Here is a 57,671-nt window from a genome sequence, read left to right as displayed (position 1 = left end):
TCTACTTTACCTCGGGTACGCAGCAGGGCACGCCGATCGACCAATTGATCGGGTCGCTGGCACGTACGTTCGGCGCTGAGGAGGTCGGTTCCGGATCCTATTCGGGCACGGGCAAGAGCTTTTTCCTCGCCGATCTGATCTCCAAGGTCATCATCGGCGAAGCCGACTGGGTCTCGACCGACCGTGCCGCGGTGCGCCGCGCGCTAATCCTGAAAACCGCGGCCCTGTCATTGATCGGCCTGGTCTCGATCGGACTGATCGCAGCCTGGCTGACGAGCTACAAGCGGAACTCCGATTTGATTGAGCAAAGCCTGCAGGCCGATAGCGAGTATGCAGCCGCCGGCGCACCAATTATCAAACAGACGCTGATTGCTGATCATGATCTAGACAAGGTGCTGCCGCTACTCTACCGGCTGCGAAACGCCCCGGCAGGCTACGGATCGCGCGGCGAGTCGGTGCCTCTGTCGGCTCGCTACGGGCTCAGTCAGCACGCCCGGCTGCTGTCGCCCTCGAAGGCGGCCTATCATACGGCGCTTGAGCGCATGTTCCGGCCGCGGCTGCTGTATCGCCTGGAGGAGCAGCTCAATGCGCGCATAAACGAGCCTGCCTTTGTCTACGAGGCGCTCAAGGTCTATCTGATGGTCGGCGGCCTGCAGTCGCCGGACCGCGAGTTGATCCGCTCTTGGATGCAACGTGACTGGGCGGACAACCTCTATCCTGGCGCCACCAACGCGGAAGGGCGGCGTCTGCTCGACGAGAACCTCGTGGCAATGTTCGACCTCGAGACCGAACAGCAGCCGCTGGTCGAACTCGACGGCCGGTTGATCAAGCAGGCCCAGAGCTCCTTGGCGCGCCTGAGCGTGTCGCAACGTGCCTACGAGTTTCTGAAATCGGAGGCTCGCGCATCGACCGCTGGCGACTGGATCGCCAGCCGCCATGGCGGACCCGACATGGGTGTCGTGTTCGAAACCACGACGGGGCAGCCTTTGGACGCCGTGCGGGTACCCGAGTTCTTCACGTATAATGGCTTCCATCAGAAGTTCGTTGCCCGGCTGTCCGGATTGTCTGAGCGGATGAAGCGGGAGCGATGGGTTCTAGGGGATGCCGGCCAGCAGTCGGCCATCGACCAGCAGTACGACAATCTGGCCGGCGATCTGCTCAGCATCTATTCCAACGATTTCGTGACGACCTGGCGAACGGCGCTCGGGAGCCTGCGCCTGAAGAAGCTGCTCGCCGACAAGCCGAAATATGAGGTGCTGCGGGCGCTTTCGGCGCCGACCTCGCCGATGCGGCAAATTCTGGAATCGGTGCGCGACGAGACGGTGCTAACCAAGGAACGGGCGAAGCCGGCGAGCGCTTCGGCAGCCGCCGCCGCACCGGCGCCAGCACTCTTCACGAATGCCCAGGATGGACCGCCTGGCGCGATGATCGAGGCGCAGTTCAAACCTTACCACGCGGCGCTCGAAGGCGAGAGCACCCGCCGGCCGATCGACTCGACCGTCGCGAACCTGAACGACATCGCGCAGAACCTGACGCTGATCATCGAGAATCCCCAACTGACCGCACAGGCCACAGCTGCGCTTCAGACCCAGGTCGCAGCGCTCCGCAACAATGCCTCGCGCATGCCGCCGCCATTCTCCGACATGCTGCGAGCAGCAGCCGCGGAGTTCGAAGGCAGCATTGCGGCTTCAACCGCCGGGCAAATCCTTCAAACGTTGCGCGATCAGGTCACGCCGGTCTGCCAACAGACCGTGACCAACCGCTACCCGTTTATCCGCAGCAGCAGCCAGGAAGTCCCGCTGGCGGATTTTGCCAAATTGTTCAGTCCGAATGGTGTTATGGACAAGTTCTTCACCCAGTATCTGGCACCTTATGCCGACACGTCGCGATCGGACTGGGTTTGGCGAAAGGAGAGCCCCGTTGGTCGGTCGTTCTCGCCGGATACGCTCAAGCAATTCCAAAATGCGGCCTATATCCGCGACGCCTTCTTCCAGACCGGCGGCGGTTTGCCGGCGGTATCGTTCGCGATCCGGCCGCCTGGGGCAGCCGGGCCAGGCGTGACCGTCAAGACCGAGATCGGCGGCACCACAATTACAAGCCCAACCACACCTGGTCCAGCGACCTCATCCTTGTTCGGCGGTCCGCAACCTACGCCACCGCCACCGCCACAGAGCAACTCGCCAACGACCGTCCTATGGCCGGGCCCCGCGCCGCGAACTGCAATTTCAGTCAGCAACGACACCGGCCCGCCATCCGTGCTTGAGCGCATTGGTCCCTGGTCGTTGTTTCGGATGCTGGAGGCTGGCTCGTTAGTGGTGAAAGCGGAAACGGCCAGCGCGACTTTCATCGTCGCCGGGCGCGAGCTCAGCTATCAAATTTCGACTGGATCGTTGCGCAACCCGCTGAATCTGTCAGTGCTGCGTGAGTTTCGTTGCCCGACCGGGATATGACCATGCGTTGTGGGTTATTCGGCAAAATCGGCGCGAAGCGTGACTTCATCGCGATCGCAACTCCGCGCAGCTTCCTGGAAGCTTGGGAGCCGTGGGTACAGGCTGCGCTGTCAGCAAGTCGCCACCAGCTTGGCCCAGGATGGCAGCAGGCCTTTCTGACCGCGCCGGTCTGGCGGTTTTGGCTCGGTGCCGCAATCTGCGGAACGACGGTGGCGGGGGCGATTATGCCCTCGCTCGACGGGGTGGGGCGATACTATCCCTTGACCCTGCATGCGGTGACCGGCGAGGCCGTCTCGCTGCCGCCGCCGAGCATTGATCCGCAGGACGAATGGTTCGGGCAAGTGGAGGCGTTCCTGCTTTCGACCCTGGATCGGGCCGCGACCTTCGAGCAGATCTCCGATGGACTGGACCGGCTTGCGGTGCCACGACTGCAGGAGACCATCGCCAGCGGTCCGCCGATCACGTCGCTTGGTACTGCGGCAATGGGGAGGGCTTCGGCGGTCGACGCCTTCGCGGGGGCGTTTGCAGCACTTTGCGCCGCCAACCCACAGGTTTACGCCGCGGCTAGCTTCTGGTGGACCGCCGGAGGGGAAGGCTTTCCGCCAATGGCGCTGAGTTGCCGCGGATTACCAGATCCGTTTCACTACATTACGCTGCTGACCGGTGATCCCGGCCTCGCGGCATCCGGGAATGGATGACGTACGATGGTGCATACCCCATCCTTGTTCGATGTTGGTAGCGTTACCCATGCCGGAAGGGTGCGGGAGCGGAACGAGGATTCATGTTTGGTACGAACCGACGTTGGCCTGTGGGCCGTCGCCGACGGTATGGGTGGTCACGAGGCCGGCGATCTCGCCAGTCGCATTGTAGTGCAGTCGCTTGACGCGATCGGCACGCCAGAATCAGCCGCAGACCTGCTGGCGGAATGCGAGGAGCGGCTATTCAGCGCAAACCGGCAGATACTGGCGCTTAGTCATGAACGACAGGGTGCCACCGTCGGGACTACAGCGGCGGTTCTGCTCGTTCGCGATAGCTACTATGCCTGCATATGGGCGGGTGATAGCCGGGTTTACTTGATCAGTCGCGGCGCAATTAGCCAAGTGTCGCATGATCACAGCGAACTGGAGGAACTGATCGCCGAAGGTGCGCTGTCGCGCGAAGACGTGAATGATTGGCTGAGCAATGCCATTACTCGCGCCGTCGGTGTCGCCGATGATCCGGAATTTGAGGTGGTAACAGGCCCGGCCGAGCCGGAGGATGTCTTCGTGATCTGCAGCGATGGCCTGACCAGACACGTGCGGGACGACGAGATCCTGCAGCACGCGGCTACGCGACGCGCCCAGGCAGCTTGCGATGACATGCTCGCGCTGGCTCTTGATCGTGGCGGGCTTGACAACGTAACGATTGTGATCGTGCGACTGCTGACGCCACGATCTCAGGAGGCGACAAGATCTCCGCTTGATCGCGAGCCGCAACCATGACCCCGAACGATCCGTTCCGACCGTCCTATCAGGGCGTGCCCCCCGGCACCCGTCTCAACGGTATCTACGAAATCGAAGCGGTGATCGGCGCGGGCGGCATGGGTGAGGTCTACAAATGCCGAGAGATCCAGACTGGATCGCCTGTTGCCGTGAAAATGCTATTGCCCGACATGGTCGATAACGAGGCGGCGCTCGCGCTGTTCCGTCGAGAGGCCGCTGCACTCCACAATCTTCCGCATGACGCGATCGTTCGCTACTTCCTGTTTACGGTGGAGCCGGTGCTGCAGCGACCGTATCTCGCGATGGAGTTCGTGAATGGCCGCTCGCTCTCGAACATGCTCGACGATGGACCGTTGACTTTCGAGGCGCTGATCAAGCTGATGCTGCGCGTCGCATCTGGACTGGAGGCTGCCCATGAGCACGGCATCATCCATCGCGACGTTTCTCCGGACAACATCATTGTTCCGCTCGACGACGTCAGGCGGGCTAAGATCATCGACTTCGGCATAGCCCGGTCGACCCAGATGGGTGACAAGACCATCATTGGCTCGGGCTTCGCTGGCAAGGACAACTACGCATCGCCGGAACAGGTAGGGTTGTACGGCAATGACGTGACCGCGAAATCCGATGTCTACAGCCTCGGTCTTGTGCTGTTTCACGCGCTGACCGGACAGAAGCTCGACATGGGTGGCAGCCAGTTTCAACTGGTGGAGAAGCGCCGGCGTGTTCCCGATCTCGGTGCGGTGGATATGCGCATCCGGCCTTTGCTGGAGCGGATGCTGCAGCCTGATCCGGCATTGCGCCCGACCATGGGAGAGGTTGCCAGCTGGAAGCCGACCGGTTTGGTGCAGACGCCGGCCGCGCCGTTATATGGTTTCGATCCGCTGCGGCGGCCGGAAGGCGCGGCGCCGGTGCCGCAGGACAGGATGCCATCGACCGCGCGGAGTCCGCGCGGCCGTTGGCTGGGGGCGGGCGTGGCGGCTCTGTTACTGCTGGTCGGCGGTGGTGGATATGCCTTCTACAAGCTGGTCTGGTCAGCGCCCGGCACCGCGGTCTTGCCGCCACCTCCAAAACTCGCCGGAACAATGGCGCCGCCGAAGGTCGAGCCCGCTGGACCACAGCCCGGGCGCCAAGAGCCGGAGAAGTTGTCTGCGCAGCCGACGGCGACGCCGTCTCCGGCACTCGATGGGGCGGGGCGAGCTGAGCGCATCCGCAAATACGTGGCCCAATATTCTGGCGGTGACTGCTTCTTTGTCTTGCCGATTGCCGTGAGCCCAAATGCCGCTGTCATCGAAGGGTTCGGTGCCTCGACCGCCCCATTCGACACCTTCGACAAAGCGTTTCGGCGTGAGCAGGGTTTCGAGGCTTCGATCGGCGTCAGGCAAGTGACCCAGGCGCAATGCCCAGCCGTCAAGTTCTTGAGTCAGGTCGGGAGCGATCAGGCGCGAATCCCACGCATCACCCTGTCAGCGACAGAGCTGAAGGGTGGTGAAGCCCTCAATGGGACCATTGAGAACTTTGCCAACCGCGTGGTCGAGCTGCTCATGGTGTCGGATCGCGGCGAAGTCCAGAGCCTGTCTTATCTTCTGAAGCCGGGCATCGACTCGCTTTCGTTTACGCTCCCGACAACGCGCGCGAGCGGTCCGCAATTGCTGTTGGTCGTGGCGGTTCCGCAGGTTCTGGACTCATTGCGCCAGCCGCGACCGATAGCTGCCGATACGTTCTTCCTCCAGGCGCTGAGCGAGGCTCAGCGCAACAAGGTGACCATCATCGCGGCCGCGCGCTACGTGCTGCTCACCAATTGACCGGCACGCTCAGAATGTTCCGATCACCAGGATTTTCAGGTCGGCATCCGGCTTGAAGTCGTTTGCCGTATATTCAAGCGTATTTCCGGTAGCAGACGATGCCTTGAGCCGCCCAGGACAGAAGCTCACCAAGCGGTCGTTGCCGCCTGGGTCGATAGTCAGCTTGAACGACCGGATCGGCCCGGCCCAATTCGCGCCGGTCTTGAGCACGTATGATATGCGCCTCTCCTGCAGGTTCGCGCTGTTGATCTGGTTACTGCCCGCGCGCTTGTCGAGCTCGGCGAGGAACGTATCCTGGACGCAGTATTCTTTCCGGTAACGGGCGACTTGCTGACCCAGTGCGCTGCTGCGGCGTAGGCTCGGGCGCAGGATGGTGTCAGGACTGGAGCCGACGCTCGGCCGGTACTGGTGTTCGACCGTGACGGTGCGCATGGGCGGAAACACCTGCTGGCGCACAGCCGAGGTCTTGATAACCCAGCCTGGCGCATACTGCTGGCGACCGTTGTCGCTCATTCCGGCAGGCATCATAAGTCCGTCGTCCACGAGCCGGGTCCGAGTCGCCGCGGGCAGGTCGCTCAGCCGGATCTCGCGGCCACCAATCGGCAGCAGCGGTAGCTTGAGTTCGCGGAGCAGGGCACTGACATCCCTGTTGCCAACCATGGCGCGCTGATCGACGGTCAGCGGCGCCGGGCTGCCGTCGACCCTGGTCTCGAAGTCGACGAAGTTGATCGGATCATTTGAAGGTAGTGCAATGTTCTCAGCCTCCGACAGGTCGATGTCGGGCAGCGGAAAGGCAACAGTAAGCGTGACCGGCTTGGCAGTGACGTTGGCGAATTGGTAGCGAACACTGATTCTGTCGAGCCCGATACTAAGGTTCTCGCTCTCCATGGCCACGTCATTGGTGCGTACGAACTGGAGCCCGCCGATCGACAATTCCGCAGCCGAGTCGTTGGCGCGTGCCGGCCAGCCCGTCGCAACCAGCAGCGCGACCATCAAGGCCCGTATCCGGAACGACGGTCGGATGCAGGCTCCGTTCGGCAAGCTAGTCTCCATGCGGCGTCGCAACATATGCTGGTTCCATCCGATGCGGGTCAATCGATCGGCTGATAAAGATCGCCCCACTCGGACTTCCAGACCCCGTCTGGATCGCACACCACCAGCGCCAGCTTTACGTCGTTTGCCAGCCGGATCGCGCCGCGAAAAGCATCCTGCGCCGGCAATTGCGCGCTGATTTGGTCGGTGGTCAGCCGTCCCCGGCTCGCGGCGGCCGGCAGCACGATTGATCCGGAGGCGCCGTCATTGTCGCGTTTCAGGAGCAGCGTGATCGCGTCGGGCTGAACTTCGCTCACCTTCTCAAATCTATTCCGGGCCATGTTTTGCACCGCAAGCTGAAGAGAATTCGGACTATCACCGTCAAGTGATAGAATTGAACGTGATTGAGATTGCGCACCACTAATTGACGCGCAGCATTAACGGCATCTCGGATTAGTCGATCCGACGCGGCGATCGGTTCGGGGTACATTGAGGCGAACATGCTTCGTCCAAATCGTTGGATCTGGGTCTTCATCGTTGGCGCTGGCATTTTCGGAACCAATGCGCATGCCGACGATACTGTCGTCCGCAGCTTTGCCAGCGGTTTGGCTGCTTCCATGGTCGGCATCGTTCCGGCCAGCGAGGACGTGGAACTCGCGGGACCACAAGCACTCAGCGCCGACGGGCAGGGCAACCTGTTTGTGCTCGATCAGGTCAACGGTCGCATCCTGCAGTTTGACCCGAAACAGCCGAACTCAGATCCTGACGTCCTCAAGATGCCGAAAGACGTCCAGCCGACCGATCTCGTGGTCCACAACGACGACATCATGGTTTGGGACGGCGGCGTACGGACGCTGAAGGCGGCGCCAGGGCAGTCCACGCGCGGAATCGGTGGTGACGTGATCCAGCTTGAGGAGGTCTCGAGCCGTAGCGCGGACGATCAGGTCGCCGTCTCCGCTTTCGCCCAGATGGGATCGCAGGCGCCCGGCAGCGCGGCCGACTTGCTCAACCAGAATACCCGCGCGGCCATCGTCAAGACGACGCGGCAGCCCGACCGGCAATATGTGGCTTCTCGAAGTAAGGGCTCGGTGATCGCCGATATCGTTCCGGACAAGGGCAATGCCAGCGTAAGGGTCGAGATCCAGACCATGGTCACCAACGAGACGATCGGACAGCTAAGCCTGCGGGTGCGCAACCAGCTCGGAACGGTGGAGTTTCTTGAGATCGACAACGGCGACCGCTTCTATGTGCTTGCCGAGGACGTTCCGCCATCGGGAAAGAACGCCTCCACGTTCGTCGCACGCTATGCTGCGAACGGCCGTCTCGAGGGAATCTATGAGCTTCCTTTGGAAAATACGCCGCTGACCCGGCGGTTCGTCACGGTTTCGGGCGATGGCGATGTCTATTTCCTCCGGACCAAGCCGGACGGAATTGAAGTGGTTGGCGTCGGCTTCCGGCCGCTGACCAACGCTTCCATTATCGACGTGCGGCCGTCGCGAACGGCAGCCGCGCCAGCACCGCAATCCGGCGTCAAATTCGACGCGTCGGCCGCTGTGAGACCTTCCAATCGCCAGCAGGCTATCGAGACCGCGTTTGCATTCGAGGGCATCCAGTGGAAGCTGACGCAGTCGAACTACGGCAGCGATCCCGACAGCCAATGCAGCGGCTTCAGTCGTATTCGGCGGCCGTGGTATCTGCAGGGCAAAGTGAACCAGGAGGTGCGCGGTGTGCCCTATTGCTGGGGCTGCCACGGTTCGCTCGCGAACTTCCGGCAGCGGATCGACAGCGGAGCGCTGGCTGGCAATGTGTGCACTCGCAACGCGCCAAGGCCGGATGTGGCTGGCGTCGACTGTTCGGCATTCGTCAGCGCCGCGTGGGGACTTTCTGTCCACTACACGACTGCCGCTATTCCTGCGATCGCAGCCTCCGTGGCAAATCCCTGGGACCTGAGGCCCGGCGATGCGCTGAACAAGCCGGGCTCGCACGTGATGTTGTTCCTGCGGTTCACGCCCGATCGCAAGGCCGAGGTGATGGAATCCTCGACCGGTGGCTGCAACGGTCGCGTCTGCCGCAACGTCTACCCGTTGGCGAGCCTGCTTTCGCGTGGCTACGTTCCGGTCCGCTTTCGGGCGTTCGCGGATGACCAGGCGACAGTCTCAGCGAGCGCCTATCAAGAGGCCGAACCGCAGCCGGGCCGCAAGACGGCGAGCAAAAGGCGCTGAACCCGGTGTGTCGCTGGCGCTACAGAATGGATAGGAAGGATGTCGAGGTGGATCACGATGCGGATGCCCAGGGAACTTGATTGCGGGATCAAGCGGCTATGCGCCACCATCGGGCTCGCTGCGTTGATCGGGCTGATATCCCCGCACGCGCATGCGACAGGAGGATTGTCGATCAGCAATCCGGACGGGGCGGCGGTGCGCGCGCTCGTGATCGGGATCGATGACTATCAGCACGTGCGGAAATTGAAGGGCGCGGTCGCCGACGCCACTGACATCGTGACCAGCTTGAAGAGCATGGGGGTTGGCGACGTCGTCGTACTCACTAACGCACAGGCCGACAGGGCAAGCATCTTGCGCGAGATCAGTTCACTGGTGGAGCGGACCAAGAACAACGACCTCATTTTTCTGTCGATCGCAGGTCATGGAACCCAGGAGCCGGAGCGCGTCAAGGGCTCGGAGCCGGACGGGATGGAAAACGTGTTCCTGCTGCCAGGCTTTGAAACCACGCCAACCGGGTCCATTGAACGTGTTCTGGGCAGCGAGTTCAACCATTTCATCCGGCAGTTCGAGCTTCGCGGAGCGAAGGTGATCTTCGTGGCTGATACCTGCCACGGCGGCGGTATGGTGCGCGATATCGATCCGCGTGCCGCTGAGATGAGCTTCCGGCAGGTGCCGCGTTACACATTGCTGGTTGACGAACTGAAGCCGGTGTCGGACAGCAACGATCCGAAGTCAGAACTCGATCTTGACCACACGGCGTTCCTGGCTGCGGTGGACCGCTACACCAAGGCGCCGGAAGTCCGCATCCCTGGCATCGATGGCTTGCGCGGGGCTCTCAGCTATGCGGTCGCACGGGCGGTGGAGGGTAGCGCGGACATCAATCACGATGGGAAGGTGACGCTCAAGGAGCTCTTCAGCAATGTTCGACAGGTGGTCTATCAGCTCTCGGACCAGCGCCAGAACATCGTGACCATATCATCGCCGCCTCAGACGCCGGATACCGACATCGCCTTCGAATTGACGCGCGGTGTCGTGCTGATTCAGGGGCCGGCCGCGAGAGCGGCCTCCGGCCCGGCCGGATCCGGGGCGCCCGTCGAGGGACAAGCGCCCGCGCCGCCGGCTGTCACGGCCAAGGCACCAAACATTCCCACCCTTGCCGCGGCGGCGACCAAGGAACTTCCGACCGGCGACGCGCCGGCCCCCCTCCGTCTCGCTGCGCCAATCCGGCTGGCGGCGCTCGACGGCAAGACGAACTATTTTGCGAGCGTGGCGCCAAAGGATGTTCCCGTGCAGGCTGTTCAACCGACGGACAATCCCGACCTGATCTGGGATCCCGTGTCGCACGACGTGATCGCGTGGGGCGACGTAGTCGCCTACGGGATCGACGTTGCCAGCCTGCCGACGGTCGTTGACCGGACAGCGGCAATTCGTGAACTGAAGCGCATTGCGACCCGGTCGCCGCAGATCATGCGCATCTGGCCGGACGATCGCCAACAGCGTGCTGGCCAGACTGTCGAAGTTGATCTGTCTGATGTGGGGTCAAGAGCGGTGTTGCTGTTCAATGTGTCTGGCGATGGCACCATCCAATTGTTGTATCCGGTGGGTTCCGATGCGGCACTGGCCCGATCGGCGAGTTTGCGCCTACCGCTCAGGGTCGGCGAGCCGTTCGGCGCGGAACAGATCGTTGCAGTGACCTCGCAGCAACGCATGGTCGATCTTGAGACAGTCCTGATGCAGCTCAACCGGCGCCGCGCTTCGGGGCAGGTGATCAAGAGCCTCGAGCGGTACTTGCCTGCGGACGCGCGGATCGCCTCGGTCGGCTTCTTCAGTGCTCCCTGACTTTTAGGGAGAGCAGGCCATGCCGTCATCGCAGCCGATCCGCCGGGAGCGACCATGGCTCGCATTCCTGCTGCTGCTGGCGGGTAGCGGAGCTTCGTCCGCAGCACCGTTGCCGTCGGCATCGCTGAATGTCGGCACGACGTATGCACCCTGGCTTTGGCCCGTACAAGCGGCGCGCAGGCAGGCCAATACCGCGAGTGTGTCCCTTCAGATCCTGCCGGGTCAGACCGTCAACCTCGGCGGCAAGGTCACGTTCGGCGTCACCGCGAGGAAGCCGGGATATCTCATTCTCGTCGACGTCGACGCGGAAGGGCGAATGTCCCAGATCTTTCCGACTCCCGAGCTATTGGCGCAGTCGGACGGACGCGACATCAATCTCGTCAAGCCCGGCGTCGAATTTGTCGTTCCAACCCCGGCGGCTCGGCAGCGTGGTTTTGAATATGTCGTCTCACCGCCGACTGGGTCAGCAGTGATGATCGCCATCCTGAGCGAGCGGCGGGTGCAGTTGCTCGATTTGCCGGACTTGCCGCGCAAGCTACAAGATCAGGCCGAGGCGTTGAGCTATCTAACGGCCTGGACCAGTGAGCTGCGCGTGCCGGACAACGGCAGCGGAAAGCTGGTGACGAATAATTGGTCGTTCGACGTCAAATCCTATTCCATCAAGTGAGCCCGGCAAGGCCAAGGCCTGTGAAGGCTAAAGCTTGCTCAGCCGACTGAAGAAGCCACCCCGGGCGATCATGTAATGAATGTCCTTTGGAAAGGGAAAAGCGCTGCGAACGTTGGAAATCGCGCCCTGAAGGAATTCCCCGTGCTGTGGCGCCGGCTTGTGGTGCAGAGGCGGCTGGTCAGCGACTTGCGGTATCATGAAGCGATCCACGTAAGCCGGGTCCAGGTCGTTGACCCTGACCATCTGGCCAAATGCCGGGAACAGGTCGTAATGACCGACCCTTACGCTAAGGTTCTTGAGAGCAGGGCGTTGTGGCTGCGCTTGATTGCCATCGGCCGTCGCCAGCCCGCGCCCGATCAGGTCCAGCTTCACCGATTGCGGGAGAGTTGATGGACCATACACGATCTCGAGCGCGCGGCCGCTCTGTCCAGACAACCACTGATACCAGAAGGTCGCATCGTCGGGCCGCGCATTGGCGCCGTAGAGGCAGTCAAATCCCCAACAGGCCGTCAGCTTGCCCTGATACTTTCCAAGGTTCCCGACGAGATTGCGCATGCCGTTACCGCCGCCGGAGTGGCATGCGATGATGAGCTTGCCGATCTGGAGCTGAGGAATGGACGTCGAGGAGAGACCCAGGAACCTGGCAAGAGCTCCAAGGACCTCCTCGAGATAGCGTTCGCCCCAGCTCGCGGTTGCCAGGTCAGACACGTTGTAGTTTCCGGCAAAGGTGTCGCCAACGGCATATTCGTAGCCCAGGAACGGCGCGATAAGCACCACGTCCTTGCCGGAATCCCGGACCTGTTCGCGCAGCCGCGCTGGATCGTTGTGGAATAGGAATTCATGGTTTTTGACATAGAAGCCGTGAAGCCAGATCACGACATCGAACTTGGTGGCAGCTGTTGGGTGCTTTGGCGGAAGATAAACCGCCGTCGGCTTCATGCCGGGTGCCTGCCGCTTCGTGAAGAGCGTCACCCCCGGAAAGGCGTTGGCGTCCTTTTGCTCAAGCTCACACGCAACCACACAGGTCGCTCCGCTTCGGCCAATCCAGGCAAGGACCTGGCTGACCTGGTGTTAAGCTCTGCTGCCCGTCACACATTCTCGACACCAAAATCCGCGCGGCCTCCTGGCCTTCCATGACGCCGTGGCAGCCTTGCGCGTTGCTAGCGGCAGGACTCGACATTACCTACGTTGCCCCCGGGGCCGCCCCCGCCGCGGTATTCGAGGTGGCAGCCGCGACTGACCTGACGGCACAGAGATTGATCACAAACGATCTGACCACTGCCGCCGCCGCTGTTCTTCACAGTTGCTTGCCGCCGCGGAACGTCGGCTGTTGGCTCCGGTCTCTCGCGGGCCGGACGATCCGCACGTGACGGACGCTCGTCCGTGTTGCGCTTCGCAACCGGTTTCTTCCCGCGTCGCTTCTCGCATTCATTGTCGTCGTTGAGGAACGAACCCTCGGCACAGGTGATCCTACTGCACTGGTCGCCGTCGGGCCTGTAGCCGCGATCGCAGATCAGCGGGCAGACCCGCGATGGCCTAAGCTTGATCGCGTCAAGAGCATCCAGACTTGCAAGCTTGACGTCCAGTTTGGTGCCTGCGTGCCGGTTGAAGAGAGCCAACGAGCGCTGCGAGGCCGCATTCCATTGGCCATCGACGGGGCCGGCGAAGCAGCCGACGCGGCTCAATTCGCCTTGTACGGACTTGGCGATATCGGCTCTTGCGATATCGGTCTGGCGCGGCTCGTCACTCAGTGCCGCAAGCTTGGGCGTCTTGCTGTACTCACCGGGCGCAGCGGCCGTAGGGTTATCCGCGACGGTACTCTCAACGGCCGGCTTATTCCCGGAGAGTGCAGCGACGATTGTAGATTCGGATGCAGTCCGTTTCCGTTCCGCCTCGGTGGCCTGCTCCTGCGCCGCTTGCTTCGTCCTCTCGGCGGCAATCCGGGCCTCTTCCGCAGCCTTCAGATCCGCGGCCGCCTTCTCCTGTTCGGCACGCTGGGCGCCCTGGGACATCAGGCGAGCTTGTTGCTGCTCGGCCTGCTGCGCTTTCGCCGTCGCCGCGACGCGTGCGTCCTCGGCCTCGAGCTGATTAAGCTGCAGCTTGGCCAGATTTGAGTAGTATCCGTCTGGATGCTGGGTCAGGAACGCGTTCAGAGCGGGCTTGTTGCGGAGCTGCAAGGCCAATTCGTAATCGCGACGAATTTCCGACTGGGGGTTGGCTGCTTGTATCGGCTCCTCGGCCTTGGCAGCCGGAACCAGTGCAACGTCTTCGCCGCCCAGCGAGCCGTAGACATAGGGCTCCTGTCGGTTGCCCGTGGCTTGCAAGACATCGTCGCGGACGAAGCCGAAAGCCCTGCGCAAGTCGAGCCCCGGCTTTGCAATATACTTCACGAGAGCCGTCGCGTACGGACTATTCTTGCTGTTGCCATCGAGTGCGGTTAGTCCGGCTTTCGCCGCAAACGCGATCAGTGTGTTGGAGACGGCGGGTTCGACCCTGGCCAGCCCGCGGCTGATTGATCGCGAGGCAACTGTACGCTTCATTGAGTCGGCAAACGGATTGTTGCGGCACGCGTCGACGATCACAACGCGCAGCTGCCTCGCAGGCTCGATCGCCAGCAGGACACGGTCGAGCGAGAATGCTTCGTCATAGATATCCGTGTCACGCTCGAGTCTGGCGTCTGTCGGGATCAGATAGTTCGTCCCGTCGATCTCGATACCGTGGCCAGCATAGTACACCAAGGCAATGTCGGCATTGCGGGCCTGATCGGCGAATTCTCTCAGGGCCCGCCGCATGTCGGTCGCGGCGAGGTTGAGCCTTGAGTCAACCACATCGAAACCTGCGCCCTTCAAGGTCGCGGCGATGGCCGCAGCGTCATTGGCCGGGTTTGGAAGCAGTGGGGCGTTTTGATAGCTGGAATTGCCGACCACCAAAGCCACGCGCTTTGTCGCCCAGGCTGGCTGAGAGGCCAGGAACAGCGAAGCGGCGAGAAGAAGACAAACCCTGAGGTGCCTGTACAATCTCATGGCGAACACCCAACCTATGCCCGTAGAATGGTGACGTCGCGAGGACGGCCGCGTAAGAAATAATTCCTGAATTCGTACGCTACTGGCGGCTGCCTGTCTGCATACAGTACCGATCTCGAGCCCGATCCATTCCTATGTGTTGTTTTGAAATGCGGAGGCGTTCAAAAGGTGCGGAGGATTATTGCGGCCGGGCGTTGTGCGCCGATTCATGTGGATGATGGGCGCCCGCCAATGTTGTGCTGTCGTGCGACCTCGGTATAAGATGTTGATGTAAAACAGTTATTACATTCTTGCTGGCCTGCACGCGGCAGCGCACCAGAAGGCTCTGACGTGGTTCAAACGAAAGTTCCGCTGACGGCGATCGAGCGGACGTGAAGTCCAAGGACGGGCTCGCGGATCGACCGTCTCGGTCGCAGCTTGCAATCAGGTCAACAGCGCGGAGCAAGGCCGTCAGTTCGGCTTCGGGCAGTGATGGACTTTGCGAAGAATTCGACTCGTCCATCGAGCTATGGCTTGGCGACCACGAAGCCGTAGAAGTTCTCCAGGAGCTGATCCTCCGTGAGAGAGGACGTTCTTGTGGCCTTTGTACTCTTCATCTCCCCAAATGAAGACCGTCATTTTCAAGTTCCCGAGCGCAGCACGATCCAATGACGAGCTTGAGCCACATCGAGCCCGACGTCGCCTGATCCGACGCGTCGAGCAGACTGGGCGTCGATAAGCAAACAGACGCGGTAGCCCGCGGCAAATAGCCGGCTCGCCCTATCTATACTGCCGGTGCCCGACGGCCAAGAAGGCGCTCGACGTGGTCAATACGATCTGGTCAAAGGCCAAGATCGCGTTCGTGATCAGCGATTGCTTGATGGAGAAGCCGCTCGACATGGCAAAGAGCGCACGCAGCAATGATCAGCGATTGCTGGGTGTTCTTACCTCTCGGCACGATCCGGACAATGCCATCCACATCTACCTCGTCAATTCGATCGAAAATCTGTCCGCTGGCGGAGGCTCATACCCCAATAGCGAACCCGAGCCGGCAAGCTTCGTCCAGTGGTATGGCAATGACCACGCCAATGGACGCGCCTGGGCTCACGAGCTTGGTCATCTGATGAGCCTTGATCACGTCGAGATCGATTATTCCAATGAGAAGCAGGCGGCGCAGCGCGTCAAGAACCTCATGACGATAGGATTGAGCGCCGGCTCCGACTTGACTGGCCAGCAGATCGATGCAGCCAAGGGCTCAAAGCTGGTCAAGCGATTTGGTGGATAAGTCGTTGGCCGACCGCAGAAGTCGTCGCCTCCGTCGTCCTGCAGGTCGCGCGTCCGCGCGAAACGGTCCGAACGTCCTCTGCGCGAGGCGGTCTCCACTGAATTCAGCCAAACGATCACATTGTGGCAATCGACGCAGTCGTGTGCTCCCGGCCCGACGTCGAGGCGGCAAGTTCCATCGCGCCGGGCCTCGTAGGCGGAGCCCTTGGCGAGCCCCTTGTCGGAAATCGAAAAGCAACTGAATGACTGCGTTTCGCGCATGGCAGCGACAGCCTTAGTGAGAGTAGATCGAGCAGACGACGCCAGGTTCCTGTTCGCGAGAACCTCGTCGCTCCAGCCCAGACGTTTAGCGCGAGAGTCCATGATTGCGATCACAGAACCGGTGACCACTTCGCCTGCTTTGCGCAAAGCCATCCGCAATTGACACGCAATGCCAAATCACCAACGAGCACACCAAGTGCTTCCGCGATATTGCGCTGCGGCTGCTGGGCGACGCCTACCGTTTCGCTTTGTTTTTGATGGGGATCAGGCAGACGCAGAGCAAGCCGGCAAAAGTACTATCTAGATGCGCTGTCGCTTTGACAGCGGTCGGGTAGGGGCTTCGAGGTCTAGGGAAATTCCGCGAAGTCGTCGTGCTGTACGAGTTCCACGGCCTGTCCTACCGCGACCCCTCCTAGGTCGTCACTGCTCCGATCGCGACAATGATGTCGCGTTGCACAGCGCACACTGCTTCGGCGCCAGATCGAAATGGGAAGAAGATCACAACCTTCGTTGTAGCTACCGATTTCATGAACTTCTCTTCTCTTGCCCGCACTAAAAACAAGGCGGTCCTGCGCCGTCCGGCCGATCGCCGACGAGTTGCTATCTGTTCACTGCAGGTCGAAGAGACATGTTTCACAAAACTGGTCCGGGCAGGGTTGACGTCGATCTGGATTTTTCAGGAGTGGGGGTTCTGCACGCGCGGCTCTGGAATTTCGATTTCGATGACTTTGCCGGCTACCAGTTTCGGGGCTTGAAGAAAGAGCATTCCGAATTTCTGAAGAACAAAGTGGTACCCCTACTCGAGGATGACGCCGGTCAGATCTGGATGACGGGCTCCGCGAGCCGGATCGGTGCGGCCGATTGGAATATGACGACGTCGGCCAACCGCGTGATTACAGTCGCGCGGTCTCTGTCCGAGATGGGCATCCACCCGGAGCAAATGCAGACGCACGCCATCGGCAATACGCAGACGGCAAATCACAGGCTGGACGAAGACAGCGATAGATCAGTGGTCCTTTGGGTGCTCCCGAAGGTCTATTTCGAACCGATCATAAAGCCAGACTTGCCGCGACCCGTTCCGCCGAAGCCAAAAGTCAGTCGAAATTTCAAGATAGCCATGCTGCTTGAGGTCGACGGTTCGATCTCGTTCGCCGCGAGAGCGGCCATCAAGCGCATCGTGAAGGGCAGGGCTGGAGCCGGGATTGCGTTTGCCAGCGCCTTGTTCTCCATATGGGACACGGAAAACAATTTGAAGTGCACCTACGTCTATGCGGCGGTCGGCCTGGGCTTTGGCTTAAGCCTTCCGAAAACTGGCGGTAGATCGGGTACCCTGCATGGCCCGTGGAATTCGTTTACGACTGAAAAGCCAATCTCCTGTTCGCAGTTCGGCAAGTCGATGCGCTTTACGACAATCGGCATAGGCGATGTGAGCAAGAACTGGATCCTGCTGGAAACGCCCAAGGGGGTGAAGGACGTCTACTTGAGCATCAGCACCGGCACGACCATAGGCGGCGGCGCGTCGACATACCCAGCCCATCTGAGCGCTTTCATCCCGCTGGAGAGACCAAAGCCGTTTGGCGGGCCGTGAGCATGCCGAGGCCGACAAAGCCCGCATACAGTGGTTCATGTCCCGAGCTAGCTTTTGTTGGCTGGACCTAGTTCAAACTTCCCCATGATGGATTGGAGCGAGAGTTCAGATCTTTCAGATAGTTAGAGGGCGGCATGTGCACTACGTGTGCACCGGGAGATCAAGAAAAATCTCCTCACAGCTAACGTGATCGGGCCTTCCGATGTAGATGGCGCCGCCTCGGTGCGATCGACTGGTCGTCCGCCTGCACTTTTCGACAGTTTCGGTCGAGGCGCGGGGTAGCAGATGCGGCGTCCGCGCCGGTCTGCGCGGGCCCGCAAGAGGCCGTTTGGAACTGAGCGCAGGGCGAACGCGATTCAAGCGGGGATTTGTTGGCAGCCGCTCTCGCGCGCGCAGCGCTAGCTGCATCGAGCGACAAATCGAAAGCGCAGGGGCGCCATAAGAATTCGCTATGGCGGCAGACCGCAGTCATGCTTCCCCTGTCATCGAACGTAAATCTATTTTTTACCGTCGGCCGCAGAAGAAAATTCCAAGAGCAAGACCACGGAAGTGGCGGAGATCGCGGGCGCATCATTTTGTAGCGGCAACGGAGCGGGCACATGACAATCGAATTGAGCCGACGCGGATTTTGCATGGGAACCGCACTGATCGGCCTTCAGGCCGTCTCCTCCAGTGCCTTCGCCCGAACCGAGGACGGCACCGTCAAGCTCGGCCTCGTCGCGCCGATGAGCGGGCCGAATGCCCGCTATGGCGCGTTCTCGCTGCGTGGCGCCCAGATGGCGGCCAAGGAGATCAACGGCGCCGGCGGCATCGGCGGGCGCAAGATCAACGTCCTGGCCGGTGACAGCCAGGGCACGCCGGTCGAGGGTGTCTCCGCAACCCGCCGTCTCATCGACCAGGACCAGGTTGATTTCATCATCGGCGACGTATCGAGCTCGGTGACGCTCGCGATGCAGCCGGTCGTGGAGGATGCCGGTGTGCTTCTCCTCAATGCCGCGTCGTCGAATCCGAAGATCACCTACAAGGCGGGCGTCGGCGGCTTCAAATGGACCTACCGTAACTATCCGACCGACGAAAACCGTGCCCTGATCGTGCTGCAATACGCCGCCGAGAAGAAGGGCTTTACCAAATACGCCGTGCTCTCGGTCGACAGCGATTATGGGCGCGCGGCCATCGAGTTCACCAAGAAGTACCTTCCTCGTTTCAAAAGCCAGATCCTGACGGAAGACTATTACAAGGAGGGCGAGGTGGATTTCCGCAGCGTGCTGTCCAAGATCCGCGATTCCGGCGCCCAGGCCATCATCATGTACGGCAACGCCGATTCCACGCCCATCGTCGGGCGTCAGATGATGGAGGTCGGGATCGCAGGGAAGATTCCGCTGATCGGCAATGCCGAGTTCAATACCGAGAAGACCATCAAGGCGGCGCCGAAGGCGCTCGAAGGTGCGATCGAGGCGGCGGCCTGGCTTCCCGCCTACGAGCCGGAGAAAAGCAAGGCGTTCGTCGACAAGTTCACTGCCGAGTTCCGTGAAGCCCCCAACAACCACGCCTATGTGCACTGGGAGACGACGCATCTTCTGGCCAAGGCGATCGAGCAGGCCCAGAGCATCGACCGCGAGAAGGTCCGCACCGCGCTGTCCAAGATCCATTATGCGAGCGCGGTCGGCGAGGTGACCTTCGACGATCACAATCAGGCGCGCCTGCCGATGATCCTGCTCGAGATCGAGAACGGCAAGCCGGCCATCAAGGGAGCCTATTCGGCCGAGATCGATTATCCCAAATAGGGCGCCACGCACATGTTCTACACGATCATAGAGCAGGTCGTTAACGGCATCGTATCAGGATCGGTCTATGCGATCGTTGCGGTCGGCATGACGATGATTTTTGGCGTGCTGCGCGCCATCAACTTCGCGCATGGCGAATACTATATGCTCGGCACCTTCGGGGCCTGGTTCGCCATCGAATATTTCGACCTGCCTTATCCGGTAGCAGTCGTGATCGGTGTGGTTGCCACCGCCGTCATCGCCGTCGTGGTCGGCAATTTCGTGATGCAGCGGATCGTCGGAGCGCCGGCCGAGGCCGGCGTGCTCGCGACCCTCGGCGTCGCGCTGATCCTGCAGAACACCGTCATCCTGGTGTTCGGTGGCAGCTACAAGTTCTTCTCCGGCGGCTATATCGAGCCGGTGACGCTGTTCGGTTTCACACTGGCCGAGCAGCGCATCCTGATCATCATCGTCAGCCTCATCGTGTTCGTCGGCCTCGAGCTGATGGTCACCTACAGCCGGATGGGCAAGGCGATGCGCGCGGTGTCGCAGAACATCGAATGCTGCGCTGTGGTCGGTATCGACGTCCGTCACATCGCGCTCTGGACCTTCATCCTCGGGGCTGGGTTGGCGGCGCTCTCGGGCGTGTTGACTGCGCCCGTGAACGTCAGCGTCTACGGCGGCATGGGCGAGCTCATCACCTTCAAGACGCTGCCCATCATCATCATGGGCGGACTCGGCAACGTCCGGGGCACGTTCGTCGCGGCGATGATCCTCGGTATCGCGGAGAGCCTGGTTGCCACCTATGTCGGGCTGCAGTTCCGCGACACCGTGGGATTTGCGACCCTCATGCTGGTGCTGATGTGGCGTCCGCACGGGCTCTTCTCCGCGCAGGCCCGCTTCTGACTACCATGGATGTGACATGACTGAGATCGTCCGAGACCAGACCATGGCACCAGCCGAACTCCCTGTTGCGGCGACGGGACGGGATTTTCGCGTTCCGTTTGGCCTCGCGCTCGGCGCGCTGGCATGCGTCGCACCGCTATTCCTCGGCAATTACCCGCTGCACGCGATTATCATCGCGCTGATCTTCCTGCTGCCGGCCCATGGTCTCAACCTGCTGCAGGGATACACCGGGTTGCTGTCGCTGGCGCAGGCAGCGTTCTTCGGCATTGGGGCCTATACGTCGGCGCTGCTGGCAGTCCATTTCGGCACGCCGTTCTATCTGAATTTCCTCGCCGCCGGCCTTGTGACGGGCGCAATTGCGGCGCCGCTCGGAATTCCCGCTCTGAGGCTGCGTACGACGTCGTTCGTGATGTGCACGCTTGGCTTCGTCATCATCGGTCAAGCCATCGCTAAGAACTGGATCAGCCTGACGCGCGGCGACATGGGGTTGGCGGGGATCCCAAAACCCTATTTCGCGCTGGGGCCCGCCTCGTTCACGGTCTCCGGAACCGTCGCCTTCTACTATTTGACGCTCGTCATCGCTGCGCTGGCAACGCTGGCCGTCTACCTGATCGTTCGGTCGCCGGCGGGCCGCAACATGATCGCCATTCGCGAGAACGAGACGCTTGCCGAATCCGTTGGCATTCCGACCTGGCACTACAAGCTCGTCGTCTTCATGATCAGCGCTGCCTTTGCGGGGCTCGGCGGCAGTCTCTATGCGCATTATCTGACCGTGGTCAGCCCGCTGACCTTCCAGATGTACTATTCGACGACGATGCTGATCATCGTGCTCGGCGGCGGGGCGGGGACCATCTCGGGCGTCATCTTCGGCAGCCTGCTGTTCGTCGGGCTCACCGAAGCGCTGCGCGTCGCCCCGGAGCTGCGCATGATCGCCTATGGCTTCTTCCTGCTCGGCCTGGTGTTCTGGTTCCCCAGCGGATTCGCGCCGCTGATCGGCCGCTTCTGGTCATTCCTGGAGAAGCGCAAATGAACGGGCTGCCGATCCTCGATATCTCCGGCCTCTGCAAGTCCTACGGCGCCGTGCGCGCCGTGGACTGGGTGGATCTGCATGTCGACCGCGGCGAGATCTGCGGCTTGATCGGCCCCAACGGCTCCGGAAAGTCCACCTTCTTCGATTGCGTGACCGGGCTCGCAAGACCGAGCGCGGGAGCTGTGAAGCTCGACGGTCAGGACATCACGGGCTGGTCGCTCAACGATATCGCCCGTGAAGGCCGCATGCTGCGCTCGTTCCAGAAGACCGTGGTTTTCTCCGCGCTGGACATCGAGGAAAACCTCGTGATCGCCGGCCAGATGTTCACCTTTCCCGGCATCTGGTCGACGTTCGGGATCGGCGCCGCCGCGCGCAATCGCGTCGCGGCGCTCAGGGAACGGGCACGCGAGCTGATCAGGATCGCCGGTCTCTGGGATGTGCGTTTCCAGCCGGCCGGCAAGCTCTCGGGCGGCCAGCAGAAGCTGATCCAGTTCGCCTCGATGCTGATGCCAGAGCCGAAGCTCATTCTGCTCGACGAGCCCATGGCCGGCATCAATCCCAAGCTGATCGAGCGTGTGGTCGAGAGCATCCGCCTCGCCAACACCTCGTTCGGCGTCAGCTTCCTCATCATCGAGCACAACATCGACGTCGTCACGAGCCTGTGCAAGCGCGTGGTCGTGCTCGACCAGGGCCGCAAGCTCGCGGAAGGAACGCCCGACGAGATCGTCCGGAACCAGGCGGTGCGGGAGGCCTATCTCGGTGGTTGAACCCTCTCTCTCGATCAAGGGCCTGCGGGCCGGCTACGGCTCGCTCGACATCCTCAACGGCGTCGATCTCGACGTGCCGCAGGGACAGTTCGTCGCGCTGATGGGGCCGAACGGGGCGGGCAAGTCGACGCTTCTGAAGACGCTCTATGGCATGACCACGGTCAAGGGCGGCAGCATCAACTGGCAGGGCAAGGACATCAGCGCACTCAAGTCGCGCGCGATTCTCGCCGAAGGGATCTCCTGGGTGCCACAGGGGCGCTGCAATTTCCCTGTCATGACGGTCGACGAGAACCTCCAGATGGCCGCCTATACGCTGCGCGACAGCAAGGTGAAAGCGGAGCGGGATTATGTCTACAACCTCTTCCCCATCCTGAAGACGCGCCGCAACACGCTGGCCGGTAACATGTCGGGCGGCGAGCAGCAGCTGCTCGAAGTCGCGATGGCGGTGCTGCAGCGGCCAAAGATCCTGCTCGTCGACGAGCCCTCGGTCGGTCTGTCGCCGACCGCGATCGGCATCGTGTTCGATGAGCTGCTGCGCATCAACGCGGCCGGCCAGACCATTCTGTTGGTCGAGCAGAACACCAAGAAGGCCATGGCCGTGGCGCAGCGCGCCGTCATCCTGCGGCTCGGCAAGGTGATCTGGGACGGGCGTCCCGCCGACATCACCCATGACGAGCTGGGCGAGCTCTTCCTCACCGGCCGCATGCGCGGTGAGACCGACGTCGAACAATGATCTAGGCGTCCGCCCGGCAGGTGGACGGCATTCGCAACGCAAAGGACGACAACAGTGACGATCTTCGTGCCGGCCGCGCGCGTCTCGCGCATCAAGATATCTCCGACCACGGCGGCGTCCGCCCGCGTGCGCGAGCTGAAGGCCGCCGGCCGCGACATCGTCGACATGGCGATCGGCGAGCCTGATTTCGACACGCCGGATCACGTCAAAACGGCCGCGCACGAGGCGATCGATCGCGGCGAGACCAAATATACCGCCGTCAACGGCACTGTCGCCCTGCGCAAGGCGATCATCGCCGACTACAAGCGCCGCCTTGGCCTCGACTATGCCGACAACGAGATCTGCGTTGGGGGCGGCGCCAAGCAGATCCTGTTCCTCGCGCTGATGGCGAGCGTGGAGGAGGGCGCCGAGGTCATCGTTCCCGCGCCCTATTGGGTCTCCTATCCCGACATGGTGATCGCCAATGACGGCAAGCCCGTCATTGTCCGCTGCTCCGAGAACCAGGGGTTCAAGCTAACGGCGGAGGCGCTGGAAGCCGCGATCACGCCGAAGACGCGCTGGCTGATCCTGAATGCGCCCTCGAACCCGACCGGCGCGGCCTATTCCCGCGCAGACCTCAAGGCGATCGGCGACGTGCTGCTGCGTCATCCCGACGTCCTCGTGCTCTCGGACGACATCTATGACCAGATCTGGTACCGCGACGAGCCGGCGACGACGCTTGCCGCCGCGGTGCCCGAGCTCAAGGACCGCGTCCTGCTCGCCAACGGGGTGTCGAAGACCTATGCGATGACCGGCTGGCGGATCGGCTATGCCGCCGGTCCCGCGCCGCTGGTCGCCGCCATCAACAAGCTGCAATCGCAGATGTCGTCGTGCCCATCGTCGATCAGCCAGGCCGCGGCCGCCCATGCGCTGACCAGCGACCAGTCGTTCGTTCGCGACAGCGTCAAGCTCTACAAGGAGCGCCGCGACTATGCCTGCGCACGGCTCAATGCGATCCCCGGCCTGTCCTGTCTGGTGCCTGACGGTGCCTTCTATCTCTATCCCGGCTGCGCCGGCGTGATCGGCAAGACCACCCCGGGCGGCAAGGTCATCGAGAGCGATCTCGATTTCGTACTCTATCTGCTCGATGATGTCGGTGTCGCCGCCGTGCAGGGCGCGGCCTACGGGCTCTCACCTTATTTCCGCCTCTCGATTGCAACTTCGATGGAGGCCATCAAGGCCGCCTGCGACCGCATCGAGAAGGCCTGCAGAGCGCTGCGCTGAGTGCGAGGCCGGACTTGCCTGCCAAATCGGCGCGCAAGCGAAGAAACCGATTGAAATCAATAGGCTAGATAAAGGATAGTATCGATCCAGACCGTGTTTCCATGAACGGCCGAGCGGGCGCTGCCCGTTCGGTTGAGGACCAGCGTTCGACACAGATGAGCGTCGATTTCAGGAAGCTCAAGAGCTTCGTCAAGGTGGTCGACGCCGGCAGCGTCTCGCGCGCCGCCGGCCTATTGCGCACGGCGCAGCCGGCGCAGCCGGCGCTGTCGCAGCAGATCGCAGCGCTCGAGAGCCATTTCAAGCACAAGCTGCTCCTGCGCAGCAATCACGGCATCGTCCCGACCGAGGCTGGCCTCATCCTCTACCGTCATGCGCAATTGCTGCTGAAGCAGATCGAGCAGGCCCAGATCGACATTGATCAATCGAACAAGGCGTTGGCCGGCCGCGTCTCGATCGGCCTTGCGACCTACTCGGCGTCAAGCACTCTGTCGCTGCCGATCCTGAAGGAGATGTCGACGCTGCATCCCCAGATCATCGTCCATATCAACGACAGTTTCGGCCATGTGCTGAGCGAGCTGATTATGACCGGCAGAATGGACATGGCCATGATCTATGGCTCCGGCCCGATCAAGGGTGTCAAGCTGCAGCCGCTGTTCCGCGAGGAGCTGTTTCTTGTTTCGCCTGCTGGGCCGGGCGCGAAGAAGCCGGCGGACGAGCCGCTGCCACTGTCGGCGCTGGCCAACGTCAAGCTGTTGCTGCCGAGCCAGGGGCACTTCCTGCGTCGGCTGATCGACGAATCGCTGGCGCGGGCCCGGGTGGCGCCGAACGTCGTCTCCGAGATCGAATCCGTCTCCGCGCTCGGTGCGGCCGTGACCGAGGGTCTCGGCTCGACCATCCTGCCGGCCTCGGTGGCCGCGAGCGCGTCGAGCTTTGGCGGTGTCGAGGTGCGGCGGCTGGTTCGCCCTGCGATCGAGGCAACCGTCTCGCTGTGCATCTCCGACCATCTGCCCTTGTCGGAGCCTGCGCTCGCCACGCGATCGGTGCTTCTAACCGTGGTCGAGAAGCTAATGCGCAGCCATCCGCAGGGCATTCGATCGGTCTAGGCGCCACGGCCGAACGTCAAAGCCGCGCGCCTGCATGCGCAGTAGCCGCAGCGCGTCGGTTTCGCCAGGCCATAAACAAAACCTATGGCGGCAGACGGGAGTTGTGGTGGTCGGTCGCAATCGCATTTTCTACGCTCGAAGACAATCGCTTCGAGGAAACAGATGGCCAAGCTCGCATTCGATACCGGGGGAACCTTCACCGATTTCGCGCTGCTCGACGACAAGGGCGAATTGCATCTCCACAAGGTGCTGAGCACGCCAACTAACCCTGCCGAGGCCGTGGTTCGCGGTGCGTCCGAGCTGCTCGAACAATTCGGTAGTGCCGTCGATCTCAACGGGCTGCAGGTGCTTGGCGCCACCACCGTCGTCACCAATGCGGTGCTGGAGCGCAAGGGTGTCAAGACCGGCTTCATCTCGACAGCCGGCTTCCAGGACATGCTGCGCATTCGCAACGAAGGCCGCTACGACCTCTACGATCTGAACTTGAAATATCCGGATCCGCTGGTGACGCGTGCCAACAGCTTTGGCGCGGTCGAGCGTATCGCGGCCGATGGCGAGGTCATCACCGCGCTGGAGGAGGAGACGGTCCGCGAGATCGCCGGCCGGCTGCGCGAGGAGGGCATCAAATCCGTCGCCGTCTGCCTGCTGCACGCCTACAAATATCCTGATCACGAGCAGCGAATCGCTGCGCTGCTTCGTGAGGAAGACCCGGACGTCTTCGTGTCGCTGTCATCGGAGGTTTGCCCGGAGGTGCGCGAGTTCGACCGCGCCTCGACCACTGTCGTCAACGCCTATACGCGGCCGCAGATGTCCGGACACGTCGCCCATCTCGAACGGGAGTTTGCGGCCAGGGGTATCAATCGCCAGGTGCTCTGGATGACCTCGTCGGGCGGTCTCGTGCCGAGCATCCGCGCCGCTGAGCTGCCGGTGCGCCTGATTGAATCGGGGCCAGCCGCGGGCGCGGTCGCGGCCGCCGAATTCGGCCGCATCGCCGGCGAGGGCAGCGTGCTGTCCTTCGATATGGGCGGCACCACTGCAAAACTGTGCCTGATCCCGAACGGCGAGCCGACAGTCGGCACCGATCTGGAGGTCGCGCACTATCATCGCTTCCGCAAAGGCTCGGGCTTCCCGCTGAAGATCCAGTCGATCCGCATGATCGAGATCGGCGCTGGCGGTGGCTCGATCGCCGCGAAGAACCCGCTCGGCCTGCTCGATGTCGGACCGCGTTCGGCGGGCGCGCTGCCGGGACCGGCCGCCTATCAGCGCGGCGGCACCGAGCCGACGGTGACGGACGCGGATATCCTGCTCGGCTATATGGGCACCGGGTCCTTCGTCGGTGGCTCGTTCAAGGTGTCGAAAGATGCCGCGCTCACGGCCATGACGAGGCTTGCATCCTCGCTTGACGTCAGCGTTCCCCGCTGCGCCTGGGGTATCCACGATCTCGTCAACGAATCCATGAGCAAGGCGGCGGCGGTGCACGCGACCGACCTCGGCGTCGATCCGCGCAGCCTGCCGATGGTCGCCTTCGGCGGCGCAGGTCCGGTGCATGCCTATGGAATCGCGCGCAAGCTCGGCATCAAGCGCATCATCTGCCCGACGGGCGCCGGCGTCACCTCGGCGATCGGCCTGCTGATCGCGCCGGTCGCGGTCGATCTGTCCGCGAGCTTCCCGATGCAGGTCAACAATTGGGATTTCGCGGCGATGGATCGCCTGCTCGGCGATCTCGCGGTCCAGGGCGCCGAGGTGGTCCGTGCCGCTGGCGTTGCGCCGGAGACGATCACCAACACCTACACGGTCGACATGCGCCACGTCGGCCAGGGGCACGAGATCACGGTCGCGCTGCCGGATCGCAGCTTGCCGCCAAAGCAGTTCCACGAGGAATTGCTCGGCAATTTCTACAAGCTCTATCGCGAGCTGTTCGGCCGCACCGTTGCGGGCTCATCGGTCGAGGTGATCACCTGGCGGCTGCGATCCAGCGGCCAAAAGGATCAGGTGACCCGCCCGCACACACGACATGCCGCCGAGGCCAGGAAGGGCACGCGCTCTGTCTATCTCAGCGAGCGCGGCGGTTTCGTCGAAACGCCAGTCTATGACCACTACAAGCTGCCCGTCGGCGAAGAGATCCAGGGGCCCGCGATCGTCGAGCAGCGGGAGTCCACCGCGGTCATCGGACCGAGCGGCACGGCTCACGTCGACATCAACGGCAATCTCGTGATCAATATCGCCTGAGGACGACGCACCATGTCCGTGAACGCTGCCGATTTCAACGATCCGATCAATCTCCAGGTGATGTGGAATCGATTGATCTTCATCGCTGACCAGGCCGACATCGTGCTCGGCCGCACCGCGTTCTCGCCGATCGTGCGCGAGAACCACGACTATGTGACCGTGCTGCTCGACAGCCGCGGCCGCGCGCTTGCGCAATGCACCTGGTCGATTCCGGTGTTCATCACCTCGCTGCCGATGGCCGCGCAAAAATATTTCCTGCCCAGGTTTCCGGCTGAGACTCTGGAAGAAGGCGATGTGCTCGCCACCAACGATCCGGAGATCGGCACCGGGCATCTGCCTGATGTGACGATGATCACGCCGATCTTCAAGAACGGCAAGGTCGTGGCCTATGCCGGTTCGATCGCGCATCTGCCTGATATTGGCGGCGCTCCCCTGCATTCCGAAGCCAGCGACATCTTCGAGGAGGGAATCCGCTTCCCGATCGTGAAGCTGCACAAGGCAGGCGTTCCGAACAAGGACGTGCTCGACATCATCGCCGCCTCGGTTCGCCTGCCGACCGAGGTGATGGGCGATCTCGAATCCATGGTTGCAGCCAACAATGTGATGGGCCGCGAACTGGTGAAATTCCTCGACGAATACGACCTCGACAGCATCGACGAACTGGCCGACGCCATCCATACGCGATCCGAGGCGCAGACGCGGCGGGCGATCCGGCAATGGCCTAATGGGACCTATTCCGCCGAGGTGCTGCTCGACGGCTACGACACGGATGTGACCTTGAAGGCCTCCGTCATCGTCCGCGACGATTCCATCCACGTCGACTATGCCGGCACGTCAGACCAGGTGCTCCATTCCATCAACTGCCGGACCAATTACCGCTACGCCCATTCGGTCTACGCACTGAAATGCCTGCTCGACCCGGATACGCCGAACAACGAGGGCTGCATCGCCCCGATCACCGACGAGGCGCCGCTTGGCTCGATCCTCAATCCGGAGCAATGGACGGCAGGCAATTCGCGTAATCTGATCGGCCACGTCATTCCCTCGCTGATCTTCAAGGCGCTGGAAGGCGTGGTGCCGGTCAAGGTGATGGGCGACAGCGGCGGCGCGCCGATCTGGGCCGCCAACTGCGTCGGCCGGCGCGACGACGGTTCGCAATACGGCTCGGTGCAGAATTTTCACGGCGGGCAGGGCGCCCGCGCCGAGTTCGACGGTCTGGACACGCTGAGCTTCCCGTCCAATTGCAGGGTCACCGCGATCGAGATGTTCGAGATCGCCGTCCCCGCGCTCACCGAGTGCAAGGAGCTGATTCCGGATTCCGGCGGCGCCGGCAAAAGCCGGGGCGGGCTTGGCCAGCGCGTCATCTTGCGCAATCTCGGGCGTAATCCGATGAACATCTATCTTGCCTCCGAGCGGGTGCGTCATCCCTGCTTCGGGGTCGTCGGAGGCCGGTCCGGCAGCGCCGGCAAGGTGCACAAGAACGGCGAGCCGCAATTTCCCAAGGGCAAGGTCGTCCTGAAGACGGGTGACCGCCTGGAGGTCGAGACGCCGGGAGGCGGCGGCTGGGGCAAGACGTCGGAGCGCTCCGCGGCCGCGATCGAGCTCGATCTCGCGGAAGGGTTGATCACGCCGCAGGCCGCGAGGCAGATTTACGGCCATCAGCGCTCAAGCCTGGCGGCGACGGCCGCCGAATAGGAGAATCATGAGTCTGCTCGACGGAAAGATCGCGCTCGTCACCGGCGCGGGAACGGGGATCGGACGCGAGACCGCGATCCTGCTCGCCCAGGAAGGTGCGAGGGTTATCCTGACAGGACGCCGGATCGGCCCGCTCGAGGAGGTCGTCACGTCGATCGAGAAGGCGGGCGGCAAGGCCATCGCCCGCGCGTTCGATGTCGGTTCCCGGGACGCGATCCTGGAGACGGTTGCCTGGGTGAAGAGCAATGTCGGACCGATCGACATTCTCGTCAACAATGCCGGCAGTGCCAGCAAGGTGCTGAACGCGCGCTTCATCAGCGAGGCCGAGTGGAACGCCACGGTGAACGTCAACCTCACCGCCGTGTTCAATCTCACCCAGGCCGTGCTGGAGGACATGATCGCGAGGAAGGAAGGCACGGTGATCACGGTGTCGTCGCTCGCGGTCGTCAATCCGAACCTGCTCGGCGGCGCGGCCTATGGCGCGGCCAAGGCCGGCGTGAAGAATTTTATGACCTTCCTGCACAACACCTATCGCAACCAGGGCATTCGCGCGACGACGATCTTGCCCGGCGAGACCGATACCCCGATCATGGACAATCGCGCCCGGCCGCCGCTCGAAGGCGAGCGGGCCGTGATGCTTCACCCGCACGACGTTGCACGCGCCGTGCTGCTCTGCGCCAGCCTGCAGAAGGGCGCAGTGATCCCCGAGTTGCACATCTGCCCAACCTTCATGCGCGACACCTCGGCCGATATCGAGATGGCCCGGTGGGTCGGTGCGCCAGAAGGGCTGAGCGACAAGCCAAAGATCTGACAGAGAAGGATCTCCCATGAATGGAGCCAAACTGCGCGAGCGCCTTGCCAAGGGCGAGGCGGTCACGATGCTTACACCGCATCACGCTTCGTCGGGCCTGGCCGTCCGTCTGGTCGAACTCGGTGCCGATGCAATCTTCGTCGATTGCGAGCACGGGACCTGGAGCTTTGAGGACGTGCGTGTGACGGCCCAGGCCATTCGCGGCGCGGGCGGCGCCGCCATCGTCCGTCCGCACTCGCATGAACGGCCGGTTCTGATCCGTTATCTCAATGCCGGCGCCGACGGCCTGATGGTGCCAATGGTCGATACTGCCGACCAGGCGCGTGCGATCGTCGACGCCGTGCGCTACGCGTGCCCTGCCGACCACGAAAAGCGGTTGATCGTTGCAATGATCGAAACGCCGAGGGCGATTGACGACATCGATTCCTTGCTCGCGGTGGAAGGCATTGATGTTTTCTTCATCGGGCCTGGCGACCTGTCCCAGAACATGGGTTATCCGCCGGCTCCGCCCTTCGGAGAGCCGAGACCCCAAGCCGTCGTCGAGCGGGTCGATCTTGCGGTCAGGAAGATCCGCGCCGCCGGCAAGATCGCCGGGACACTTGTGACGTCTGACGAACTACCGTTCTGGCGCGACCGGGGCGTCAAATATTTCTACATCCATTCAGACCCCTTCCTGCGGATCGGTTTGGCCGGCATCAAGACATTGCTTGGGCGGTGATAGGGCCCAGGGCCGGACTTGTCCGGGTTGCCGGCGATTTGCTCACCCGCTGCGAATGTCATCGTCGCGCCCGGGTTTTAAAGCATCGGTTCGAACTGGCAGTGCACGAGCATCTCGGAGACCGACGCGTTGTTCGGCAGCATGAGTGCGGTTTCCACCAGGCGGGCGATGTCGCCCGGCTGGCTCATCTCGTGGCGGGGAATCTCGTCGTCGTTCAGCGTCATGTCGGTGGCAACATAGCCCGGGCAGATCACCGTCGCCCGGATGCCGGCCGCACGTCCCTCCCGGCGAATGCCGTGGGTGAGCGCAACGACAGCGAACTTGGTCATGGCATAGCCGACATTGCTTCCCACGCGCTTGCCGGCGAGGGACCCCAGATTGATGACCCGGCCATGTCCGCACACGGCCAGATGGGGCAGGGTCGCCCTGACGAGGCGCAGGGGCCCCTTGACGTTCACGCGCCACATTTCATCGAGCTCGTTCTCGCCCTCGTCGGAGACCCGGACCTTCGGATTGATGCCGGCCGCGTTGACGATGGCGTCGATCCCGCCCCACCGTGCGACTGTCGCGTTGACCCAGGAGATCGGGCTCCTGGCGTCTTCGGCATCATAGCGGTACGTCATGAGCCTCTCGCTCTCGGCGAGGCGGCTCGGATCGCGAAGCCCCGCCGATACGCGGAAGCCCGACGCCAGTAGCCGGTCGACGACCGCACGCCCAATGCCGCGCGAAGCTCCGGAGACCATGACGATCCGATTGCCGACTTCCAACATTCTGGTCCGTTTCCCGGGGGTGAGAATAGGGTTGCAAAATGTAGGGCGATACGCGCGAGGACGAGTAAGAGAAATTCACTCTGCCTGCATCGGGTGGGCTTATGGCTCGTGCACCCGACGAGTTAAGGCCGGGATATTGGATGTCCTTATGAGGGCAGAACAAATCCGCTGTATGCCTGCGTCGATCTCCGCACGTAACTTCCCGCCGCTCGGCCTGACTGCAAGAGAGCCCTGCGGATGGGATTTTCGGACTACCGAACGGCGTTGGTGACGGGCGCGTCCTCGGGAATCGGGGCTGCGACGGTTCGTCGCCTCCGTGCCGAGGGGCTCGAGGTCCACGCGCTGGCGCGGGATGTTCGCCGGCTAGCCAGCCTGTCGGCCGAGACCGGATGCCGCGCCGGTGCAGTCGACGTGAACGACCACGACGCCTTGATGCGCCTTGCCGGTTCGGCCGAATTCGATGTTCTCGTCAACAATGCCGGCCAGTCGCGGCGCGGCAATATCCTGGAGATGGCATCGGATGATGTCGACACGCTGGTCGACGTCAATCTGCGCGCGGTCCTGCACCTGACGCGATTGATCGCACCTGGCATGGCGAGGCGCAACCGTGGCCACGTGGTCAACGTCTCCTCGATCGCGGGCCATTACGCCTTCGGCGAAAACGCCACGACCTTCAACTCATCCGTGGCCTATCACGCGACGAAGGCGGGCATTCATTCGCTCTCGCAGCAATTGCGCGTCGACCTCTACGGCACCGGCGTTCGCGTCACCGAAGTCTCGCCCGGGCGCGTGGCGACGAGCATCTTCCAGAACCAGAACACCACCGACAATCCGGATGCCCGGTTCGTCGGCGGCTTCGAGACGCTCCAGTCCGAAGACATCGCCGACGCCATTGCGTTCGCGGTGGGATCGCCGGCGCGGATGAACGTCGCGATGATCGAGGTCGTACCCACGTTCCAGGTCGTTGGCGAATTGCGATTTGCGAGCCGATCCGAGGCCGCGCGTTTGAAAGAAATGAGAAGTGGAGCTGACAATGCCCGAACTCGCAAACCGCCTCAAGACTGTGAAGGTGTCGGCCTCGGCGGCGATGACGGACAAGGCGCGCGAGCTCCGCGACGCGGGTGTCAAGATCGTCGGCTTGTCGTCCGGCGAGCCCGATTTTCCGACGCCGCCGCATGCGATCGAGGCCGCACATCGGGCCGCCCTGGCCGGCGATACCAAGTACCCGGCGCAGCCGGGGACTGTCGCGTTGCGGACCGCGGTCCAGCGCAAGTTCAAGCGCGAGAACAATCTCGACTACGCCCTCGACGAGATCCTGATCGCCAACGGCGGCAAGCAGATTATCTTCAACGCGCTGTTCGCCACCTGTAATCCCGGCGACGAGGTCGTCATTCCCGCGCCCGGCTGGATCACCTATGCGGACATCGTTCTCCTTGCAGAGGCGACGCCCGTCGCCGTGCCGTGCCCGGAGAACAACCAGTTCAAGCTCCGCCCGACGGACCTGGATGCGGCGATCACGCCGCGGACGAAGTGGCTGATCCTGAACTTTCCCAACAATCCGACCGGCGCGGCGTGCACGCGCGACGAGATGTGCGCGATCGCCGACGTCATGCTGAAGTATCCCGACGTCTGGATTCTCACCGACGATATCTACGAGCACCTCACTTATGATGGTTTCGAATTCTGCACCATCGCGGAGGTTGAACCGAGACTGAAGAACCGTGTCGTGACCGTGAACGGCGCGTCAAAGGCCTACGCCATGACTGGCTGGCGGGTCGGCTATTGCGGCGGCCCCAAGGACCTGATCGCTGCGATGAACAATGTCCACGGTCAGGCGACCGGTGGAATCTGCACCCTGAGCCAGGCGGCGGCGGTTGCGGTCCTGGATGGGCCGCAGGAGTTCCTGAAGGAGCGTGCGGACATCTATCGCGACCGGCGCGATCTGGTGGTCAAGCTGCTCAATCAGATCCCCGGCATCACCTGCCACAAGCCGGAAGGGGCATTCTACGTGTTCCCGAATATCGCCGGTTGCATCGGCAAGACCACAAAGGGCGGGCGCCGGCTGGACACCGATGCCGACTTCATTTCGGCTCTGCTGGAAGAGCAGCATGTCGCGGCCGTACCGGGCGGCGCCTACGGCATGAGCCCGTACTTCCGGATCTCCTACGCGACCGATACCGAATCGCTCAAGGAAGGCTGCCGGCGTATCGCGAACTTCTGCGAAAGCCTGCGCTGACGCGTCGATATGTCAGGGGGCTTGGCCCTCGGCGGAGAACCAAAGATGCAGCCAGCGGCATTCGTCGACCAAGATCGGAGCAGTATGCCGAACCAATTGTCATAATCCTTCCTGATGCCCCTAAACGAAGATGTTCTTGGTCCTGTAGGGTGCCGACGCATAAGCTTTGTGCAAAGAGGGGTATTGCCTTGGTATCGCGCAGTCGAGGACGGCCAGCGATGACCACCAGCGACGATGCGGTGGCGATTTTGAGCGTTGAAGCTCCTCCGGCAGCCCGGCGGCGACCGCGGTGGCGCCTGGCTTTGCCGGTCGGGCTCCTTGCCGTCCCGATGCTGGCATTTCTCACATACTTCTTCTTCTATCCGGCGCTGGGGCTGCTGCTCTCGAGCATCCAGACGCAGGACAGCCGCGGCATCATCGGGCGCCCGTTCACGCTCGCGCACTACGCGCGTCTGATCAACGTCGAGCTCTATGCGCGCGTGCTTTGGACAACGCTGCGGATCAGCATCATCACCTCGGCGCTCGCGACCGTGCTCGCCTATCCGGTTGCGCTGGTGATGGTCAAGAGCCGTCCGATGGCCACGCGGATCATCACGCTGATCGTCATTGCGCCCTTGATCGTCAGCGTCGTCGTTCGTGGATACGGCTGGCAGCTGGTGCTCCAGAACGGCCCGAAAGGGATGTTGAACTGGATCTTGATGACGCTGCACGTCGTCGACGCACCGATATCGGTTCTCTACACCGAAGTGGCCGTCGTCATCGGATCGCTGCACGTGTTCTTCCCGATGATGGTGCTGCCATTGGCGTCGGCGCTCGGCAAGATCGATCCCAATCTCGAAGATGCCGCCCGCATGCTTGGCGCTCCATGGTGGAGGGTGTTCCTCCGGGTGACGTTGCCGCTGAGCATGCCCGGCTTCGTGGCGGGCTTTACCCTCGTATTCTCGCTCACGGCCGGCTCCTTCGTCATCCCCGCGATCCTGGGCGGTGCCTCGGCGGTGATGCTCGGCAATCTGATCGAACAGCAGATCTTCGTCGTCTACGACTGGCCGTTCGGCGCTGCGATTGCCGTCGTTCTCGTCGGCCTCGTCCTCGCGGTGAATGGCGTCTCGATGTGGCTTCTGGAAGGCCGGCGTCTCAGGAGGCCCGACTGATGGACGAGCGGTTTTCAGGCTTCGGCGCCTTCATCCTCTACACCATCACCGCCGGCATGATGCTGTTCATCCTGGCGCCGCTGCTCCTCGTCATGGCGGTGTCGGTCTCCGATTCCTATTTCGTGACCTTCCCCCCGCAAGGCTTCACGCTGAAATGGTACGCCAAGGTTCTCCAGGACCGCGACTTCCTCGAGGCGATGAGGCTGAGCATTCTGCTCGCCCTCGGCACGACGGCGGGCTCGCTCCTGTTCGGTGTGCCCGCGGCCTTTGCACTGGTGCGGGGCAGGTTCTTCGGCTTGGCGGCGATCAAGGGGTTCTTGCTGTCGCCGCTGATTTTCCCGGCGCTGGTCACGGGCCTGGCGCTGCTTCAGGTCCTGACCAAGCTTGGCTCGCAGGATGCGCGGCTCAATCTCCTGATTGGGCACGTGGTCGTGACGTCGCCCTATGTCATCCGCACCGTCGTCACCAGCCTTCAGCTGGTGGATGAGAACCTGGAGGATGCCGCGCGCACCCTCGGCGCAAACCGGCTGACGACCTTTTGGCGGGTGACGTTGCCGCAGATCGCCTCCGGCGTCGCCGCCGGCGGGTTGTTCGCCTTCATGGTGTCCTTCGACAACTACCCGGTCACGATGTGGCTAGCGAACTCCGAATACTCGCCCGTACCGCTCGTTCTGATGCGGCAACTGGTCAACGTCTTTGACCCTTCCGTGCCTGCAATGTCGACGATCATCATCCTCATGGCGATGGTCGGCGTCCTACTGCTTGAAAAGCTGGTTGGCCTACGCCGCGCGCTGGCCGCCTGATGTGCATTGGTAGATGGAGATTGGACCCATGAAGCTGACACGTAGGACTCTCATTAAAGCCGGTGCATCTGCGATCGCCTTCCCGACGATCATCAGCCGGGCGTCGGCGCAGGATGCCAAGCAACTGCATGTCGGCGTCTACAATTCGGCGCTCGGCAAGCTTATCCAGAAAGAGGTCATTCCCAAGTTCGAGGCCGAGTTCAAGTGCCGCGTCTTCACGATCGAAGGTGCGACGCTCTCCAACATCGCCGCTCTTCGCGCGACCCGCGACACGCCGCGCTTCAGCATGATGATGATGGACGACGTCGGCATTCCCCAGGCCAAGCAGGAAGGGCTGATCGACAAGCTCGACGCGAGCAAGATTCCCAATCTTGCGAAGGTCTATCCGCGCTATCTGTTCGAGGAGGATTATGGCGTCGGCTTCTCGATTTCGAGCGCAGCCATGTTCATCAATCCGCAGGTGACGAAGCCGCTCGAGAGCTACGAGCAGATCTTCGACGCCAAGTATCGCAAGCAGATCCTGCTGAATACGCCCAAGAACACCCAGAGCGTGCTGATGCTCATCGTGGCGACGGCGCTCACGACGGGCAAGCCGCTGAAGGAGGCGCAATACCTGGTCGATAGCGGCTGGGACAAGCTCGCAATGCTCAAGCCCAACGTCCTGACGATCTACGACAGCGAGGCGCAGGTGCTTCAGGTGGCGCAGGGGCAGGCGACCATCGGCGGCATCGAATATTCGAAGGCGATCTATCCGCACACGGCGAAGGGCATGCCGATCGACATGACCTTCCCCAAGGAAGGCGCGTTCACCGGCATCAACAGTATGACGCTGGTCAAGAATGCGCCTGAGCCGGAGCTCGCCTGTGCCCTGATCAACCGCATTCTGGAGCCCTCGGTCGCCAAGATGCTGTCCGAGCAGACTCTCAGCGCGCCCTCGGTGGGCGGTATCGACTTCAAGCCGGAGACGGCCAAGTTCCTTGCCTATCCCGACACCAAGGCAACCGATCTCGGGCTGTTCACGCCGGACTGGAAGTTCATCGTTCCGCGCCGCGGTCCGTGGCTCGAACGCTACAATCAGGTGTTCACGAGCTAAGGCAGGGTGCCATGAGGTCTTCCGAAGTCAGGCTTGACCGCCTCAGCAAGGAATACAACCGCACCGTCGCGGTCGACGATGTCTCGCTCACGATCGAGCCGGGCCACATGGTTGCGCTGCTCGGTCCGAGCGGATGCGGCAAGACGACCTGCCTGCGCATGATCGCGGGGCTGATCCGTCCGACATCCGGCGACGTCTTCGTGAACGACAAGAAGATGACGGACGTTCCGGTGCACCGCCGCAACGTCGGGATGTTGTTCCAGAACTACGCGCTGTTTCCTCACCTGACCGTCGAGGAGAACATCGCATTCGGTCTCGAGATGCGCGGGATATCCAAGGCCGCTGCCGCAAGGAAGGTGGGCGAAGCCCTCAATCTGGTCCAGCTGTCGAGCTTCGGGAAGCGCTATCCGGCGCAGCTCTCCGGTGGTCAGCAGCAGCGCGTCGCACTGGGGCGCGCCCTGGTGATCGAGCCGGCGATGCTGCTGCTGGACGAGCCGCTCGGGGCGCTCGACAAGGGACTTCGCGAAAGCATGCAGGTCGAGCTGCGGGCCCTTCAGCGCAGGCTCGGGTTGACCACCATCATGGTGACCCACGACCAGGACGAAGCCCTGACGATGGCCGACAAGATCGTGGTGATGCGCGATGGCAAGCTCGAGCAGGTCGGCTCGGCGACCGAAATCTACCAGCGTCCGGCCTCGAAATTCGTCGCACAGTTCATCGGTGCGTCAAATCTGTTTGAGGGTCTCATCGAGCAGCGAAACGGAAGCGGAGCGGTCATTCGTGTCTCGCCCGAATTGAGCCTCCAGGTCGACCAGATTACGCAATCGGCAAGCGATGTGATGGTCTCGATCAGGCCCGAAGCGATCTTCGTCGAGCGCGTTGGCCAGAGTCCGACGGCGCAACGCGCCAATAGCGTGACGGCGCGTGTCGACCAGGCCATTTATCGCGGGTTTGTCAGTCACTACTACCTCAAGACGCCGAGCGGCGGCCAGATCATCGTGTTCGAGCAGAATCAATCGCAGCAAGCGGGACTTCGATACGCCGTGGGCGAGGAGGTTGTCGCGCGATGGGAGTCCCCGAGCAATCACGTCATTGCCCGTCACTGAAGCTCGGAACGAACGCGACGTCTCGCGGGCAATCGACATCCCTTATACCCGCAGACGAACATCGTCTTGGATCGGCTTGCGCCGCTTGGCTAGATCTAGGGGTGGCAGCGCCACGTGCGTTCGATCAGCGAGGCCCTTTTGTCGATTAATCAGCCCAACGCCCCTTTTGTCGGCACGATCGAGAAAAGTCCGAAGATCAGCCTGATCGGCACACTTGCAATGCTGGTTGAGGCACCGGGTGACTTCGACCTGGTCCAGCAGGGCCGCATCTGGGCCCTTGCGGATGCGGTTTCTACCTGGCCCAACGTCCAGGAGGCCGTCATCGGCGTCACCAATGTGATGCTCGTATTCGAGCAGCCGCCGGCGGATATCGGCATGCTCGGCGCCTCGATCGTCGAACTGTGGCATCGCGTGCCGAGCCGAAAGGCCGACGGCCAGCTCATCGAAATTCCCGTGATCTACGGCGGGGAGCTCGGCTTCGACCTGCCGGCGGTTGCGAGACGCGCCGGATTGTCCGAGCGTGACGTCATCAGGATTCACAGCGAAGGCGAATACACCGTGTGCGCCGTCGCGAGTTCGCCGGGTTTCGGATATCTCCACGGTCTCGATCCGCGCATTCACACGCCGCGCAAATCCGTGCCGTCGCTCAACATGCGGGCGGGCTCGGTGACGATCGGCGGGATGCAGACGGGCGTCGCGGTGCTGACAAGTCCGAATGGATGGAACGCGATCGGATGGGCATCGGTCACCATGTTCGATCCACAGAGTGAGCAACCGTCCCTGATGCTTCCGGGCGATCGCGTCAGATTCAGAATCGATCGGGTCGAGCTGTGATCGAGATATTGACCAGCCCCGCCTTTAACACCATCCAGGATATTGGCCGCCACGGCGCGCGTCGTTTCGGCGTGAGCACGTCCGGCGCCATGGATCCCGTCGCGCTCGCCGCCGGCAATGCGCTGCTCGGCAATGAAGATGGTGCGGCCGGCATCGAGATTCAGACCTTTCCGTTCCGCCTGCGCTTCCAGACAGATACTGCGTTTGCGCTCACTGGCGCCGATCACGACTCGACGCTGGCGGGATCAACCGTCCGGCCGTGGTGGTGCACGCAGGCAAGGGCGGGCGACGTTCTCGCGATCACCGCGCCGCGACGTGGCGCGCGGGTCTACACGACGTTCGGCGGCGGCATCGATGTTCCGCGCGTGCTGGGCTCGCGTAGCACTCATCTGCGCGGCGGCTTCGGCGGGCTCGAGGGCCGTACCTTGCAGGCGGGCGACGTCGTGCCGATCGGGAGTTCGTCGCGCGGCAGCGTGGGCCGCTTCGACTTCGGTGTGGCGCCGCCGGATGTCGCGATTCCAGGCGCCGCTCCGGCGGATGACCGTGGGCTGCGGTTACGCGTCATGCGGGCCGGCGAGTTCGACCTGTTCTCGGAGGAGATGCGGGCGACGTTCTGGTCGACGCGATGGAAGATCAGCGGCCAGAGCGACCGGGGCGGCTACCGTCTCACCGGCGGCAAGCTGACATTGGATGCGCCGGTCGAGATGCGCTCGCACGGCGTGGTGGCTGGCGTCGTGCAGGTGCCGCCGGCCGGCGAGCCGATCATCCAGATGAGCGACGCCAATACGGCCGGTGGCTATCCGAAGATGGCGGCCGTGATCCAGGCCGATCTCTGGCGCCTCGGCCAGGCGGCGCCGGGATCGTTCATTGCCTTCAGCGAGGTGAGCTACCAGGACGCGGTCGCGGCCATGGCTCCGGTCAACGACTACCTCGCGAAGTTGCGTGCGACCGCGGATCTCTATCGAGCGCTTTGAGTGGACATCAACAATAACAAGAGCAGGGTACGAACATGAAAATCGGCATCAATTCGGACATGGGTGAAGGATTCGGCAATTATCGCATCTGCGACGACGAGGCGCTGATGAGCATCGTCTCATCGGCCAACGTGGCGTGCGGTTTCCACGCCGGCGATCCCATCATCATGGATCGCATGGTTCGCCTGGCGAAGCAGAAGGGGGTCGAGGTCGGCGCCCATCCGGGCCTGCCCGACCTTCTCGGATTTGGCCGCCGCGTGATTCAGATGGACGCCGCCGAGCTCGAGAAGCACATGGTCTATCAGATCGGTGCCTTGCAGGCGATCGCGGCCAATGCCGGCCACCGCGTGACCCATGTCAGCTTCCATGCTGCGATGGGCAACATGGTCAATGCGGACCCCGATATGGCTGATGTCGTCGCCCGCGCGATCGCGACCATCAATCGCGATTTCATCGTGTTCTCGCAGCCTGATGCCGAGATCGTGCGCGCCGCGCGCAAGGTAGGCCTGCGCACCCTGACTCTGTTCCTGGCTGATCGCGCATATGACGAGAACGGCCATCTGGTGTCCCGCAAGCTTCCCAACTCGGTCGTCACCTCGACTGAAGCCGTGGCCGAGCGGGTCAAGCGGTTCCTGGACAGCGGGACGGTGCAGACCATCGAAGGCAAGTCGATCAAGGTCGAGGCGCGCTCGATCCTGATCCACAGCGACACGCCCGGATCGGTCAACCTCGCCGGCACGGTGCGCCGCGTGATCGAGCAGGGCGGCGGCGAAGTCACGCCCGCAACTGTCCTGCTCAATTGATAGGGCTGCTCCCGGCCAGCGGGCGGATGCGCACAATCGGCGTGCCGTAGCCGACCGTTGCGCCAGGCTCCGCGATCACGGCATCGACGGTGCCGGCGGCCGGTGCCACGATGGGCGCATACAAGAGCCCGATCTTGACGAGGCCGACGACCGCGCCGGCCTCGATGCGTTGACCCTGTGCGACGAACGGCTTGTCCCGCCAGGGATGAGCCGCAAGGAAATGCCCTGCGACGTCGGCTTTGGCGATGACGGAATGGTCTGCAGCGGGGGCAGCAAGCGTCGGTGACGCGGCCATCCGCGGACCCGTGTCGACGACCAGCTTCAGGGACTGGCCGGGCTCCTCGATTTCGATGGTGTCGACGCCGGATTTTTCGAGGATTTGCGCCAGACGCGCGATGTCAGTCAGCTCGATCGGCATGTTCTGGTCTCCTCGACAAGGTGAACATTGGTCCTGAGCCGATCGAGATAGGCCGACATCTCGGCCTCGGCTGCCAGCGCATCGGTGTAAGCCGTTTGTTCGAACCGCAGCTTGCCGCCGAGCCGCGCCTGCCCGACACGCCACAAGTCGGCCCGGATCACGGTTGCGATCTTCGGGTAGCCGCCAGACGTCTGCGCGTCGCGCATCTGGATGATCGGCTGTCCGTTCGGTGGAATCTGGATGACGCCAGGGACGATGCCGTGCGAGCGCTTCTCGATCGGCACCTCCGGCTTCACGGTGGGGCCTTGCAGGCGGTAGCCGTAACGGTTGCTCTGCGGCGTGATCTTCCAGCTGCTGGACCAGAACAGCGCCTGCGTGGTGGCGTCGAACCCGTCATATTCGCCGGCAATCACGACCCTGACGACGGTCTCGTCCGGCGTAGCGTTCGGCCGCACCAGCGTGATCTCGGCGGGCTCGACCCCGAGCTCACCGATCGTAGCAGTGGATGCCGTACAGGACAGGATGTCGCCGGCCTGGAGCGGCCGTCCGTGCCAGCCGCCGAACTCGCCGCGAAACTGCGTGCTGCGTGAGCCCAGCACCATGGGCACGTCGATGCCGCCGCCGAATGTCAGATAGCTTCGCGCACCGCGGGGCATTGCCTTGACGGTCAGGATATCGCCGGTACGGGCGTGCGACCGCCACCATGGCGGGATCACGCGTCCGGCGATCTCCGCCTCGACATCGGCGCCCGTGAGCGCAAAGGCCATGTCCCGGCCGAAACGAAGCTTGAACGGCAGCATCGGGATTTCGATGCCGGCGGAGTTCTCGTCGTTGCCGAGAAGGATGTTGCCGGCCCGCAGGGCGACATCGTCCATCGCACCCGACGTGCCGACCCCAAAGCGATACTGATCGAAGCGGCCGAGATCCTGGACGCTGGCGGGCCCCGTGACTGACACAATCTCGATCACCGGATCACCCGTTCGATCTCGAAGCGGATCGTATCGCCCGGCGCGAGTGCGGCTGGCGTCGGCCAGGACGGATCGAAGAAGGTCCAGCTCGTATGCCCGATGGCGTGCCAGCCGCTCGGCCCGGGGGAGGCGGAGACACCGGTCTGCGATCCGCCGATCGAGACCGAGCCGCCCGCGGAGCGTTGCAGCGGCGTCTGACGGCGCGGCATGGTGATGCGTCGATCCATGCCGCCCAGATAGCAATAGCCGGGATGGCTGCCGAGCGCGAACACCGTGTAGAGCGGGGCGGCGTGGATCGAGACCACGTCGTCGACAGACAGGCCGCAATGATCGGCGACGGACTGAAGAGACGATCCGATCTCGCCGCCATAGGTGACCGGCAACCTGATCTCGCGCCCGCTGATCGTGAGGCCTTCCGCCGCGTCCCAACCGTCGTTGAGAGCGGCGATCAAGGCGTCCAGCTCGCGCGGAGGGGTAGCGAAGGTCAGCATCAAATTGGTGATGCCGGGAATGGCCTCGCGGATCCCTGGCCATTTCGATGCAGTGGCCGCCAGCGACCAGATGCGCCGCTGGTGCGGCAGGTCGAATGCGCCCGGTGCCTCGAACAGGAGGGCCGATGTCCCGAGCAGGCTGATCCGCGGTCGGTCCGGGGCCGTCATGGCGCGGCCGCCCGCGCATTCATCCAGTGCTCGAGATGGTGGATGTCGTAGCCGCCACGGCAAAACGCGGGATCGGCGAGGATCGCCTGATGCAACGGCACATTGGTTCGGATGCCTTCGGCGCGTAGCTCGGACAAGGCGACGCGCGCACGCGCCATAGCTTCCTCGCGGCTGCCACCATGAGCGATGAGCTTGCCGATCAGCGAGTCATAGTGCCGGGGAACGGTGGCGCCGGCGGTGATATGCGAATCGACGCGGATGCCGATGCCGCCGGGAACATCCCAGCGCGTCACCATGCCGGGCGAGGGAGCGAAGGTGGTGGGGTCTTCGGCATTGATGCGGAATTCAATGGCATGGCCTACACGTGCGATGTCGCCTTGCGCGATGCCCAACGGCTCGCCTTGCGCGATGCGGATCTGCGCCTTGACGATGTCGATCCCCGTCGTGGCCTCGGTGACGGGATGCTCCACCTGGACGCGCGTGTTCATTTCGATGAAGAAGAATTGGCCGTTCTCGTAGAGGAATTCGAATGTGCCGGCGCCGCGATAGCCGATCCGCCGGCAGGCTTCGACGCAGCTTGCGCCCACCCGCTCGATCAGAGCGCGATCGATGCCGGGCGCGGGGGCTTCCTCGACCACCTTCTGGTTCCTGCGCTGAAGCGAGCAGTCGCGGTCGCCGAGCCAGAGATGATTGTCATGCTGATCGCACAACACTTGAATCTCGATATGGCGGGGCTTTTCGAGGAATTTCTCGATGTAGACCGCAGCGTTCTTGAAGGCCTTGCTGGCTTCCGCGCGGGTCAGCGCCAGCGCGTCGTCTAGCGCGCCTTCGCTGCGCACGATCCGCATGCCGCGTCCGCCGCCGCCTCCGGCGGCCTTGATGATGACGGGGTATCCGATGTCCCGCGCGATCGCGTGCACCTCGGACGGATCCTCCGGCAGGGCGCTGTCCGGCCCGGGCACGCAAGGCACGCCCGCCAGCCGCATCGCGCGCTTGGCCGCGACCTTGTCGCCCATGGTCCGAATACAATCCGCCGGCGGGCCGATGAAGGCGAGGCCGGCGCGCGCGACCCGATCGGCGAACTCCGCACTCTCCGAGAGGAATCCGTAACCCGGGTGGATCGCCTGGGCGCCGCTGACCTCGACTGCGAGCAGGATCGCCGCAACGTTGAGATAGGTGCTGCTTGCCGGCGCCGGCCCGATGCAGAGTGCCTCATCGGCGAGTGCGACATAGCGTGCGTCGCGATCCGCCTCCGAGTGAATGACGACCGTCTTGAGACCCATCGCCCGACAGGCGCGCTGGATGCGAAGCGCGATCTCGCCCCGGTTGGCGATCAGGACCTTGTCGAACATCAGGATGAACCCGCCGGCCCAATCCGGAACAGAGCCCGCCCGGCCTCGATCTCCTGACCATCCTCTGCGAGGATCGCAAGCACGACGCCGGGCGCCTCGGCGGCGATGTCGATGAAGGTCTTCATCGCTTCGATGATGCAGATCTTCTGCCCGGCCTCGATCCGCGTGCCGACCTCGACCAGCGGCGGCTCGTCCGGCGCCGCAGCCCGGTAGAAGATGCCATGCATCGGCGCCGGCACCACGATGTCGGCGGCAGCCTCGGGAGCTGGGCTGTCCTGATGATCGAGAGCAGGGGCCTCGACCGCTGCCCGGTTTGCAGGCGGACCCAGGGCCGCAGGCGCGCGCTTGAGGATGCGGATGCGGGTGCCGTTCTGCGTGAGGTCCAGCTCGGCGATGGAGGAACGCGTAACGAGATCGACCAGTTGTTCGATTTTGGAGAGGTCCACGGTCACGCTCCGCGTTGACGGCCTGTCGAGTTCGGGGCGTTCATGCGTCACTCGGCCGGCGGCCGGCTCTTCTGTGCAAAATTGAGGCCGCCGACGACCTGCTGGGTCGGCAGGACTTCCATGAAGGCAACATTCATGCGTGCCGGGGACCCAACCGCGAACGCGATCGAATTGGCGATGTCCTCGGGCTGGAGAGCATCATAATCGTCAAAGAAGCGGCGCTTGGCTTCGGCCAGATCACCCAGCAGCCGTCCGAACACTTCCGTCTCGACCCGGGCCGGCGATATCTCGGTGACGCGAACCCTGGTCCCGTAGAGGTCGACGCGCAGTTGCTGCGACAGCGAGTGAATGCCAGCCTTCGTGGCGTGATACACGGTGTTTCCGCCACCGAACGCGTAGTGACCTGCGATCGAGGAGATGTTGACGACATGGCCGCGGTCGCGGCGCGCCATGCCCGGCACGATCAGCCGCGTCAGATGCAGGACCGCGCGCAAATTGACGTCGATGAGGGCGTCGACATCCTCTGCCGTCGTGTCCAGAATATTGCCGCGGCGGGACTGGCCGGCGTTGTTGACCAGGACGTCGAACTCAGCCGACTTCGCCAATGCCGCAAGCGCATTGAGGTCGCTGATGTCCACGGCGCAGGGGCGGCAACCGGTCTCCGCAGATAAGGCGCTGAGGCGAGCGGCGTCGCGGGCCACAGCGTAGACCTCGAGCCCTTCTGCACTCAGGCGGCGAACCGTCGCAGCCCCTATTCCGGAGGATGCGCCCGTCACCAGGGCCGTCCGATAGTCCGAAAATCCCATCCGCGAGGGCTCCTCTGCTACCGTCCAACCCGCTGGTGGCGTCGGCTGCAACGCGAGCGGCGGACGAGTTCAGCACTAGCTATAGGCCCCTCAGGTTCCCAGTGGTAAGAACAATTCCTTCTGATCCCATAGCTTCAGCCTATTGCTGCTGCATTTCTCCCTGCCTGGATATCCGGAGAGGCCGTATTGGATACGAAACGTTTGGAGGCCTTCATCAAGGTCGTGGATCTAGGCAGCATGACGAGCGCGGCGAAGGTGCTGAATGTTGCGCAGCCGGCACTGAGTCAGCACATTGCGAGCCTGGAGGCGGATTTCAAGTGCAAGCTGCTCGACCGCAGCGCCCGCGGGGTCAAGCCCACCGAGGCCGGACGAATCCTCTACCGCTATTCCAAGTCGATCCAGCGGCAGATTGAAGAAGCCAGGCGCACCATTCTGGACAACAAGCCGGAGCTGACCGGCAACGTCACGATCGGTCTGGCCCCGCTCAGTTCGGCGGCGTTGCTGGCGACCCCATTGCTCACGCAGATCCGCGAACGCTATCCCGGCATCGTGCCGCACATTTATGACAGCTCCGGGGTCATGCTCAGCGAGATGATGCTGAAGGGGAGCATGGACATGGCTGTCCTTTACGGCGAGCGCCCGGTGACCGGCCTCGATTACAAGCCGCTGATGCGCGAATACTTCTATCTTGTCGCGCCCCGCGGCATGTATCCGGAGCAGATGCCGCCGGAGGAGGTCTCAGCGGCGGAGGTCGCACAATTCGACCTGCTTCTGCCATATCGGGAATCCTTCCTGCGACAGACCGTGGAGCGCGTCTGCGCCGAGGTGGGCCTCCGCCCGCGCATCGTCGCCGAGATCCACTCCCAGTCGACCCTGTCTTCGGCGATTGCAGCCGGAGTGGGGGCGGCTGTGCTGCCCATGTCGATCGCAAAGGAGTTGCCGAACCTCGACGAACTCTGCATTCGGCGGATCAACGCGCCGTCGGCCTCGCAACAGATGTCGCTATGCATTTCCGACAATGCCGCGTTGTCCGACGCCGCATTCGCCGTCTACAAGATCCTGCTCGAGATCATCGTCAAGACCTGGGGGCCGTTCGAGGCCCAGCTCGGCTCGGTTGCCATCGCCTCGGGTGGCCCAGCGTCGCCTCCGGATGAGCCGAAGGACGAGCCATAACGAAACACGATGCGGCAATCCTAAAATCTGAATTTTCCGCCCAAAGGCGGTTGGTTATGGAGGTGTAACGGAGATCGCGACCGCAAGGAGGTTACCATGGTGCATGTAATCAGGACATTCGATCGGCCCGCCGCCGAGCTTGTCGAGCGCATCAAGAAGTTTCCTCCGTCCACCCTTCACGAAGCGCAGGGACGATCGGGTGCGCTGACCTTCCGCATCAAGCCGATCTATTCCGGGATGCGCGCTTGCGGACCGGCGTTGACGGTGAGCTGCCATCCCGGCGACAATATGATGTTGATCACGGCGATTTCGTTGGCAAAGCCGGGCGACGTGCTCGTGGTGAGCGCGGGCGAACATCCCGAGCAGGGCGGCTTCGGCGAGGTGCTGGCGACGGCCTGCGTCGCCAAGGGCATCGTCGGCCTGGTCACGGATGCGGGCGTTCGCGATGGCCTTGCCGTGCGCGACACCGGCTTCAACGTCTTCTCCTACGGCCTGTGCATGAAGGGCACCGTCAAGGAGACCCTCGGCACTATCAATCAGCCGATCGTCATCGGCGGGATCGCCGTCCGCCCCGGCGACATCGTGAGCGCCGATGACGATGGCGTCGTCATCGTGCCGAAGGAGAACATCGCCGACGTCTGCGTCAAGTCGGCGGCGCGCGAGGACAAGGAAGCCGACGTGATGAAAGCGCTGAAGGCCGGCGGGAACATCCTCGAGCTGTCCGGCATCGGCAAGGTGCTGGAATCCAAGGGCTGCACCTTCGCCTGAGCGATCAGGCGACGCAGGCGCGTAACAACAGGAAAACGAGTGTCAGCCATTCTCGGCTCGGGCGAGCACCGCTACCGCGTCGTCGACAATTGGGCGAAACTGCCGGATGGCTGGCAGCTCACCGACGTCGCTTCCGTCGCGGTCGACAGCCGCGACCGCATCTACGTCTTCAACCGCGGCGCCCATCCGATGGTGGTGCTCGACCGCGACGGAAATTTCCTGCGCAGCTGGGGTGAGGGGCTGTTCTCCCGCGCGCACGCCCTGCACATCGACGCCGACGACAACCTCTATTGCACCGATGACGGCGACCACACCGTGCGAAAGTGCACCACTGACGGCAAGGTGCTACTGACGATCGGTGTTCCCGAAAAGCCCGCGCCGTTCATGAGCGGCGAGCCGTTCCATCGCTGCACCCACACCGCGCTGTCCCCTAAGGGAGAGATCTACGTCTCCGACGGCTACGGCAATGCCCGCATCCACAAATTCACGCCGGACGGCAGACTGAATCAAGAGCTGGGGCGCGCCCGGCACCGATCCCGGCCAGTTCAACATCGTGCATAATATCGTCACCGACGCCGATGGTTGGGTCTATGTCGCCGACCGCGAGAACCATCGCGTGCAGGTGTTCGACGGCAACGGTAAATACGAGGCGCAGTGGAACAATCTGCACCGGCCGTGCGCGCTGTGCTGTTGCGGTGGCGGCAAGAGCCCGACCTTCGTGATCGGCGAGCTCGGCCCTGCCATGCCGGTCAACCGCAAGGTACCCAATCTCGGCCCGCGGTTGTCGATCGTGGACGCCAAGGGCAAGCGTATCGCGCGCCTCGGCGGCGAGGATGGCCCCGGTCTTGCGAGCGGCAAATTCCTCGCGCCGCATGGCATTGCGCTGGATTCCAAAGGCGACATGTATGTCGGCGAGGTCGGCGTGACCGACTGGAAGACTAATTTTCCTGACGAGGACATGCCGACCGTGGTTCGCACCACGCGCTGCTTGCAGAAGCTGCAGCGCGTGGCGGAGGTGCCTCGCTAGAGGGCGATCTGGCTAGCCGATCATCGCTGGGGAAGGTTCGATTGGAGGCAGACGGCCGACGCATAAAGTGCGGCATAAGAACGCGAATTATACTCACATCGCTCGATGAGTATAACCGAGCCGATCTCGTCAACCGGTATGCCAGGAAGATCCAGGATGCACGTTATGCGAGCGTCGCGTGCAATTTCGCATGTGTGTGCAAGGCCGTGTGCACCGAGACTCCGAAAGCCGATTTCCGCTTCCATTTTGTGCATATCGTCCTACAAGAACCGATCGGCGACAGCTTGATCAAAGCAGATTTTTCAATCGGTCCAATCACGCTTAGGATCGGTCGAAGTCAAAATATATCAATGAAATGAATGAATTAGATCGAAAATTCGCCACGGCCCCCATGATGGATTGGAGCGAGAGTTCAAGTTTTTCAATCGGTTAGAGCGCGGCGTGTGCACCGAGAGATCAAGAAAAATCTTACGACATCTAACCTGAGCAAGCGTGCTGAAGTGCGGGCGCAGGGCGCCCCTTTCTGGCGCCGCATTCGCGCAGCAGAACTTGCAGCTTAATAGATCAATGATGCGGAAACCTGGGATTGGAGCGGCTGACTCTTAATCAGCGGGTCCCAGGTTCGAGCCCACCAAATCAATAGCTTGGCGAGCAAAACCGTTTGAGCAGCTGATTTTTCAAACGGTCTTTCTTGCGGACAACGCACTGCCGAGCAGGCGGGGACGACGTTGACCGGGCAAATGTCGCCTGGCTACATCCGATCGCCGTTCTCGACGTGGAAAGCCCTCAGCATCGCAAGACAGGTGCTCGTTGCAGCGCCCACTTCCAACGCGTTGGATACGGCGGCCGACAGTGCTTGCACGTTTGCGATCGTCACGGTGATGAAACCGGGCTTGGCAACCAGACCCGCTGCGACGGCCTCCGCGATAGCATGCTCGTTCGATGCATAGGAAAGGAGCTTAGAGTTCTGGTCGGCGGCAAGCTGGGCCGCATCAATGAGATGCTGTCCAGGCGCGCGCGCGTCGCCATCGGCCGGAAGGACCGCAAGCAGGTTCATCGCTTGCGACAAGCGTTCGAGAATGAAATAGCCGCCCTTGGCATCCGCGAGCACCTCGACGGGATGCGGCCGCTCGAGAAACTGTCCACTGAACTCACCGATATCCGGGTAGGTGAATCGTAGACCGCGTTGTGCGCGACGGTTCACGCGACGAAACAGCTCTTCGATGAGACTGCTCGTCAGGACGCAAGGTTTCAATTCGCCCGGCAATCCGTCATTCCAGCCAGCGGGCGTGGACACATAGGCGGTGGTTGCCGCCATCGCGCCTGCGCGCAGGAGCTGAAGGCCGCTCGACTTATTCTGCGGCATGAAGCCGAGCGCGACGGCGCCGCCGCGCTCGGCAATCCGCCGCATCGCTTCCGATATCACGTGCATGTAGGCGCCGCGGGCGGACTTGACCGGAAGCGACCACGCCGCCGTCAGGATTCCGGCCAGCAGAGTTCCGCCGTCGGGCGTGATCATTCGCCGATAGGAGATGCCCGTTCCAGCAATCGCAGCACCGTTCACCTCGGCGACGACGATATCGGCCGGTTCGGACAAGGATGACCGCGCAAAACACCACCGCCAGCGGCGCCCGTCGCCCCAATCGCCGAACGATCGGTTCAGGGCGGCGAGATGCTCGGCTTCAAAGCCTGCGGGGTTGATGCTGACCTTCACAGATCATTCGCCTTGCCAATGGATGCCTGCGGCAGCGCCGCAACGCAGCGCGCGGCAATCTCGCCCATGCTGGTCCACCAGAGGTCCTCGCCGACTGTCTCCAGGTAATCAAACACCGCATGCAGGTGATCGCAATATTCATCGCCGAGCCCATCCAGCGCAACATAGGATCCGGCCCTCTTGATGACATGCGCCTTGATCGCAAGCAGACCACCGTGATCGATAATTGACCTTGCCCGGTCGATGGTCGACGTCGCCTGATAGTTGGTCGTGAAGTTCAACAATCCACCGGATATCCATTGTGGCGCGATCAGTGACGTACCGGTGAGCCCGCTCATACCGCTCCGCGCTTCACGATGCACGGCGCTCACGAGGTCGCGCGAGGAGCCGACGAAGGTCAGGCCGGCGTCCCGCATTGCCCTCGCAAGTCCATGGCTCAGGTACCAGCCGGGCGGCGACATTCCCGGCACGAACGCCAGGTTGGCGGCGTGAAAGATTTGGAAGATCCCCGCCAGACTGCGCCGGCATTCCTCCTCGCTCGCATCCAGGTATTCGAGATGCGTGGGGTGGCGTCCGCGGTTGTGCGTGAGGCCGTGCAGCCCGATTTCAACCCTTGGCAGGTTCTTGAGGAATTCGATGAAGCGCGGAAACCTGTCGATGCGCATCGTGCCTTCGGGCAACGTATTCCATTCGCACCAAAGACGCCGCACACCGGGAATGTGCATCAGCAGCGGGTGCGAAACGGATGGGTGTTTTGCGCGCCAATCGGCCGTCACGAACAGAGTAGCGCGCAGCTTCGAATGAGCGGTCAGCAGGCGGATCAGAAAACGAAGCTGCCCATGGTCGAGGTCGCCGCCAGCCTCATAACTGTCGCGAGAGGTACCGGGATGGACGTCGTCGATGGTGAACACGACGGCAGCCTTCTTGCCCGGCGGAAGCCAATCGGGAGGGATACCAGCCAACCCGCGTGCCGGCAGCCGTGCAAACGAAGTGCTCTCGCTTCTGTCGGGCGCGAAGGGGGGTAGGGAGGCCGGACGCACGGAAGTCACGGCATCAACCTCACTCGGCACTGTCGCAAACGGGCGGCTCAATCGGTGTCTGCTGCAGCGCCGCTTGTCCGGGTCCATTCGGCTGCAACCCGCGCCGCAGTTCCGCAAGCTTCCGCATCAAGCCCCAACCGGGGGAATGTTTGCCGAGCCAGGACACCGTCTGCTGGCGATACATGCGCAAATACATCGGCGCTTCGACCCATCGACGCGACGCGTGCAGGCCAGCGGTGACAAGTTGACCTCTGAGAGTCGAAAGATGACTTCTGACCCATGAGGTCAGCCGTTGCCGGTACATTCGCAGATGCATCGGCAATTCGATGTGCCAGCGCGCAAGGTGCAAGCCAGCGGTCACGCGACGATTGGCCCATCGGATTCGCAGCGGCAGCAACGTCCCGGGAGGAGGCCCGTACGGAAGCTGGTTCGCGATTGACCGCCAATACGTATCGAAGCTGAAGGTCGTATCGAGAATGCTCTTCAGGCGGTTGCGATGCGTCGGCCAGTGCGAGGTCATGTAAAAATCCCTGTGCGCGACGCGTAGTACGAACCAGGCAAGGATCGGGACGCCGATCGCACAGCGTGCAAGGCTCACCAGCGGATTGTAGAAGCGACGGCGTAGGACCGATCGTTCCGACCGGTACAATTGATCGAGATCGGCGCATGTGCGCGCCAGGCTGAAGCGCTCCCGGGCAAGAAGGCCACCGTTCGCGGCAAGCGCGCGAGCGCGCGGCCGGTCACACAGCATGTCGTTGATACCGCGCGCCAGGTCCGCAGGGTCGGAGGGACGCACGAGAATGCCCGTCTCGCCGTCGATCACGCAATCGACCATGCCGCAGACCGCAGTTGCAACTGTCGGGCATTCTACCATGAGGGATTCGATCACCCCGCCCACGTTCTCATAGAGTGAGGCCTGAACCGCCACATCGGCGCCGCGAAGGATTCCGGCCGTGTCGCGACGAAAGCCGGTAAAGATGATGCTCTCGGAAAGACCGAGATCCTGCACCAGGTGCCGCACCTCCTCCATGTAGGCGGTCCCAGGCTCCCCCCAGCCATTGCCCACGAGCACGACCTTGGTTTCCGGATGCTTGGCAAGAATAGCCGGCGTGGCCCGAACGAGGTCGACAAAACCCTTCGGGTTCTTTCCGCGTAGGACGGCGGGCACCCAGTCGTTATCCGACATTTTCGCATAGAAATAGGCGACCTTCACGACGATCTTGGTCGACGATGGCCAGCCATACTCCGCCCGCAGGTCGACGGCCGGGGTTTTGTCCGGATCGTACTGATCGTTGTCCGCGCCGTAGTAGATCACCGCGCGGCGCGCCGAGGCGACACCGAGACGGGCGAGGATGTCGTCGGTGTACTTGCATGATGCGATGAGACGCGTCTCCGTCCACCACGTCAATCGGTCCATCCAGAACGTCCGGGGCACTTCGAGATGGAAAGGCGAGGCATACATCGCAAGCCGCACCGGGACGTCGGCAAACCAGGCCGCGAACCGCGTCGCAATCATCGCAAACAGCAGATGCGACTGCACGACATCGAAGCGTTCCCGGCGCAGCCACCATGCAAGCCGCCAGACCGCCGCCGGCAGCCGCAGAACCGAAGCGACGCTATCATAGGCGCCGAAGCCCTCCTCGGCGTGAACCCGGATACCGGCTTCCTTCAGCATGTCGATCAAGGAGCCGTTCGAACCGCCCACGACCGCCGTGACATCATGTCCATAACGGTCTCGCAGCCACGACAACTGCTCCACGGCCCAGCGAGCGCCGTTGGTCGCCGAGACGAGGTGACAGACTCTCAACGACCCGACCTTGTCTCCACCGCCAGATGCGCGATTGATTGTTCGCATGGTCATCGGTCCCGCGCCTCGCTGTCTGGCTCGGCAGCAGAGCCGAGCAGGCGACGGAACTTGGCACGCAGACGCCTGCGAAGACCCCAGCCGAGCTTTTGTCGACCGACGAATGCATAGAAGCGGTAGAGCATCATCCGCCCGGCAAGCCTCAGTCGCGGAGCAATCGGCGCTGGAGGCTCGATCGTCACAGAGATGAACTGCTCGTTCGCGGGTGCGGCCGCGTAAGGCGCAGGAGCAGATGCAGTCCTGGATCGCAGCACCGCGTTGATCAGGCGCAGCATCAACCGGCGCAACGCGAGGAAGTGCCACGGCCGCCAACCGGCATCCCAGGCTGGCAGCAGATTGCTGTCGAACACCGTATAGCGGAACGCCAGGTAACCACCGACGAGGGCCCCACAAAACAACCGAAATGCGCGGCGAACGGAGCGGTAGCCGGCCGGTGCCCGTGCATACAGCCGCTGATAAAGCCGGTGCTCGTCCTCCACCGTCGTTCGCAGCGTAAACCTCTCGAGCATGCGCGCCCGGCCGTGACGACCGAACTCCCTTGCGCGCGAGGGGTCGCGCAATAGTTCGAGAATGCCCCTTGCAAGCTCGGCCGGATCGGCTGGGCCGACCAACACGCCGGTATGGCCGTCGATGACACTATCGACGAGGCCGCCAACTCGCGTCGCGACCATCGGACATTCCATCAAGAGGCCCTCGATCGAACCTCCGAGGTTTTCGCTAACCGAGGCCTGAACGGCGACATCGAGCGATTTGAGCACGGCGGGAATGTCCGTGCGGTAGCCGGTGAAGACGACGCTATCGGAAAGACCGAGTTCGGCGACCAAAGCCTGCATCTTGGCCATATATTGCCGGCCGCCTTCCTCCCAGCCCGACCCGACCAACAACAGTTTGGCATTGGGAAAGTCGGCGAGCACCGCAGGCATTGCCCTGATAAGGTCGACGTGGCTCTTGACCGGGCGCCCCTGCGCGGCCGGCGGCGTCCATCGGTTGACGCCGAGTTCGGGATAAAAATAAGCGACCATCCCGATCAGCGGCGTATCTGCTGCCCAGCCATGCTCGGCGCGCAAATCCGCGGCAACCTCACGCGACGGCTCGAACCTGGTCTCGTCCGGCCCGTAATAGATGACCTCGAGGCGCTGCTTGCGCACGCCCATTGACAGATACAGTGAACGGCTGAACTCGCAGGACGGGATGAGCGCGGTATCCATCCACTGCGTCGAGCCATCGATCCAGCTCGGCGTATAAGCCTCGAGATGGAATGGGCCTGCGATCATCGACAAGCGTACCGGGACATCGGCGAGCCAGGCCGCGATGCGACCGATCACCATGGAATGGAACAGGTGCGTCTGGATGATGTCGAAGCGCTCGCGCTCCAGAATACGCCCTAGGTCCAGGATCCGCTTGGGCAGTGCGAACAAATCGCCACCGCCGAGAAACTGGAAATCGCTCGCAAGGACGCGAATACCGGCAGCATTGAAGCGGTCGACGAGCGCCCCGCTGGTTCCGTTCAAGATGACGCTGACGTCGTACCCGAAACGATCCCTGAGATCCCGCACCTGCTCAAACACCCATGCCGCGCCTTCAGTCGTCGCCGCGATGTGACAGACGCGGAGCTGCCTCGTCGTCGGAGCCGGCATCGTGCCTTTGACCGACGGGCCATGCGCGATCTCGACGGCTTGCCGAGCGGAACCAAGAGTCGTCGTGCGAACAAGCGGCATGTTGCCAACTGTGTCATTTTCCATTACTCAGCACTACAATATTCATCCAAAAGTTTCCAACTGGCTCGGGTACAGCTCCGGCCCGACTCCGGGGAGCAAGTGAAAATTTGAACGCAAATGGCGCGGTACCTAGGATCGCTTGCGTAGGCGCCGGCGGGCACGGAAAGGTGGTTGCAGACGCCGCTCTATCGCTTGCGGGGCATAAGATCGTCGGATTCCTGGACGACAATCCGTCGCTATCGGGTCGTTCGATCATGGGACTTCCCGTGCTGGGGCCGATTTCGGCCTGGCGTGATCACAATATCGATGGCCTCATCCCGGCGATCGGAGCTAATCGCGCTCGGCGCGACATCATGCAGCGCGAGACGTCGCGAAACGCAAAGGCGATCACGATCGTTCACCCCTGTGCGACGGTGAGCACCTGGGCGGAGTTGAAGGCCGGCATCGTCGCGTTCGCCGGTGCCATCGTCAATGCGTATGCAAAAATCGGGCAGAACGTCATCATCAACACAGGTGCGATTGTCGAGCATGATTGCGAGATCGGCGATCACGCTCATGTGGCGCCGGGGTGCTATCTGGGCGGCGAGGTGAAAATCGGCGAGGGAAGTCTTCTCGGGCTGGGCAGCCGCGTCCTGCCGGGAGTGAGCATCGGAAATTGGTGCGTCATCGGGGCCGGCGCAGTCGTAACTGAGGATGTCGCCGATCATGCGACGGTCGTCGGAGTGCCAGCACGGAGAGTGCGATGAATGAGAAAGGCATTATCAGCACGCCGATGTCGCAGCCCGATATCACCGAGGGCGATATCGATCTCGTCGCACAGGTGCTGCGAAGCGGCCGGCTCAGCATCGGAGCCTATATCGAAGAGTTCGAGAAGCGCGTACGCGACTATGTTGGCACGCGATATGCCGTCGCGGTCGCCAGCGGCACGGCTGGCCTGCACCTGTGCATGCGGCTTGCCGGCGTGAAGGAGGGCTCGGAAGTCGTCACGTCACCCTTCAGCTTCGTCGCCTCAGCCAATTGCATCCTCTACGAGCACGGAACGCCGGTGTTTGTCGACATCGACGAAGACAGTTTCAATATCGATGCGGATGCGATCGACGCGGCGGTGAACGACCGGACGGTCGCAATCCTTCCGATTCATGTCTTCGGCCGTCCCGCGCGCATGGACCAGATCTGCCGCACCGCCGACCGGCGCGGGCTTGCCGTGATTGAAGACGCCTGCGAAGCGATCGGCGCGGAGTTCGACGGCCGCAAGGTCGGCGCGTTTGGGCGCGCATCCGTCTTCGCTTTCTATCCCAACAAGCAGATGACCACCGGCGAGGGCGGCATCGTAACCACCGACGATCCGCAATGGGATCGCGAGCTGCGAGCCTTGCGCAATCACGGACGCGCCGGCGACGAATGGCTGCAACATCATCAGTTGGGGTTCAACTACCGCCTCAATGAACTCAGTGCCGCGCTGGGTCTCTCGCAGATCTCGCGCCTCGACGACCTCTTGGACCGGCGAGCTGCGGTGGCAGCGGCTTACAACGATCGCCTGGCGCGCATCGTGAGCGTCAAGCCACTCAGTGCGGCTGCGAACACCACGCGGATGAGTTGGTTCGTGTACATCGTGCGGTTGGATGCTCGCCTGTCGCGCGACAATATCGCGTCGCGGCTTGCGGAACGCGGGATTCCGACGCGAAATTATTTCCCGCCGATCCATCTTCAGCCGTACTTCGCCGAGCGTTACGGCTACCAACGCGGCCAGTTTCCTGTGACCGAGCGGGTCGCCGCCAGCACGCTGGCTCTCCCCTTCCACACCAACATGCCGGAGCAGGCGGTCGACCACGTCTGTCGCGCGCTTCAAATGGCGATCGACCAGGAAACCCGTCGTTCAGCCTAGGAGGACTGCCGCGCAAGGTCGAGCTGCATCTCTTGCAGCACAGCGTCGATCTCACCCGCCGCTCGAATACGGCCCCGCTCCATCCACACGGCTTTGGTGCACCATTTCCGGCAGATGTCGAGATTGTGGGAGGCCAGCACCAGGATGTTGGCACGCTCGACAAAGGATTCGATCCGGCGTTGCGCCTTCGCGAGAAAGCTCGCATCTCCCGCCATAATCCACTCATCCATCAGGAGGATTTCGGGCGAGAAGCAGGTGGCGACGGCGAAGGTCAGGCGCGTCATCATGCCCGAGGAATAGGTTCGCACGGGAACGTCCAGATAGTCTCCGAGCTCGGTGAAATCGGCGATATCGGGGATATAGGATTCGATCTCGCCGGCACTCAGCCCCAGCAGCATGCCGCGCAGGCGGATGTTATCGTAGCCGCTCAGATCGCCGTCGATTCCGACAGCGATATCGAAGATCGGCGATATGCGACCGCACGACGTCGCGATCCCCAGCGTCGGCTCATAGACGCCGGCCATCACGCGTAACAGGGTGGTCTTGCCGGCGCCGTTGGCGCCGACGAGCGCAATGCGTTCGCCTGCGGCGATCGACAGGGAGACGTCTCTCAACGCCTCGACGACGATCCGCTCGTTCGCATCGCTGGCGAGCTGCCCTCCGGTTCCGTGGAACAGCAGGTGCTTCTTCAGCGAACGAGATCCACCCTGGTAGATCGGGAAGGACACGCTGACCTTCTCCAGCGTCACGAGCGGCTTGCCCCGAAGGCCGTCAAGCATTGCTGTCCCTTAAACCCAATACGCGATCCGCGCCCGATAACGGGAGAACAACAGTCCCGACAAGGCAACGTTGATCAGCGTGACCAGTCCGACCGCCGCGTAGTTGGAGGCTGTCGGAACCTCCCCGAGCAGCGGCGCGCGAACGATTTGCAGCAGGTGATAGACCGGATTCAATTCCGTCACATAGGCCGGAATCTTCACCGCATCGGGCTTCCACATTAAGGGCGTCACGAAGAACAGGATCTGCACGACGGAGTTGATCACTTGTGGGATATCGCGAAAGCGCGCCGAAATCATCCCGATCGTCAGGCTGATGGCCATCCCGTTGAAGGCGACGATGCAGAGCGCGGGTATCGCCAGAAGCGCAGCTGCGCCCGGCCAGATACGAAAATACAGGATGATGCCGAAATATATGATGAAATTGTGGGCCAGCATGATGAGCTTGGCCCAGCTTGCCCGGTAGACATACAGCGAGAACGGCAGGCTGATTTGCTTGATATAGGCTTCGGCCCCCGAAAACAGCGTACCACTCTCCGTCAAATAGCTCGACATGAAGCCCCAGATCAGAAGCCCGATGCCGCAATAGGGCAGGAACTCCTCGACGGGCTGCTGGAACAACCTGGCATAGAGCAGAC

49 protein-coding genes and 2 pseudogenes (2 of these 51 cut by a window edge) are annotated in these 57,671 nt (G+C 62.6%); 34 read left to right on the top strand and 17 right to left on the bottom strand.

Annotated elements, in window-relative coordinates; genetic code table 11:
* The 4 genes in view from tssM to AB5K84_RS29120 are tightly spaced (at most 6 nt apart) and all read left to right on the top strand, a layout consistent with a single transcriptional unit that may run on beyond the window.
* Positions 1-2,450, top strand: partial view of a type VI secretion system membrane subunit TssM gene (gene tssM, locus AB5K84_RS29135; protein ID WP_011086382.1) — the 3' portion only. 1,087 nt of this gene lie to the left of the window's left edge; the window shows 2,450 of its 3,537 coding nt (coding positions 1,088-3,537); its start codon lies off the left edge, out of view; it ends in the stop codon at positions 2,448-2,450.
* A complete protein-coding gene (gene tagF, locus AB5K84_RS29130; RefSeq protein ID WP_011086383.1) occupies positions 2,447-3,148 on the top strand; it encodes a type VI secretion system-associated protein TagF in 702 nt (233 codons plus the stop codon). The genes tssM and tagF overlap by 4 nt, the downstream gene beginning before the upstream one ends.
* A gap of 6 nt (positions 3,149-3,154) precedes the next feature.
* Positions 3,155-3,931 carry a PP2C family protein-serine/threonine phosphatase gene (locus AB5K84_RS29125; RefSeq protein ID WP_011086384.1) on the top strand — a complete coding sequence of 259 codons (777 nt, stop codon included), beginning with the start codon at positions 3,155-3,157 and terminating at the stop codon, positions 3,929-3,931.
* Entirely contained in the window at positions 3,928-5,736 is a 1,809-nt protein-coding gene (locus tag AB5K84_RS29120) for a serine/threonine-protein kinase (RefSeq protein ID WP_011086385.1), read from the top strand. The genes AB5K84_RS29125 and AB5K84_RS29120 overlap by 4 nt, the downstream gene beginning before the upstream one ends.
* A 9-nt stretch (positions 5,737-5,745) precedes the next feature.
* On the opposite strand, the gene AB5K84_RS29115 is transcribed toward AB5K84_RS29120, so the two are convergent.
* A complete protein-coding gene (locus tag AB5K84_RS29115; RefSeq protein ID WP_038967721.1) occupies positions 5,746-6,729 on the bottom strand; it encodes a DUF4424 domain-containing protein in 984 nt (327 codons plus the stop codon).
* 98 nt (positions 6,730-6,827) lie between these two features.
* Positions 6,828-7,109, bottom strand: coding sequence for a hypothetical protein (locus AB5K84_RS29110; RefSeq protein ID WP_038967720.1), 282 nt, complete (start codon positions 7,107-7,109; stop codon positions 6,828-6,830).
* A 159-nt stretch (positions 7,110-7,268) separates the two neighbouring features.
* On the opposite strand from AB5K84_RS29110, the gene AB5K84_RS29105 reads away from it, so the two are divergent.
* From AB5K84_RS29105 to AB5K84_RS29095, 3 genes are read left to right on the top strand one after another with little or no spacing between them, the layout of a single operon-like run.
* Positions 7,269-8,990: a hypothetical protein gene (locus AB5K84_RS29105; RefSeq protein WP_011086388.1), complete on the top strand. Its 1,722-nt coding sequence runs from the start codon at positions 7,269-7,271 to the stop codon at positions 8,988-8,990.
* Positions 8,991-9,029: 39 nt separating this feature from the next.
* On the top strand, positions 9,030-10,829 hold the full coding sequence (locus AB5K84_RS29100; protein WP_011086389.1) for a caspase family protein: 1,800 nt from the start codon (positions 9,030-9,032) through the stop codon (positions 10,827-10,829).
* A 19-nt stretch (positions 10,830-10,848) separates the two neighbouring features.
* Positions 10,849-11,496 (top strand): DUF4384 domain-containing protein, encoded by a 648-nt coding sequence (locus AB5K84_RS29095; RefSeq protein WP_011086390.1) that lies wholly within the window; start codon positions 10,849-10,851, stop codon positions 11,494-11,496.
* Between the two features lie 27 nt (positions 11,497-11,523).
* On the opposite strand, the gene AB5K84_RS29090 is transcribed toward AB5K84_RS29095, so the two are convergent.
* Together AB5K84_RS29090 and AB5K84_RS29085 are read right to left on the bottom strand one after the other, a co-directional pair.
* Positions 11,524-12,516: a hypothetical protein gene (locus AB5K84_RS29090; protein ID WP_011086391.1), complete on the bottom strand. Its 993-nt coding sequence runs from the start codon at positions 12,514-12,516 to the stop codon at positions 11,524-11,526.
* A 140-nt stretch (positions 12,517-12,656) separates the two neighbouring features.
* Positions 12,657-14,519, bottom strand: coding sequence for a caspase family protein (locus AB5K84_RS29085; RefSeq protein WP_236842228.1), 1,863 nt, complete (start codon positions 14,517-14,519; stop codon positions 12,657-12,659).
* 802 nt (positions 14,520-15,321) lie between these two features.
* Between AB5K84_RS29085 and AB5K84_RS29080 the strand changes: the two genes are divergently transcribed.
* The 13 genes from AB5K84_RS29080 (at position 15,322) to AB5K84_RS29020 (ending at position 30,649) form a co-directional block, all read left to right on the top strand.
* Complete coding sequence (locus AB5K84_RS29080) at positions 15,322-15,783, top strand: hypothetical protein (RefSeq protein WP_011086393.1); 462 nt, start codon at positions 15,322-15,324, stop codon at positions 15,781-15,783.
* Between the two features lie 888 nt (positions 15,784-16,671).
* Complete coding sequence (locus AB5K84_RS29075; RefSeq protein ID WP_011086394.1) at positions 16,672-17,631, top strand: OmpA family protein; 960 nt, start codon at positions 16,672-16,674, stop codon at positions 17,629-17,631.
* Positions 17,632-18,230: 599 nt separating this feature from the next.
* A complete protein-coding gene (locus AB5K84_RS29070) occupies positions 18,231-19,415 on the top strand; it encodes an ABC transporter substrate-binding protein (RefSeq protein ID WP_011086395.1) in 1,185 nt (394 codons plus the stop codon).
* A gap of 12 nt (positions 19,416-19,427) precedes the next feature.
* The gene (locus AB5K84_RS29065; RefSeq protein ID WP_011086396.1) at positions 19,428-20,300 is read left to right on the top strand and encodes a branched-chain amino acid ABC transporter permease; all 873 of its coding nucleotides are present in this window, start codon (positions 19,428-19,430) and stop codon (positions 20,298-20,300) included.
* A gap of 43 nt (positions 20,301-20,343) precedes the next feature.
* On the top strand, positions 20,344-21,330 hold the full coding sequence (locus AB5K84_RS29060; protein ID WP_038966182.1) for a branched-chain amino acid ABC transporter permease: 987 nt from the start codon (positions 20,344-20,346) through the stop codon (positions 21,328-21,330).
* Positions 21,327-22,097: an ABC transporter ATP-binding protein gene (locus tag AB5K84_RS29055; RefSeq protein ID WP_011086398.1), complete on the top strand. Its 771-nt coding sequence runs from the start codon at positions 21,327-21,329 to the stop codon at positions 22,095-22,097. The genes AB5K84_RS29060 and AB5K84_RS29055 overlap by 4 nt, the downstream gene beginning before the upstream one ends.
* Positions 22,090-22,830: a branched-chain amino acid ABC transporter ATP-binding protein gene (locus tag AB5K84_RS29050; RefSeq protein ID WP_011086399.1), complete on the top strand. Its 741-nt coding sequence runs from the start codon at positions 22,090-22,092 to the stop codon at positions 22,828-22,830. Before AB5K84_RS29055 ends, AB5K84_RS29050 begins: the two co-directional genes overlap by 8 nt.
* Before the next feature lie 54 nt (positions 22,831-22,884).
* Positions 22,885-24,093, top strand: coding sequence for an aspartate transaminase (locus tag AB5K84_RS29045; protein ID WP_011086400.1), 1,209 nt, complete (start codon positions 22,885-22,887; stop codon positions 24,091-24,093).
* Positions 24,094-24,248: 155 nt separating this feature from the next.
* Positions 24,249-25,196, top strand: coding sequence for a nitrogen assimilation transcriptional regulator NAC (gene nac, locus AB5K84_RS29040; RefSeq protein WP_011086401.1), 948 nt, complete (start codon positions 24,249-24,251; stop codon positions 25,194-25,196).
* Between the two features lie 162 nt (positions 25,197-25,358).
* Positions 25,359-27,425 carry a hydantoinase/oxoprolinase family protein gene (locus AB5K84_RS29035; protein ID WP_038966185.1) on the top strand — a complete coding sequence of 689 codons (2,067 nt, stop codon included), beginning with the start codon at positions 25,359-25,361 and terminating at the stop codon, positions 27,423-27,425.
* A gap of 12 nt (positions 27,426-27,437) precedes the next feature.
* Positions 27,438-29,120: a hydantoinase B/oxoprolinase family protein gene (locus tag AB5K84_RS29030; protein ID WP_011086403.1), complete on the top strand. Its 1,683-nt coding sequence runs from the start codon at positions 27,438-27,440 to the stop codon at positions 29,118-29,120.
* 7 nt (positions 29,121-29,127) lie between these two features.
* Positions 29,128-29,931, top strand: coding sequence for an SDR family NAD(P)-dependent oxidoreductase (locus AB5K84_RS29025; protein WP_011086404.1), 804 nt, complete (start codon positions 29,128-29,130; stop codon positions 29,929-29,931).
* A 16-nt stretch (positions 29,932-29,947) separates the two neighbouring features.
* Positions 29,948-30,649, top strand: a complete 702-nt coding sequence (locus AB5K84_RS29020) for an HpcH/HpaI aldolase family protein (RefSeq protein WP_011086405.1) — start codon at positions 29,948-29,950, stop codon at positions 30,647-30,649.
* Between the two features lie 77 nt (positions 30,650-30,726).
* Here the strand turns inward: AB5K84_RS29020 and AB5K84_RS29015 are convergent, their stop codons facing one another.
* Positions 30,727-31,419: an SDR family NAD(P)-dependent oxidoreductase gene (locus AB5K84_RS29015; protein WP_011086406.1), complete on the bottom strand. Its 693-nt coding sequence runs from the start codon at positions 31,417-31,419 to the stop codon at positions 30,727-30,729.
* A 237-nt stretch (positions 31,420-31,656) separates the two neighbouring features.
* On the opposite strand from AB5K84_RS29015, the pseudogene AB5K84_RS29010 reads away from it, so the two are divergent.
* The 9 genes and pseudogenes from AB5K84_RS29010 to AB5K84_RS28970 all read left to right on the top strand — a co-directional run.
* Positions 31,657-32,457: pseudogene (locus tag AB5K84_RS29010) on the top strand (SDR family oxidoreductase); the annotation flags it as partial.
* Complete coding sequence (locus AB5K84_RS29005) at positions 32,453-33,655, top strand: pyridoxal phosphate-dependent aminotransferase (protein WP_011086408.1); 1,203 nt, start codon at positions 32,453-32,455, stop codon at positions 33,653-33,655. The pseudogene AB5K84_RS29010 and the gene AB5K84_RS29005, both read left to right, overlap by 5 nt.
* Positions 33,656-33,873: 218 nt before the next feature.
* Entirely contained in the window at positions 33,874-34,806 is a 933-nt protein-coding gene (locus tag AB5K84_RS29000; RefSeq protein WP_038966188.1) for an ABC transporter permease, read from the top strand.
* Positions 34,806-35,609, top strand: a complete 804-nt coding sequence (locus AB5K84_RS28995) for an ABC transporter permease (protein ID WP_025576071.1) — start codon at positions 34,806-34,808, stop codon at positions 35,607-35,609. The genes AB5K84_RS29000 and AB5K84_RS28995 overlap by 1 nt, the downstream gene beginning before the upstream one ends.
* A 28-nt stretch (positions 35,610-35,637) precedes the next feature.
* Positions 35,638-36,702, top strand: coding sequence for an extracellular solute-binding protein (locus AB5K84_RS28990; RefSeq protein WP_231166689.1), 1,065 nt, complete (start codon positions 35,638-35,640; stop codon positions 36,700-36,702).
* An 11-nt stretch (positions 36,703-36,713) separates the two neighbouring features.
* Positions 36,714-37,808 (top strand): ABC transporter ATP-binding protein, encoded by a 1,095-nt coding sequence (locus AB5K84_RS28985; RefSeq protein ID WP_011086412.1) that lies wholly within the window; start codon positions 36,714-36,716, stop codon positions 37,806-37,808.
* A gap of 114 nt (positions 37,809-37,922) precedes the next feature.
* Positions 37,923-38,642 (top strand): 5-oxoprolinase subunit PxpB, encoded by a 720-nt coding sequence (gene pxpB / locus AB5K84_RS28980; RefSeq protein WP_011086413.1) that lies wholly within the window; start codon positions 37,923-37,925, stop codon positions 38,640-38,642.
* Entirely contained in the window at positions 38,639-39,616 is a 978-nt protein-coding gene (locus AB5K84_RS28975; protein ID WP_011086414.1) for a biotin-dependent carboxyltransferase family protein, read from the top strand. Before pxpB (AB5K84_RS28980) ends, AB5K84_RS28975 begins: the two co-directional genes overlap by 4 nt.
* Positions 39,617-39,651: 35 nt before the next feature.
* The gene (locus AB5K84_RS28970) at positions 39,652-40,419 is read left to right on the top strand and encodes a LamB/YcsF family protein (RefSeq protein WP_011086415.1); all 768 of its coding nucleotides are present in this window, start codon (positions 39,652-39,654) and stop codon (positions 40,417-40,419) included.
* On the opposite strand, the gene AB5K84_RS28965 is transcribed toward AB5K84_RS28970, so the two are convergent.
* From AB5K84_RS28965 to AB5K84_RS28940, 6 genes are read right to left on the bottom strand one after another with little or no spacing between them, the layout of a single operon-like run.
* The gene (locus AB5K84_RS28965) at positions 40,412-40,837 is read right to left on the bottom strand and encodes an acetyl-CoA carboxylase biotin carboxyl carrier protein (RefSeq protein ID WP_011086416.1); all 426 of its coding nucleotides are present in this window, start codon (positions 40,835-40,837) and stop codon (positions 40,412-40,414) included. The genes AB5K84_RS28970 and AB5K84_RS28965 overlap by 8 nt on opposite strands.
* On the bottom strand, positions 40,822-41,805 hold the full coding sequence (locus AB5K84_RS28960) for a biotin-dependent carboxyltransferase family protein (RefSeq protein ID WP_011086417.1): 984 nt from the start codon (positions 41,803-41,805) through the stop codon (positions 40,822-40,824). The genes AB5K84_RS28965 and AB5K84_RS28960 overlap by 16 nt, the downstream gene beginning before the upstream one ends.
* Entirely contained in the window at positions 41,802-42,464 is a 663-nt protein-coding gene (pxpB, locus tag AB5K84_RS28955) for a 5-oxoprolinase subunit PxpB (RefSeq protein ID WP_011086418.1), read from the bottom strand. The genes AB5K84_RS28960 and pxpB (AB5K84_RS28955) overlap by 4 nt, the downstream gene beginning before the upstream one ends.
* Positions 42,461-43,816 carry an acetyl-CoA carboxylase biotin carboxylase subunit gene (gene accC / locus AB5K84_RS28950; protein WP_011086419.1) on the bottom strand — a complete coding sequence of 452 codons (1,356 nt, stop codon included), beginning with the start codon at positions 43,814-43,816 and terminating at the stop codon, positions 42,461-42,463. Before accC ends, pxpB (AB5K84_RS28955) begins: the two co-directional genes overlap by 4 nt.
* The gene (locus tag AB5K84_RS28945) at positions 43,816-44,262 is read right to left on the bottom strand and encodes an acetyl-CoA carboxylase biotin carboxyl carrier protein (protein WP_038966196.1); all 447 of its coding nucleotides are present in this window, start codon (positions 44,260-44,262) and stop codon (positions 43,816-43,818) included. The genes accC and AB5K84_RS28945 overlap by 1 nt, the downstream gene beginning before the upstream one ends.
* 47 nt (positions 44,263-44,309) lie before the next feature.
* Positions 44,310-45,068: an SDR family oxidoreductase gene (locus AB5K84_RS28940; protein WP_011086421.1), complete on the bottom strand. Its 759-nt coding sequence runs from the start codon at positions 45,066-45,068 to the stop codon at positions 44,310-44,312.
* 201 nt (positions 45,069-45,269) lie between these two features.
* On the opposite strand from AB5K84_RS28940, the gene AB5K84_RS28935 reads away from it, so the two are divergent.
* The 3 genes and pseudogenes from AB5K84_RS28935 (at position 45,270) to AB5K84_RS28925 (ending at position 48,036) form a co-directional block, all read left to right on the top strand.
* Positions 45,270-46,241, top strand: a complete 972-nt coding sequence (locus AB5K84_RS28935; RefSeq protein ID WP_049823434.1) for a LysR substrate-binding domain-containing protein — start codon at positions 45,270-45,272, stop codon at positions 46,239-46,241.
* 96 nt (positions 46,242-46,337) lie between these two features.
* Entirely contained in the window at positions 46,338-47,009 is a 672-nt protein-coding gene (locus tag AB5K84_RS28930; protein ID WP_011086423.1) for a 4-carboxy-4-hydroxy-2-oxoadipate aldolase/oxaloacetate decarboxylase, read from the top strand.
* 39 nt (positions 47,010-47,048) lie between these two features.
* Positions 47,049-48,036, top strand: a pseudogene (locus AB5K84_RS28925) (peptidyl-alpha-hydroxyglycine alpha-amidating lyase family protein).
* A gap of 751 nt (positions 48,037-48,787) precedes the next feature.
* Here AB5K84_RS28925 and AB5K84_RS28920 read toward each other — a convergent pair.
* The 4 genes from AB5K84_RS28920 to AB5K84_RS28905 form a co-directional block, all read right to left on the bottom strand.
* A complete protein-coding gene (locus tag AB5K84_RS28920) occupies positions 48,788-49,750 on the bottom strand; it encodes a hypothetical protein (protein WP_011086426.1) in 963 nt (320 codons plus the stop codon).
* Positions 49,747-50,661, bottom strand: a complete 915-nt coding sequence (locus tag AB5K84_RS28915; RefSeq protein WP_162494081.1) for a hypothetical protein — start codon at positions 50,659-50,661, stop codon at positions 49,747-49,749. The genes AB5K84_RS28920 and AB5K84_RS28915 overlap by 4 nt, the downstream gene beginning before the upstream one ends.
* Before the next feature lie 148 nt (positions 50,662-50,809).
* Positions 50,810-52,651 carry a glycosyltransferase family 4 protein gene (locus AB5K84_RS28910; RefSeq protein WP_011086428.1) on the bottom strand — a complete coding sequence of 614 codons (1,842 nt, stop codon included), beginning with the start codon at positions 52,649-52,651 and terminating at the stop codon, positions 50,810-50,812.
* On the bottom strand, positions 52,648-54,396 hold the full coding sequence (locus AB5K84_RS28905) for a glycosyltransferase family 4 protein (RefSeq protein WP_011086429.1): 1,749 nt from the start codon (positions 54,394-54,396) through the stop codon (positions 52,648-52,650). Before AB5K84_RS28905 ends, AB5K84_RS28910 begins: the two co-directional genes overlap by 4 nt.
* A gap of 83 nt (positions 54,397-54,479) precedes the next feature.
* On the opposite strand from AB5K84_RS28905, the gene AB5K84_RS28900 reads away from it, so the two are divergent.
* Together AB5K84_RS28900 and AB5K84_RS28895 are read left to right on the top strand one after the other, a co-directional pair.
* Positions 54,480-55,118, top strand: a complete 639-nt coding sequence (locus tag AB5K84_RS28900) for an acetyltransferase (RefSeq protein ID WP_038966191.1) — start codon at positions 54,480-54,482, stop codon at positions 55,116-55,118.
* Positions 55,115-56,257, top strand: a complete 1,143-nt coding sequence (locus AB5K84_RS28895; protein ID WP_011086431.1) for a DegT/DnrJ/EryC1/StrS family aminotransferase — start codon at positions 55,115-55,117, stop codon at positions 56,255-56,257. The genes AB5K84_RS28900 and AB5K84_RS28895 overlap by 4 nt, the downstream gene beginning before the upstream one ends.
* Here AB5K84_RS28895 and AB5K84_RS28890 read toward each other — a convergent pair.
* Together AB5K84_RS28890 and AB5K84_RS28885 are read right to left on the bottom strand one after the other, a co-directional pair.
* Complete coding sequence (locus AB5K84_RS28890; RefSeq protein ID WP_011086432.1) at positions 56,254-57,036, bottom strand: ABC transporter ATP-binding protein; 783 nt, start codon at positions 57,034-57,036, stop codon at positions 56,254-56,256. The two genes, AB5K84_RS28895 and AB5K84_RS28890, sit on opposite strands and share 4 nt — an antisense overlap.
* A gap of 9 nt (positions 57,037-57,045) precedes the next feature.
* Positions 57,046-57,671 carry the 3' portion of an ABC transporter permease gene (locus tag AB5K84_RS28885; RefSeq protein WP_011086433.1) on the bottom strand. Its footprint extends 223 nt past the window's final position, so the window shows 626 of its 849 coding nt (coding positions 224-849); its start codon lies beyond the right edge, outside the window — the gene reads right to left on this strand; the stop codon is at positions 57,046-57,048.

Origin of the sequence: Bradyrhizobium sp. 1200_D9_N1_1 (assembly GCF_052075915.1) — a bacterium.
Lineage (GTDB): Bacteria > Pseudomonadota > Alphaproteobacteria > Rhizobiales > Xanthobacteraceae > Bradyrhizobium > Bradyrhizobium diazoefficiens.
This window is presented reverse-complemented; position numbering and strand designations above follow the sequence as displayed.

Bases quoted from the DNA above. Each gene is read 5' to 3' on its own strand.
- tagF (WP_011086383.1), top strand. From the start codon at position 2,447: ATGACCATGCGTTGTGGGTTATTCGGCAAAATCGGCGCGAAGCGTGAC.
- AB5K84_RS29125 (WP_011086384.1), top strand. From the start codon at position 3,155: ATGGTGCATACCCCATCCTTGTTCGATGTTGGTAGCGTTACCCATGCC.
- AB5K84_RS29120 (WP_011086385.1), top strand. From the start codon at position 3,928: ATGACCCCGAACGATCCGTTCCGACCGTCCTATCAGGGCGTGCCCCCC.
- AB5K84_RS29115 (WP_038967721.1), bottom strand. From the start codon at position 6,729: ATGGTCGCGCTGCTGGTTGCGACGGGCTGGCCGGCACGCGCCAACGAC.
- AB5K84_RS29110 (WP_038967720.1), bottom strand. From the start codon at position 7,109: ATGGCCCGGAATAGATTTGAGAAGGTGAGCGAAGTTCAGCCCGACGCG.
- AB5K84_RS29105 (WP_011086388.1), top strand. From the start codon at position 7,269: ATGCTTCGTCCAAATCGTTGGATCTGGGTCTTCATCGTTGGCGCTGGC.
- AB5K84_RS29100 (WP_011086389.1), top strand. From the start codon at position 9,030: ATGTCGAGGTGGATCACGATGCGGATGCCCAGGGAACTTGATTGCGGG.
- AB5K84_RS29095 (WP_011086390.1), top strand. From the start codon at position 10,849: ATGCCGTCATCGCAGCCGATCCGCCGGGAGCGACCATGGCTCGCATTC.
- AB5K84_RS29085 (WP_236842228.1), bottom strand. From the start codon at position 14,519: ATGAGATTGTACAGGCACCTCAGGGTTTGTCTTCTTCTCGCCGCTTCG.
- AB5K84_RS29075 (WP_011086394.1), top strand. From the start codon at position 16,672: ATGTTTCACAAAACTGGTCCGGGCAGGGTTGACGTCGATCTGGATTTT.
- AB5K84_RS29070 (WP_011086395.1), top strand. From the start codon at position 18,231: ATGACAATCGAATTGAGCCGACGCGGATTTTGCATGGGAACCGCACTG.
- AB5K84_RS29065 (WP_011086396.1), top strand. From the start codon at position 19,428: ATGTTCTACACGATCATAGAGCAGGTCGTTAACGGCATCGTATCAGGA.
- AB5K84_RS29060 (WP_038966182.1), top strand. From the start codon at position 20,344: ATGGCACCAGCCGAACTCCCTGTTGCGGCGACGGGACGGGATTTTCGC.
- AB5K84_RS29055 (WP_011086398.1), top strand. From the start codon at position 21,327: ATGAACGGGCTGCCGATCCTCGATATCTCCGGCCTCTGCAAGTCCTAC.
- nac (WP_011086401.1), top strand. From the start codon at position 24,249: ATGAGCGTCGATTTCAGGAAGCTCAAGAGCTTCGTCAAGGTGGTCGAC.
- AB5K84_RS29035 (WP_038966185.1), top strand. From the start codon at position 25,359: ATGGCCAAGCTCGCATTCGATACCGGGGGAACCTTCACCGATTTCGCG.
- AB5K84_RS29030 (WP_011086403.1), top strand. From the start codon at position 27,438: ATGTCCGTGAACGCTGCCGATTTCAACGATCCGATCAATCTCCAGGTG.
- AB5K84_RS29025 (WP_011086404.1), top strand. From the start codon at position 29,128: ATGAGTCTGCTCGACGGAAAGATCGCGCTCGTCACCGGCGCGGGAACG.
- AB5K84_RS29020 (WP_011086405.1), top strand. From the start codon at position 29,948: ATGAATGGAGCCAAACTGCGCGAGCGCCTTGCCAAGGGCGAGGCGGTC.
- AB5K84_RS29015 (WP_011086406.1), bottom strand. From the start codon at position 31,419: ATGTTGGAAGTCGGCAATCGGATCGTCATGGTCTCCGGAGCTTCGCGC.
- AB5K84_RS29005 (WP_011086408.1), top strand. From the start codon at position 32,453: ATGCCCGAACTCGCAAACCGCCTCAAGACTGTGAAGGTGTCGGCCTCG.
- AB5K84_RS29000 (WP_038966188.1), top strand. From the start codon at position 33,874: ATGACCACCAGCGACGATGCGGTGGCGATTTTGAGCGTTGAAGCTCCT.
- AB5K84_RS28995 (WP_025576071.1), top strand. From the start codon at position 34,806: ATGGACGAGCGGTTTTCAGGCTTCGGCGCCTTCATCCTCTACACCATC.
- AB5K84_RS28990 (WP_231166689.1), top strand. From the start codon at position 35,638: ATGAAGCTGACACGTAGGACTCTCATTAAAGCCGGTGCATCTGCGATC.
- AB5K84_RS28985 (WP_011086412.1), top strand. From the start codon at position 36,714: ATGAGGTCTTCCGAAGTCAGGCTTGACCGCCTCAGCAAGGAATACAAC.
- AB5K84_RS28970 (WP_011086415.1), top strand. From the start codon at position 39,652: ATGAAAATCGGCATCAATTCGGACATGGGTGAAGGATTCGGCAATTAT.
- AB5K84_RS28965 (WP_011086416.1), bottom strand. From the start codon at position 40,837: ATGCCGATCGAGCTGACTGACATCGCGCGTCTGGCGCAAATCCTCGAA.
- pxpB (WP_011086418.1), bottom strand. From the start codon at position 42,464: ATGACGGCCCCGGACCGACCGCGGATCAGCCTGCTCGGGACATCGGCC.
- accC (WP_011086419.1), bottom strand. From the start codon at position 43,816: ATGTTCGACAAGGTCCTGATCGCCAACCGGGGCGAGATCGCGCTTCGC.
- AB5K84_RS28940 (WP_011086421.1), bottom strand. From the start codon at position 45,068: ATGGGATTTTCGGACTATCGGACGGCCCTGGTGACGGGCGCATCCTCC.
- AB5K84_RS28930 (WP_011086423.1), top strand. From the start codon at position 46,338: ATGGTGCATGTAATCAGGACATTCGATCGGCCCGCCGCCGAGCTTGTC.
- AB5K84_RS28910 (WP_011086428.1), bottom strand. From the start codon at position 52,651: ATGACCATGCGAACAATCAATCGCGCATCTGGCGGTGGAGACAAGGTC.
- AB5K84_RS28905 (WP_011086429.1), bottom strand. From the start codon at position 54,396: ATGGAAAATGACACAGTTGGCAACATGCCGCTTGTTCGCACGACGACT.
- AB5K84_RS28895 (WP_011086431.1), top strand. From the start codon at position 55,115: ATGAATGAGAAAGGCATTATCAGCACGCCGATGTCGCAGCCCGATATC.
- AB5K84_RS28890 (WP_011086432.1), bottom strand. From the start codon at position 57,036: ATGCTTGACGGCCTTCGGGGCAAGCCGCTCGTGACGCTGGAGAAGGTC.